We start from the raw sequence: 56,719 nt of genomic DNA, 5'->3' as shown, positions 1-56,719 counted from the left end.
CACGACGACGGCGATGATGCGGTCGTCCAGGTCGGTCATCGCCGCGTCGTCCTTGGGCTTCACGCCCCACAGCAGGTCGATCGGCTGGAGTTCGAGGTCGAACTGGGTGACCGTGCGGCTGCGGGGCCGCTGGTCGACGGGGTCCGTCCAGCGGACCATGGCGGCCACCTGTCCCTGGGGCGGCAGCAGTTTGGGCAGCCAGGCGTTGATCGCCGGCTCGGCCTGGGCGCGGGGGCCGTTGCCGCGGAAGAGCCCTGACCCGTGCTCAGGTCCGAGCCCTGAGGTCAGCTTCAGGCCCAGCCGGTGGGTCAGCGTGACACCGCTGCGCGGGGTCCGCACCACGGCGGGATCGGGCGAGAACCCCTCCTTGGCGTACGCGTCGAGCGTCGCGCCCGCCCGCTCCGGATTGCCCGCCAGCGTCTGGTGGGCGGCCTCCGCCACGGCCAGGTCGGCCAGCGCGTCGTGGATGCCGAGCAGCCGCTGCACCTCCTCGTTCATCGCCTTCGCCTGGGCCTCGCTCGCGTCCGGCAGGCCGCTCGCGCCGAAGGGGTACTCGGGGAAGGCAGGCGGACGGGTGGCGCGCTGGACCAGCGCGAGGCCGTCGATGACCGAGCGGGCCTCGATGAGCTCGAGCGGGGTGCCGGGTTCTGCGTCGGACAGCTTGCCGGAGCGCAGCGGGAACTCCCCGCGCAGCGCCTCCAGGAAGACGTCCAGCTCGGCGTCGGGGTGGCGGTCGTGCAGGGCGCGTTCGAAGCGCCGGCCGAGCAGCGCGCCCAGCGACTGGCCCTGCCGCAGTCCGTCGAGGAGGTCGAGCGCCACGCGCACGCGATCGGAGCTGAGGTTGACCGAGAAGCAGGTCGGGTTCTCGGGCGAGCCGTTGGCGATGTAGCCGGCGCGCAGCACGGCGGCGGTGGTGGCCTGGGCGGGCGACGGGGCATGGATGTATCCGCCGTTGGCGGCGTCGTGCATCAGCGGCGCCGATCCCGCCGGCTGGAACAGCGTGGCGAGGCCGCCGGTCAGCTGCACGGGGGTGAGCGCCTTGTCGCGCGGCCGGACGTCCTCCAGCCATCCGTACGCGCCCAGGTGCACGCCGCGCTGGGCGGGGGAGCCGCCGTCGGGGCCGTAGCGCAGCTCGAAGAGCCGCTCGTTGACGAGCCCGAGCCGCCAGGCGTCCAGCCGGTACGTGGCGCAGTCGAGATGCTCGGCCACGACCCGTTCGAGCCGCGCGGTGGGCACGTCCGCCAGCACGTCGAGCGCCGCCACCTGCTCGGCCAGCTCCCTGGTCGCCGGGTCCGCGGCGGCGAGCGCGCCGGGGAGGAAGTCGACGACCAGCGTGTCAGGATCGCCGGTGATGTCCTGGTCCGGCGCGTACAGCTGGCGGAAGCGGCTCTCGCTCCGCGGGGCCGACTTCTTGATGTGGATGAACGGCGGATCAGCGGCGTGGACGGTCTCGCCCTCGGCGGCGGCGAGCTTGCGCGCGGCGTCCTCCCAGCCGAGCAGGACGGCGTGCCGGAGCAGCAGGTAGAGCAGCGCGGCCGGGCGCCGGTCGTCGGCGAAGCCCTGCTCCAGACGGATGTCCTCCAGGTCGGTGCCCGCGAGGTCGGCCAGCCACCGCAGGTAGTTGCGGCCGTCCTCGAGGTAGCCGCGCACCGGCTGGGTCTCCGACGGCGGCCGGTCGTCGATGAGCGGGCCGAGCAGCGGATACTGCTCCTCGACGAACAGCCGCCTGATCAGGTCGGGGTCGGGCGCCGACGCGCCCGCATGGCCCAGCCTGCGCAGCAGGTCGCGGATCGGCTGCGGCATGTTCAGCTCGCTCAGCGCGGGGACGACCTGGGGGCCGTTGCCGCTGAAGTTCTCGCGGTTGTAGACGTCCTCGACGCTTTGGGCGTAGCGCTGGAAGTACTCGGCGGACGTCGGGTGCAGGGCCAGGATGTCCAGCAGCGTCTGGTGCGGGTCGGTGACGGGCCCGTGCGGGCCGGGGAACGCGCCGAGGTGCGGCACGTCCTGCGCGGCGGCCCGCCAGTCCTCGGCCGCGGCGGTCAGCAGGGCGTTGAGCCCGCGCCGGTGCGTCGCCGTCGCGGGCCAGGCCATCCGGGAGAACGCGGTCGTCGGCAGGATGCCGTACGGCTGCCGCCCGATCTTCACCGCGGGCAGCGGGCCGCGCCCGGAGACGTACCGGACGAAGAAGTCGCGCGTCTCGCTCACCACCTGCGGCGGGATGATGGGGTGCAGCATGGTCCGGAGGTACGAGCCCCAGGTCGCGGGCCACAGGGCGATGTTCGCGGCGCGGGCCTCCCGCTGGTCGGTGCCGTCGGCGTTGGCCGCGCCCGCGAGTGCGGCGGGGTCGATGCCTAGGAGCTCGGCCAGCCACTGGCCGTCGGTCTTGTCCGTCCAGCCGGCGGTCGCGATGACGGCGGCGCGCCGCACGGCGTCGGCCTCCTCCGCGACGTCCTGACCGGCGTTGGCCTGTTCGCTGTTGTTGGTGGGGGTGCCCTGGGGCAGCAGGGCGAAGCCGGTGGAGCCGCGCAGGTGGCGGGTGATCAGGTCGCCGAGGTCGGTGGCGGTCTGCTGAGGCGTGGTGCTCTCCCGTACGCCGAAGACGATCAGCCGGTCGAGCCCGCCGCGGAAGTCGTCACGCAGCGGGATCCTGATCCCCATGCCCACCGCGATCGCGGCGTCGAAGTCGGTCAGCCAGAGCAGGTCGGCGGGGACGTGAAGCTGGCCGGTCACCTCGTTGACCTTCGGTTTGTCGGCGGACGACGGGTCGGGGCTCACGGTCAGCGCGGCGGGGATCGGCCCGCCGAGCTCGGAGAAGACCGTCTCGCCGCCCGCCTGCCCGATGAAGGTGAACCGGTCGGGGAGCAGGCGCGCCTTCGCCGCCTGCGTCCACGATCGGGCGGCGACGTCCGCCGGGGGAGGGGCGGGCAGCACGAGGAAGGCGACCAGGACGGCGTCCCCCGGCGGGTCGTCGATGCCGATCGGGCGGCGGCGCCGGATCGTCTCGGCGCGCGTGGCGCCCACGGACGCCAGCAGGGCGGTCTCGGCGGCGAGGAGTTGCACCCGATCGCCGCGTGCCCGCCAGACCGCGCTCCAGTACGTGATCGTCGGCTGCCGGTCACCGGCCGCGACCGGCGCGGGGGTGACGACGACGAGCACGGTCGTGCCGGGCTGCACCCCGGCGGGCTGCTCGGCGGGATTGGCCGGCCCGCGTGACTGCACCAGCCAGCCGGCGCGGCCCGCCGGAATCCGCCCGGTCAGCTCGTGCCAGGCGGCGTTCTCGACCGCCGGATCGCCTCCGGCCCGCCACACGGCGATCCAGTAGGCGTCGACCGCGGCGACCTCCGCCGTCGAGGGACGCGGCTCGAACGCGTCGATCGACCACTCGTCGGGGAACACCCGGATGAGCAGCTCGGTCGCGGTGAAGCGCGTCTCGATCCTGACCGGCCCGAGAAGGAGCGGGAAGTCGTCACTGAGCGTCAGCGCCGCGCGCGGGTCGGACAGCGGGCCGGACAGCGGGCCGGACAGCGGGTCGGGCAGGGTCACGGCAGCATCTCCTGAGCGTGTACAGCCATCAGCACCGGCGCCTGGAACAGGATGTACGCGACATCCGCCGAGCTCAGCGCCCCGTGCCAGAGCGGCAGGGACAGATCCTCGACGTGCTGGAGGCGTTTCTCCTCATCCGCCACCGGGTCGTCGAACTCCTGCAGCACGACCGGCGCGGTGGCCTCGTCGAGCTGGATGAACCCGGTCCCGTTCGGGTCGAGGTCGGGCCACGCCAGGTCGTTCCACACCTCCACCCGCGACGGCTGCTCGGCGGGGGCGACGTCCACGCCGAACCGGGGCTCTCCAGGGCGTTCCTTGATGACGAAGAACCAGCCCGCGCTGCCCGGGGCCGGCTCGCCCTTCGCCGCCTTGGCCGTGAGGTCGAAGCCGAGCAGATAGATGTCGGGGTCGATCTTGGCCTCGTACAGCGGCAGCCGGATCTCGTCGAGCGACGGGTTCGCCGGGTCGACCGGCTCGACGGGCACCCGCTCCTTCGTCGGATCGGGCTGGGCGTCGCTGGGCTCCCATCGCGCCCGGTGGGCGTAGATCGCCGCGTTCGGGTACTTCTTCAGCAGCTCGCCGCGGATGACCAGCACCAGCTCCTCTTCCGCCCCGCCCTTGTCCCGGTGGTCGTGGTCGCCGAGCTTCGACCGCCTGGTCCAGGTCGCGATCGGCGGGATGTCGTACAGCCGTTCGCGGCGCTGCTCGGGCGTCTCGCCCTGGAGCGGCCGCACCGCGCGGACGTCCCAGAACTGCCGGAACGGGGTGCCGCGCTGGTCGGTGGGGTATTCGCGCCACAGCAGCTCGCGGGCCATCTCGTGGTTGAGCCCGACCATGTACGACTCGATGAACTCCTGGTTCGTTTCCAGCAGGCTGATCGAGTTCGGCGGCACCTTGTGCAGGTTCGGCACGAACAGGTCCACCGACTGATCGACCAGCGCCTGGTACATGGGCAGGTCGAAGACGGGATAGGCCATCGCCTCCAGGAACCGTTCGGCGAACGGCGCGAGCCGCTCCGGCAGCCGCACCGAGCTGAGCAGCCGCTGGGGCACGGTCTCGTCGGCGCGCAGGCCGGTCAGCATGGCGTCCGTGGCGTCGGGGACGTCGAGCTTGGCGCGTTCGCCGGCCTTGCCGCCCAGGGCGGCCTCGTCCCACGCCTCGTACAGCTCTCTGAGCGCCTTCTTGAAGTCCACCGCCTCGGCGCTGTCCGGGCCGCCCGGGGAGGGGACGAACGAGTCGCCGGGCATCGTCAGGACGAAGTTGCTGCTCGTGGGGAGCCGGTCCACGGGGTGGGTAGATTCCGCCACGGCGGGGCCGGGCGGATGGAGGTGCAGGTCGAGCTGGGCCGGGGTGACGACGGCGGCGGGCCGCGTCTTGGGCGGGGCCGCGGTGACGCCGCCGGTGTCCTCGTCCATCCTCGGCACGAGCGCCTCCGGCGGCAGCTCCGCGCTGAACGGCAGCGCGCGCATCAGTCGCGAGCCAGGCCGGGTGATGCGGCGCATCGGTGCCGACACCGGCGCGGACGTGACCCGGCTCTCCGCCACCCGGAACCCGACGGCGAGGCCCTCCACTATCGAGGTCGCGGCGGCGAGGCCGGAGGCCGCCGCGGGCGTGACCACCCGGGAATGGGCCGGGGCGGTGAGGATGAGCGACCTGCCGGACGGCGCCGCCTGCGCGCGCAGAGCAGTGGGCGGCGGCACCAGATGCTTGCCGTGCAGCGTCTCGCCCACCTCCCTGGCGACCTGCGCGGCCCGGATCCTGGCGTTGGCCGCCAGGACCTCCCCGACCTGCGCCCACGCCGCCGCCATGAACTCCTCCTGACGTTTCCGGACGACCTGCGCGCCCAGGTTCGCCGCCACCCGGAACCGGGGGTCGAGGTTGAGCCGGTGCACCCAGTTGCGATCGTCCGCGATCGGGGTGCCGTCACGCTCGGTGAGCAGCCGGGAAGCCGGCGCGTGCCAGCGGCCGTACAAAGGTGGCGTGATGACGGGGTCGGGTCCGGTGGCTTCGGCGGCCAGAGCGTTGTGTGCCGAGACCGGGTCCTGCACCAGGTAGTCGTCGGCGAGGTTGATCAGTTTGGCCAGCGCCTGCTGGAAGGGGTGCGGATAGGTGAAGCCGAGCTCTCGCAGGTCGTCCCACTTGTCGTAGAGGTCCTCCGGCCGCTCGGGCACCCGCAGGGCGCCGCCCAGCTTCAGCACCCCGCCCAGCTCCGCCGGCACGGTGATGCCCGGCAGCCCGGCCCCGGGCGGCCGGTGCACGTCGAGGTCGCGGCGGCCGACGCTCTCGTCCAGCGGCTCCTTCGGCACGAGCAGCCGTACGAGGTACTCGAAGTCGCCGGCGCTGCCGGTGGAGAAGAACCACCGGTGGTAGTACGGCAGGTCGCCCGCCGCCTCCTGCCCCGGGTACGCCTGGCCCCACGCCGGGTGCAGAGCGCCGGGCGCACGCGCCGGATCCAGCCCGAGGCCGGCGAGCCGTCCCGTCTCGAACGCCGGCACCAGGAACGCGTGGTAGGCGGTGTTCGGTTCGAGGCGTCGCGGGCAGATCAGCCGGGAGCAGGCCCGGTCGGCGTTGACGCCGAGGACCCGCCGCAGTGCGGGCAGGACCCTGGCCATGTCGTCGGAGGCCACCGGCGTGTCGAGCGAGCCGTCCACGTGGACGTGCGCCCACGCCCCCAGCTGCGCGGGCGGCGGCAGCGCGGCCGGTTCGGTGACCGTGATGAACGGCAGTGGCCGGCCCGTCGCGGTGCCGTCCTTGAACTCGGCGCCGTCCACCGCCGCCGAGTCCTCCCCACCGGCGAGCACGATCAGCGCCAGCCAGGGCCGCAGCCGCTTGGTGGCGGCGTCGGGCGCGGCCGGGCTGTAGCGCCAGGGGAAGTCCTCGTCGTAGAACTCGATGTGCGCGAGGTAGTTGGGCTCGACGTTGGTGATCCACGACCGCGGCTCGGTACGGGAGACCGCCCGCGGATCCACGCCGACGACGTCCCCGGGACCGTAGATCTGCACGGTCCGCGACACGTCGCGGCTGATCGGGGCCGCCGAGCCGATCGCCTCGCCGCTCACCCGCAGCGTGACCGGGATGGTGGCGCGTGACGTGTCGACCGGGTCGGTGGTGATCCTGGTGGCGATGCCGGACCTGAGCCAGGGCAGAAAGGTGTAGGCGTTGTCGGTCATGGGGCGCCTTCGAGGTCGAAGATCTCCGCGCTCGCGGTCAGCTCCTGCGTACCGGGCTGCGCGGCGGCGATCCCGGACCGGACGACTCCGCCGGCCACCAGCACGAGCGTGCCGGACAGCGGTGCCGCCGCGAACGCCCACCGGCCCGTCGCCAGCCCGCCCGCCGGCGACCAGCTGCGGGTGGCGGCGTCGTAGACGGCGGCGCTGGCGAAGCCGACGTCGTTCTGGGCGTTGTCGCCGCCGCCGACCACCAGCACCTTGCCCGAGCCGAGCGGGACCGCGCGGTGCAGCGCGCGCCCGCCCGGCAGGTCCTGCACGGGGGTCCATGTCCCGGTGTCCTGGACGTACAGCTCGGCGCCCGCCCGGCTGAACGGGTCGAACGTGCCGTCGCCCGGCCCGCCCGGCGCGCGCCCGCCGGTGACCAGCGCGCTCGCGCCGCCGGACAGCGCCGTGGCCTGGTGCCAGGCGCGGGGCGCGAGCAGCGCGCCGGTCGGCGTCCAGGTCTCGTCGGCCGGGTTGTAGAGCTCGCAGTAGGACAGGGCGGCGTCCTCGTCGCGGGCGATCGGCACGGTGCCCCCGGCGATCAGGACCCGGCCGTTCGCGAGGACCACCGCCGGGTGCCCGCTGCGGGCGTCGGTCATGTCGGTGGTCTCGGTCCAGGTTCCCTCGTCCGGGTCGTACAGCTCGGCCGTGCGCAGCGCCCTCACCGACTGCCCAGAACGGAGCGTCGTGCCGCCGGCGACCAGGACCTTGCCGTCGACCAGGACGGCGCTGTGGCCCCATCGGGCGCCCTTCATCGCTCCGGTGCTGGTCCACTCCCCGGACTCCGGGTCGTAGATCTCCGCTGCGGCCAGGCCGGGCGCGGGGAACTGCGCCGACCCGCTGATGCCTCCGGCGACCAGCACCTTGCCGTCGGGCAGCTGGGTCGTGGTGTGCAGCCGCCGGGGTGTGCGCAGGGATCCGGTGGCCGACCAGGTGCCGTCCTCGGGGTCGTAGAGCGCGGCCTGCCCGAGGGCGGCGGACGCGCCGTCCGCGCCGCCCGCAACGAGGACCTTGCCGGTGCCGAGCACGATCGCGCCGTCGTGCTGGCCGTACCATGCGGCGGCGGCCGGCAGCGCGCCGGTGTCGCGCCATTTCCCGGTGGCCGCCAAGATTGTGCTGGTCATGGCTGGCAGACCCTTCGTCGTCGGTGCGTTCATGGGGTGAAGATCTCGGCCGTGGGCGTCAGGACGTCCTGGCCTTCCGGTGCCGCCGCGCCCGCCCGTACGCGGCCGCCCGCGGCGAGGACGCGCCCGTCGGTGAGGAGCAGCGCGGCGAAGTCCCAGCGGCCTGCGGCCAGGGCGCCGGTGCCCGTCCAGGTGTCGGTGGCGGGGTCGTAGGTGGCGGCGTTGCGGAAACCGGCGGCGAAGCGCGGGCCGCTCGTGCCGCCGAGGACCAGCACCTTGCCGGTCGGCAGCAGGACCGCGCGGTGGCGGCTGCGCCCGCCCGGCATGGGCGCGACCGGTGTCCACCTGTCGGTGGCGGGGTTGTAGAGCTCCGCGCTGTCCAGGCTGCCCGCCCTGTACGTGGTCCCGTGCCGTCCTGCGAGGCTGTCGCCGCCGGTGACGAGGACCGTGCCGTTCGGCAGCAGGGTCGCCTGGTGGCCGGCGCGCGGGGTGGCGAGGCTGCCGGCCGGTGTCCAGGTGCCGGTGGCCGGGGCGTAGATCTCGCAGTAGGCGAGCGCGGCGCGGCCGGAGCCGGTGAGCAGCGCGCCGCCGATGACGAGGATCCGGCCGTCGCGCAGCCGGACGGCCTGATGCCCGGTACGGGCGTCGGTCATCGGCGCGGTGTCCTGCCAGGTGCCCGTGGCGGGGTCGAACAGGTGGGCGGAGTCCAGGACGGCAGGTTCGCCGTCACGGCGTCCCGTGCCTCCGGTGACCAGGACCTTCTGTGCGGCCAGCAGGGTGGCGGTGTGCCCGTGGCGGGCGATCGGCGTGAACGTCCCCGCCGGGACGGTCGTCCAGCGTTCGGCGATCGGGTCGTACACCTCGGCGGCGGCCAGGGCGGAGCCGTCCTCTGCCGTTCCGCCGAAGGCCAGCACTCGCCCGTCGGAGAGCCGGGTCAGGGAGTGCAGGTGGCGGGCGGTCGTGAGTAGGCCGGTCGGCGTCCACGTACCGGCGACGGGATCGAAGACCGTACTGGTGGTGAGCGGTGTTCCTGTCGCGTCCGCGCCGCCCGCGAGCAGCACGCGGCCGCCGGACAGCAGGACCTCGGTGTCCGTGGCGGCGGCGGCCGGCAGCGCCGCGCCGTCGCTCCAGCCGCCGGGGACGGGCGCGGTGCCCGCGGCCTCCGACGAAGGGATCACGTGCAGGGCGCCGGCCAGGCTCGGTTCGGCCTCCACCCACGCGGCGAGTGCCTCGGCCGCCGTGGTCCGGCTGCGGAAGCTCGACGCGCCGGCGGCGATCGGCGGGAACGCCTGCTGGTTGTTGCGTTTGTGGGCGACGACGTAGCGCTGCCCGGTCACCTGGAGGGTGTCCTCCGTGGCGAAAGGCTGGCGGAGTGCCGCCTCGTGCCGGGACAGCGGGGAGCGGCTGGTGCTGGCGCCGTCGAGCAGCGGCCGGAACACCGCGGGGCTGACGCTGTAGAGCCGCTTCGTGCGGGTTGGCGCGGTGTCCGGCAGCGGCGCCGTACGCGCGGCCCGCAGCTCGGTCGCGCCGCGAGCCTTGCTGTCGATCACCATGAGCTCGTAGCGGGCGCTGCGGCGCACCGCGCGCGCCGAGGCGAGCGTCCCTTGCAGGGCGGTGAGTTCGAGGCCGGCGTCCTGGTCCTCGTACGGGGCCATGGTCAGCTTGGCGGCGTCGTCCACGTCCTGGAACTGCGCCATGGCGAACTTGTCGTCCTGGACCGACACCTGCACCAGGCCGCTGTCGGGCGCCGGCGCGATGCCGAACCGCTTGCCGTCGCGCGGCCGCTGCGCGCCGACCCGGTCGATGCGCACGTTGAGCGGGATCAGCCGCTGGTGGACGAAGAGCGTGCCGAGCGGGTGCAGCACGAGCTGATCGGTCTCCGGCAGCGTGCGCAGGTTGACCAGCGCCTGGGTGGCGCCGTTCGGCAGCCTGGTCGCCCAGCCCTCCACCTTGCCGATCTCGTCGCAGAGCAGCGGCAGGACGTCGATCGGCGGCAGCGTCGGATTGTCGCTCTCGCCCCAGGTCAGCTCGAAGTCCGCGGAGATCTCGAAGAACAGCAGCGAGATCGACCCGCGCCCGCGCGCCCGCCACGGGGCCGGGCCCTCCAGCTGGAACCTGAGGTGGATGCTGAACAAGCCGACGCCGAAGGCCTTGAGCGACACGTGCGCCGCGATGTCGATGACGAACGCGAAGGGCGAGAACCGGAACAGCGCGTCGAAGCTGAGGTGGCCCTGCAGGCCGAAGTCCTCGAAGCCCAGCACCAGCTCGGCGCTCGCACCGAACTGCACGGTGTTGCTGGTGACGGCGAAGTAGCCGGACACGCGGATGCGGGCGAACGGCTGGTTGATGATGTCGACCGAGATGCGCGGCGGCACCGGGAACGGCAGCGGCGGCGGTTTGAACGAGGGATGGAAGCCGCCCACCGACAGCACGAGGTCGCCCTCGCCCCAGCCGACGAGCAGGCCCATGCCGCCCTCGATCGTCATGAACAGGATGCGCGACTCGAACAGCTGGGCGTAGAACCACAGCCGCTGCTTGTCGAACTCCAGCGCGCCGATGAAGGCGACCTGCAGCACCAGCAGCGGCAGCTCCTTGGCGGGCAGGACGCAGCGCAGGACGCCGATGATCGCGATGTTGCCCGGGATCTCGACGATGACGCCGACCGAGACACTGATCAGGGTCGGGGTGCCCCAGCCGAGCTTCACCATGGGGCCGACCAGGAAGGTGTCCTGCTCGGGCGGGAAGAAGGCCCGCAGGTCGCTGAGGATGCGCGGCGCGTTGGCGACCACGTCCTTGGGGAACATGACCGACTCGACGCCGCCGGTGCGCACCCCTTCGGCCAGCGCCCCGAGGTTCATGCCGCGGTTGAGTCCGAGCAGGCCGCCGACGGCGAGCAGGGTGAACCCGTACCCCAGTTGCAGGCCGATCCCGCCGAACTCGGCCGTCAGGATGATCAGCAGTGAGAAGCCCTGCGTGCCGTCCGGCATGCGGGTGGAGATCAGCCCGATCGCCTTCACGTCGATGAACCCGGCCAGCCGGAAGGCCAGGGCGCCCGCGTACTCGCCGCGGTCGGGGTCGAAGAAGAGGAACCCGCCGCCGCTGACGATGCCGAGGTCCATGGACAGCCCGACACCCGTCGGCGGTTTCGGGCGGGGCCGCACGTCGACCGGCCCGAGGCTGCCCTTGCCGTCAGGCGTCAAGGCGAACGGGATCTCGATGCCCAGCCCCTGGACGGCGCCCGTGATCGGCCCGAGAGCGGCCTTCAGATCCGTGGTGAGGCCGAGGGTGAACGCGCCGTCCTCGATGCCCACCCGCAGCGTGAGCGCCGACAGGTCGACGGGGCCGAGGGCGGCGTGGGAGGCGAGCCGCACCTCCAGGCCGCCGCTGCCGTCGAAGCGCAGGCCGTCGGCCAGGCCGAAGCGGGCGCCCAGCTCGAAGCCGCTCTCGATCCGTACGTCACTGAGCAGCTTCGCGATGAACCCGTCACCGCCGCCCAGGGTGATGAGGACCTTGCCGCGTTGCAGCAGCGCCCCCAGCTGCACCTCCAGCCGCCCGTCCGGCTCGGCGCGCAGCCGCAGCGTCACGTCCACCTGCTCCACCGAGATGCGGCTGCCGCCGGGTAGCGACAGCAGGACCACCGGGTCGGCGGGGTCGCGGCGGTAGCTGTGGGTCACCTCGGCCGTTCCCGCGACGGTGGTGCCGGGCGGCGGCTCGACCTTGGCTCCGCCGGGCTGGAACACCAGTGCCGTGTCCACCGGGATGTCGGCGTCCAGGCGCAGCGTGAAGGTCCATGCCTCGCCCCTGCGCTCGACCGATCCCGTGCTCAGCCCTTGCGGCAGCTCCAGCGCGATGCCCGGCGGGTCGAGGTCGGCGCGCGGGACGAACGAGGCGAAGATCAGGTCCAGAGTGGGCGGGGTGGCGCTCTGGTCGAAGAGCGACGGCAGTCCCGCGTACGCGGCGATCCGGTCGAGCACGGCGAGGAGCTTGGTGCCGTCGAAGCCCGGCGCGTTCCAGTCGTACAGGGCGGCCAGTTGGGCGTTCGGGTCGCGCAGCCAGCCGCCGATGCGGTCGAAGTGGAAGTCGTTCTCGGTGTGGAACGGCTTCTGCGGGTCGAACAGGCCGACGTTGCGGTCCGTACGCACCAGGACGCCCAGGAACTCCAGCAGCTCGTTGACGCCCTGCTGCCGGCCCAGGTAGTCGGCGAGCAGCAGGTTGAACACCCGCTGCGGGAACGTCGCCAGGATCGGCTCCGCGCCGGGCAGGTTCAGGCCCGCCAGCGCGGTCTTCAGGCCGTCGAAGCCGGAGATGACCGCGCTGACCTGGCCGCCGGCGCGCGCGATCCGGCGCAGGACCTCGTCCCACTGCTCGGCCTCTGCCGCTTCCTCGATCTCGCGCAGCAACTCGAGGAGGAAGCCGACGGATCCGGTGGTGGCGTTGAGCGCCGGCGCGATGGTGGTGGCCTGCGCGTCCGTCAGCGGCAGCCCGACGCCGGCGAAGAACTCGCGCGCCCCGGCCGGGGAGAGGCCGGTCAGCGGGGACAGCAGCGTGGACAGCTGGCCGAGCAGCCCGTCGAGGCTGCCCCGCTCACCGGTCACGACCGCGCTCGCGGGCGGGCGAGCGCGGCGGGGACGTCCTGCATCGTCTCGACCGGCAGCAGCGCGTCGATGAGTTTCTGCCCGTAGCGTTCGAGGTCGCGGCGGAGCGCGGGCCCGGCGTGCTGGAGCAGCAGGGAGAGCATGGTGCCGGCCAGCCGGGCGCGGCTCACGCCGTTGATCACCGTCGGGATCGGGTGCCCGGGAGTGCGGACGCCGCGCACGCAGTGATGGTAGAAGGCCGCCCCCTGCAGGGCCTGCCAGGCGGCGGCGATGTGGCGTTCCGACCTGAGCAACTCCCGCACCTCCCTCCGGTGCTGTCCGATCTTGCCCAGCAGCAGCCGCCCGAGCAGGCTGGTACGCAGCTGGTCACGCAGCTCCGCCACCCCGCGCCGCCGGGCCAGCTCGGCCGCGGACGGAGGCCGGCCCACGACGAGGTGCACCGCGGCGCCGGCACTGGGAGCGGCGCCCGACCAGCCGTCCTCGACGGCGGGGATCTCCACCTGGAGCCGCTCCAGGACCTTGCCGATGGGCGTTGCGACGCCGAGATTGCCGACGTTCGCGAACTCGGGCGCGGACCGGTCGAGCTTGAAGAACTTGTCGATCGGGCTCGCTCGGATGATGATCGCTATGACGCGGTTCTCGTGATTGATCACCACGCTGCCCGAGTCGCCGCCTTCGAAGGTCAGCTCCTCACCGTTGCGGTAGCTGTCCTCCAGCGACTGCCCGGGGATCGGGCTGGGCCTCGGCAGGATCATGAACTGATTGACGTTGGTCATGGACCCGGCCTTATGGTCACTGGGATCGGACATCCCCACCCGCATGATGATGCGGTCGGGATCGGAGACGTCGGGCTCGGTGAGCGTGTTGCTCAGCATGGTGCCGTACTTCAGCCGCCCGTTGACGGCGTTGTAGACCCGCACATACTGCTCGTGGCTCGGCAACGTTCCCAGGACCGGGCCCTTGCCGATGCCGAGACCGTCGGTGACCGCCCCCTTGATCGGGATCGTGGTCACCGTGCCACCGAGGTCGACCTGCCAGACGTTGCGGAACATGACACCGGGGTCGAGCCGGGCCATCGCGCAGTCGGTCTCGCTGGCGTGGCCGTTCACCACCGTTCCCAGCACCCGGACCTTGGCCGGGATCCAGTTGAAGCCGCCCGTCCACTGCCCTTCGCGGTAGCCGCCCACCCACTCGCCGCCCTCGATGGGCTGGGCCTTCTGGTTCGGGTCGTAGACGGGACGGCCGATCCGTACGCCGCCCGAGCAGCAGGAGCTGTAGTCGGGGGAGTGGACGGCCATGTCGCCGATGACCTTGAACCCGGGGAACAGGACGTGGGAACAGCTCAGCAGAACGGGATGGCCGCTGCTGTCGCGGGCGAAACAGCCCAGCGAACCGGGCCCTTTGCCGTGATTGGTCTCGATGCTCGCGCCGGCCGAGACGAACGGCGGAGCGGCCGCCGCCATCGGGAGTGGCGCCCCGAGATTCTCCACCGTGCTCATGGCGACTCCTCCCGGCCCGCTCCCACGGGTTCGGCCGATCCGACCGGTGTCACACCGAGGCGGTCCAGCACCGGTGCGATGGGGCAGGCGACGCCGTCGCCGCCCGCGGTGGCTCCCCAGAGCAGCCCGACGAGGCGGCGCCGCTCGTCCAGCAGCGCCGCGCCCGAGTCGCCCGACGTCGAGAAGGCCCGCCCTGGATCGCGCGGCCCGACCAGCAGCTGCCCCGGCGCGCGGAACTCGCGGCCGTCGATGAACGGCCGGTCGAAGTAGGCGACGTCGAGGAGGACGCCGTCGGTGCGGCCGGTGCCCGGCCCGTGCTTGCACACCAGCGCCTTCGGCTCGGGGCGGGCGACCTCCACCGGCCACGGACCGGCGAGCGCGAGCCGCAGCCAGCCGGGCAGGTGCCGCACGTCGTCGAGCCTGACGAGCGCGGCGTCGACGAAGTACTCCTCGCCGTCATGCTTGACGGTGCCGAGGTGGCCGAGCCCGGCCTGCCCCAGCCGGACGGGCTCGTCGCCGTCGGACGGCAGCGCCCAGACGACGTCCCCGGCCTGAGCACCGGATCCGTGGAGCACGTGGTGGCCGGTCAGCAGGTGCGGGGCGCCTCCTGCGTCGCGTACGAGGACGGAGGCGACGCCCGGCACACCGCGGGCGTTGACGATCCGCACCGCCGGCGGCCCCATGAGACCTGGCAGGCTCAGCGTCCCGTCGGGCGAGGTCGCCCGTCGCACCAGGTCCAGGATGTACTCGCCGTGGGCGGCGAGGTCGGCGCGCAGCCCCTCGCTGCCCTCCCTCATCAGCACGTCGCGCATCGCGGTCAGCGTGTCCACCGGGCTCACCCCGTCGATCTCCGCCGGGAGCGGCCGGTCCGGCCGCTCGGCGCCGCGCAGGACGGCGTTGACGTACGCCGGCCCTTTGCGGCGGTGCCAGGTGACCATGACGCGCCGGTTGTGATGCACCAGCTCACGGACCTCGGTCACGTGCCGGCGGATCACCTTGCCCAGCCGTTCGCCCAGCTCGCTGCGTTCCAGGGAGGTCCATGCGGCGTGGACCGCCGACCAGTCCAGCGGGCGCCCGCCGCGCCTGATGGCCATTCCGGGGACGGCGACCGCGTTGCCGGCCGTGGTCACGCCGGGGGGAGCCAGCTCGACGTTCAGGTGCTGGAACGCGGCCCCGACGAAGATGCCTTGGGAGCGTCCGGTGAGGATCTCGACGGGGGCGCTCAGCCCCGTGACGAGAATGGTCTGTTTGAGGCCCTGGGCGAGGATGCCCACCACCTTGCGGTCGTCGTCGACGATGGGGGTGCCGGAGTCTCCGGGCTCCGAGAAGTGCTTGCCTCTGACGATCAGCGTCGGCACGGCGGCGGTGCCGCCGACCGTAACGGTCAGACCGGACTGGTCGAAGTGCGCCTTGATCTTCTGCGGGGTGCTCGTCGGGTCCGCGGTGAGATACCGCTCCATGTCCAGCCGGTACTCGGTGACCGGCTCCTGGCCGGGAGGAGGCACGACCTCGACCTCGAACACCCACGCCTGTCCCTCGCCGCCGGCCTCTTTGATCGGCACCCGTTTCAGCGCGACGATCTTGCCGCGGGAGAACTGGGTCTTCGCGCCGTACTTCTGCACCGGGATGTGGCGTTCGACGGGCAGCGACAGCGCGCCGTCGGGCGACGGTTCGGACGCCGAGAGCGTCCATTCCGCGATGAGGTCACGAACCCCCGCGATCATGCCGATCTTCGGCAGCTCGTTGGACGCGTCCGTCTTGGCGGCGAGCTCGACGAGCGCGGCGTCCACCGCGAAATCGACCTGGCCGATCCTGACCTTGGCCTGGATGGACTTGTCCATCAGCTGATCAAGGGTCTCCCGTACCACGGTGCCGATCGGATTGTTGCACTCGATCTCGCAGCACTTGCTCAGCTCCGGTGAGTACACCACCTTGGTGTCCTCGGCCGCGTCCGCGGACGGCGCCAGGCCGAGGACGTGCGCGCACGTCAGCATGTAGCGGCCCGGCACGCCCGGCTTCCTGACGATCAGTCCGGCTGTGCCCTGGTCGAAATGGCCGAGCTTGCCGCGTGTCACTCCCTTTCCCGCATGCACGCTGGGCGTGCTGGAGTGCGGGACGGCGCGCGGTTCGAGAAGCTCGTGGAGGGAAAGTCGCCCTTCACCACCGACGGGATCGTCACTCATCTCGTCTGCCCGCGAGAACGGGCTGAAGTGGTGCCCTTCATGGGAGATGCCACGCGCATCACCTCATTCGGTCGGGATGGCTGCGCATCTCGGCTCGCAGGTTACGAGTTCATTGGACCCGCGAAATGAGGCGGCGGCAAGTATTTCGAAGAAATGAGTTGACCCACTTAAAAGTCGGCAGATATGTAAGAAAAGATCTTCGTCTAAAATGCTCGGGCATTCAAGGTGACATTTCGGGATTTGTCCGGTTGTGGTATTTGTGCCGCGTACGGGAATGGCGCCGCCCAGCGGCGATCCACCTGGATCAGGTCTTCACGTCAACGAGCCCCCGTGCTGCAGGCCGGAGCCCCCGTGATCGCCGTCGACGACGCAGAAGTCGTTGCCCTCCGGATCCCGCATCCAGGCATGGGACTCGAACCGCTCCTTGACGGTCGCGCCCAGGCCGGCCAGGCGGTCGATCTCCGCCAGCCAGTCCGCGGACACGATGTCGAAATGCACGGGCGTCTTCGACCGCGGCTCGAGCTGGACCTTCTGAAAGCAGATCTCGAGGTGGGGTCCGTCGAGGATGACGCTCGGATCGGTCTCCGGCGTGTAGCCGAGCGAGGCGAGGCGGTCGATCTCCGCCTCGTCGTAGGGCCGGATGTCGAACTCGTCCAGCGCGGCTGCCCAGAACCGGGCCAGCGCGGACGGAGTCTCGCAATCGACGACGACCTGCTGAAGACGTGCCATACCGGGCTCCTATCGTGTGGGCGGTCTCTGAACCGTCAAGGGATCAGTCTTGCTCAGCCCGCGCCGAGTGCAGGGCTGGATCGTGGTGGTTCGTCGGTCTTCCGGCCTGACGACGGCCAGAGCCGGGCGCACCTGCGTCCTTTCTCCAGGGCCCGAGGTGCGTGAGTGGTGTGGGGCTTGCGACAGTATGGCGGGATGGACTCTGAGAAACTTCGCGAATCGATCGGCAAGGCCTGGACGACGGACGTGCTGCCCAGTCTCTCCGGGCTGGTCGAGATCCCCGCCGTGTCACCCGCCTACGACGCCGCCTGGCAGGAGAACGGGCAGCTGCGTGCCGCCGTCGAGCACGTACGGGATTGGGTGGCGGCGCGGGGCCTGCCCGGCGCGCGCTGCGAGGTCGTGCAGCTGGACGGACGCGCCCCGCTGCTGCTCGTGGACGTGCCCGCGACGCCGGGCGCGACGGCGGCCGGGACCGTGCTGCTGTACGGGCACCTCGACAAGCAGCCGCCGCTCGGTGACTGGTCGGAGGGCTTGGGTCCGTGGCAGGCGGTGATCCGCGACGACCGGCTCTACGGCCGGGGTGCCGCCGACGACGGCTACTCGGGCTATGCGGCCACGACCGCGCTGGAGGCCGTGCACGAGGCGGGCGGCGAGCACGCCAGGGCCGTCATGGTGCTGGAGACGGGGGAGGAGTCCGGCAGCCCGGACCTGCCCGCTTACCTGGAGCATCTGGCCGACCGGCTCGGCGAGGTGTCGCTGGTGGTCTGCCTGGACGGCGGCGGCGGTGACTATGAGCGGTTGTGGCTGACGTCCAGCCTGCGCGGCGCGGTGCAGGCGACCGTGACGGTGCGCGTCCTGGAGGCGAGCGTGCACTCCGGGCTCGGGAGCGGCATCGTGCCGAGCTCGTTCCGCGTCATGCGCCTGCTGCTCGACCGGCTGGAGGACCCGGAGACCGGCGAGGTCAAGGTGCCCGAGATGGTGGTGCCCATCCCGGAGGAGCGGCGCGCGGAGGCGGCGGAGCTCGTCGCCCGGCATCCGGACGTCGCCGTGCCCCGGCTTCCGGTGCTGCCTGGCATGCGTCGCGTCTCCGACGACGAGGTCGAGCTCGTCCTGAACAACACCTGGCGGCCGACGCTGTCCATCACCGGCGCCGCCGGCCTGCCCGACCCGGCGGTGGCGGGCGCCGTGCTGCGCGACCGGACGTCCCTGCGGCTGAGCTTCCGCCTGCCGCCTTCGGCCGACGCCGAGGCGGCGCGGGCCGCGCTGGAGCGGATCCTCACGACCGACGTGCCGTACGGGGCGCAGGTCGAGGTCGGCGAGTACATGGTGATGAACGGCTGGCACGCCCCTGAGACGACCCCCTGGCTGGCGTCGGCGTTGCGGCAGGTCGGCGATGGCGTGTTCGGCAAGCCGTGCCAGAACCTGGGCATCGGCGGCGGGATCCCGTTCATGGAGATGCTCGGCCGGCGGTACCCGCGGGCGCAGTTCGTCGTCACGGGGGCACTGGGTGCGGACTCGAACGCGCACGTACCGGACGAATGGCTGAACATCCCGTTCGCCGTCCAGGTGACGGAAGCCGTCGCCCACCTTCTCGACGCCCACGCCCGCGCCGCCGACCCGGCCTGAACCCCTGTGACGAAGACCCCGGCCACCCGGGGCCTGGCGTGATCCGCGTCGATGTTCAGTACACGGTTGGCGGCGGCCATCCTGGTGACCGCGTCAGCCCCCCGGCGCCGACGCCGCTCGCACCGCACGCGAGAGGATCGTCAGTTCTGGGTGAAGGCGAGTGGTACGCCGCAGGCGTCCTCGGCGGTGACGTAGAAGCCGTCGGGGGTGGTGCGGGTGTCGATCATGTTGTGCTCGATGAGGTCGCGTGCGGCGGTCAGGTCGCGTACGGCGACGGTGTGGGCGGCCAGCAGGGGCAGGGCAGGCGCCGTGTGGCCAGGGAGGACGTCGCCGAGCGCGGACTGCGCAATGATCTCCACTCGGCCGTGTCGCAGCATGAGCACGTGTTTGGGGCCGTCGATCCACACGTCGGCGTCCAGGAGGCGGGCGTAGCGCTCCTCGTGCTCGTCGATTTCGTCGTCGGGCACGACCACCAGCACGCCGTGCAGGCCGACGGCGCCGTTGGGGTGGTCGAGGTAGCGGGGCTGATGGACGTACTGCGGGGTGTGGTGCTGGGTGGCCTGGAGCGCTCCTTCAGGGGTGTGTCCCGCGTCGATGCGGACGCTGTCGGCGCGTACCGTGCGGGCGCCCTCGGGGGTGGCGACCTCGCGTTCCAGCGCGCGGATGCCGGTGGAGGCCAGGCGGGCGGCGTGCAGCCGGTCGGCGGTGGTCTGGATGTCGCGTGAGCCGAGCGTCATCAGCAGGCCGCGGTAGGTCCGGCGCAACTGGTGAACGCCCCAGGGGTCAGGGGCGGCGGGGTCGACGATGCCGAGCAGTTCGATGAACGACTGCCCGAAGTAGGCGCACCGGTTGGCGGTGCAGGTGGGCACGAGCGGGCCGCCGGGTCGTTCGGCCAGGTGGTGAGGTGAGACGGGGCTGAGCGTGAAGCCGAGAGCCTCGAAGCGGGCGGCGGCCGCGGCGAGGTCGGTGGTGATGAGCACCGTGTGGTCGATGGAGTCGATGTCGGCGGTCATGTGGATCGTCCTCAAGAGTTCGGTGGGTCAGGCGGCCGCTGCGACGGCGGCGGCGATGAACAGCACTTGCAGGGCCGTACGGGTGGGCAGGGGCGTCACCGGCTTGCCTGCCAGGGTGAGACCGCGGCGGGCGGCCGAGACGTTGGCAGGGAACATGGCGAGCATGAGCAGGGCCAGCCCGATCGCGGCGTAGGGCGCGAGCGGCGGGTACAGCAGCCCGGCGGCGCCGGCCAGCTCCAGCACGCCGGTGAGCGTGACCATGAGCTCCTTGTGCGGGATCGCCGGCGGGATCATGGCGACGAAGTCGCGCCGCCATGAGGGCAGGAAGTGCGGCACGCCGGTGAAGACGAACATCAGGGCGAGCGCGCCGCGCAGGGCCGGCTGCCAGGCGTCCAGGATGTCGACACCGGCCAGGCCGATGAGACGCAGAACGACGAAGCCCCCGGTGAGGGCGATGAACGGAACCATCCCGTCCTCCAATCTTGTCGTTGGCAAGATTGGAGGAGGATGCGCATCTTGTCAATGTCAAGATAAGGTGAGGTCGCCGCACCGGACCCGGAGGTGAGAGAGATCCATCAGTACCACCACGGCAACCTGAAACGCGTCATCATCGACGCCGCGCTGCAGGCCATCGGCGAGTCGGGCCCGGCGGGCTGGAGCCTGCGTGAGCTGGCCCGCCGCGCGGGCGTCTCCCACGCCGCGCCCGCCCACCACTTCGGCGACAAGCAAGGCCTGCTGACCGCCGTGGCCGTCGAGGGTTTCGCGCTGTTCGGCGACGCGCTCGAGCGCGCGGCCGATGACGTGTGGGAGGTCGGCGTCGCCTACGTCCGCTTCGCCATCGACCATCGGCCCTACTTCGAGGTGATGTTCCGGCCCGAGCTCTACCGCGCCGACGATCCGGCCGTCCAGGCCGCGCACGAACGCGCCGCGAACGTGCTCATCACCAGCGCCCGCGCCCTGTCGCCTGGTCCCGAGCACGACCGGATGACCACGATCGCCGCCTGGTCGCTGGCGCACGGCTTCACCAGCCTGTGGCTCAGCGGCGCGCTGCCCGAGAGCGCTTACGAAGACCCGGAGGCGCTGGCCCGCTCGATGATCCGCCTCGTCCTCGGCGCCCTGCGATGAGCGATCGGGCGCTCGGCCGGCGTGAGCACGGCGTGAGCACGGCGTGAGCACGGCGGTCGGCCAAGAGCGGGAGCCGGGTGCGGGAGTCAGGTGCGGGCAGCATTCCCCGGTGGAGGGCGGGCAGGAGTCCGGCTCGTGACAGGGAGGTCGTGCCCGCTCCTGAGGGGGCGACGACGATCGGCGAACCGCGCGTCCGTCAGGCCGGGTGGTCGAGGGCGTGGAGGGACTCGACCCGTACTTCAGCCGCTACCTGCCGCAGGTCGTCGTCACCTGCTGCGTGCCGGTGGCACTGGTCGGCTGGCTGTTCATGGTCAACCCGCCGGCCGCGGCGATCCTGGCCGTGGCCGTGGCCAGGGTCCTGGTCATCAGATACCTCCGAGGAAACTCCCGCCTTCAGGCGGGAGGAATCGGACCCCTGCGGAGCAGGACAGGGGCAGCCGGTTAGCCGTCAGGCGAACCGGCGTCAAAACGCCGTGCGGCACCGCAGGGTTCGGTAGTGTGTTCGGCGGTGGCGATGACCAAGCCACCGGACGAACGATCGGAAACATCCTCGCCGCCGGGCCGGCGGAGTGGTGAAACGCCTGTGGAGCTGGTGTAAGACCTCAACGAGAGGTCCTTTCTCGGGCGGGCGACCGGCGGTGAAGCAGGAAGCCTCACGGGCGACCGTGGGAATCCCCCTCGTTCACGAGGTGGAGGAGGTCAATCCCCGGTTCTGGGACGCGACCCTGCTGCGGAGGGGACGCGGCCGGTGGGCCGCGTTCGCCGCGCTCGCCTCCGACTACCTGGAGGCGACGCAGGGCATGGCGACGCTGCGCGCGTTCGGTGCCGACGGCACGCTGGGCGCGCGGCTGGCCGGGCGAGCTCACGGCCTCTACCTGACGACGATGCGCCAGCTCAGGATCTCGCTGGTGGAGACCGGGATCAGCACGTTCTTCGTCCAGGCGGGCGCCGCCGCGGCCATCCTCGCGGCCGCGACCGTGGGCAGCGCGTGGGAAGTGTTCGTGGTCCTGGTGATCGCCGTGGAGTGCTTCCGCCCGGTGAAGGGCCTCTCCGACGCCTGGCACGCCGGATATCTCGGAATCACGGCCGTCGACGGCATCGAGGCCCTGCTGGCGGCGTCCCCGGCCGTCGAGGACCGGGGCACGCGACGCGACTTCCCCGACGCGCCCGCCGTCACGTTCGAGCATGTCACCTTCACCTACCCGGGCGCCCCGCGGCCCGCCGTCCGCGACGTCTCCTTCACCGTCGAGCCGGGCCGCACCGTCGCCCTGACCGGCCCGTCCGGCGCGGGCAAGAGCACGCTCGCCGCCCTCCTGCACCGCCACCACGACCCCGACCAGGGGAGGATCACCATCGGCGGGATCGACGTGCGCGACCTCACGCTCGACGCGCTGCGCGGCGATGTCGCCGTGGTGGCGCAGGACACCTACCTCTTCCACGGCACGGTGGCCGAGAACCTGCGCCTGGCCCGGCCGGACGCCACCGACGAGGACCTGATGGCCGCCGCCCGGCTGGCCGCCGCCCACGACTTCATCGCCGAGCTGCCCGGCGGGTACGACACGCCCCTGGGAGAGCGCGGGGCGACGCTGTCGGGCGGGCAGCGCCAGCGGCTGGCCATCGCGCGGGCACTGCTGGCTGACGCCCCCGTCCTGGTGCTCAACGAGGCCACCTCGCACGTGGACGCGCGCACCGAGCAGGCCCTGTCCGAGGTGCGGCGCGGACGTACCTGCCTGATGATCGCCCACCGGCCCGACACCATCCGCCAGGCCGACCACGTGGTGACCCTGGAGAACGGCACCCCTCTGGAGACCGTGGCATGAACCCGTCCATCCGCTGGGTCGCGGGCGCCGTCGGCGCGCACCGCCGCGCCTTCATCTCCACCCTCGTCTCCAACCTGCTCGGGCAACTCGCCGCGCTCGGCGCGACCGTGACCGGCGCCTGGCTCGTCGGCCGCGCCATCAGCGGGCAGAGCGCCCCGCTCGACCTGGCCGGCGCCGTGCTCGGCGGGCTGGTCGCCGTCGCCACCCTGGCCGCCTGGTGGGAGACCTACGTCGCGCACGACCTGGCCTACCTGGTGCTGGCCAGGCTCAGAGGCCAGGTGTACGACGCGATCGCCAGGATCGCCCCGGCCCGCCTGCTCGGCCGCCGCAGCGGCGACCTGTCGGCGGTCGCGCTGTCGGACATCGAGACCCTGGAGTGGCTGTTCGCCCACACGCTGGCGCAGCTCATCACGGCCGGCACTGTGCTCGTCGCGGGCAGCGTGGCCGCGGCGACGATCGATCCGCTGCTGCTGACGGTGTCGCTGCCGCTGGCCGCATTCGTGGTGGCCGTGCCGCTGTGGTTCCGTAACACTTCGCGCAGGCAGGGCGACGAACTGAGGGCCGCCACCGCTGAGCTGACCTCCGACGTCATCGACACCGTCCAGGGCATGCCCGAGCTCACCGCCTTCAGGGCGCTCGAACGCCGCAGAGACCTGCTGGCGCGCAGGACCCGCCGGCTGGCCCGCGCCCAGGCGGCCGACGCGGCGCGCGGCGGGCTGGAGGCCGCCCTCACCGACCTGCTCCTCGCCGTCGCGGCGGCCGGGACGCTGCTCCTGGTCGCGACAGTGATCCCGAACCCGGCCGCCGCGCCGGTGGCCATGGTGCTGGCCGCCGGCGCGCTCGGCCCCGCGGCGCAGGTGGCGCTGCTGCTCAAGGAGTACGGCGCGTTGCGCGCGGTGGCCGGCCGCGTGCACACCCTGGTCACCGCGCCCGCCAACGTGCCGCCGCCGCGCGAGCCCCTCCAGGTGGCAGAACGGCCGGACGTGGTCTTCGAGGACGTGCGCTTCCGGTACACACCCGATGGGCCCGACGTGCTGCGCGGCGTGTCCTTCCGCATCCCGTACGGCCAGACGGTCGCCCTGGTCGGGGCGTCGGGGGCGGGCAAGTCCACCTGCGTGTCGCTCCTGCTGCGCTACTGGGACCCGGACGGCGGGCGCATCCTGGTCGGCGGCGTGCCGCTGCCGCGGATCGCCGATCTGCACCGGCACGTCACGGTCGTGCCGCAGGACGTGCGCCTGTTCGCCGGCACGATCGAGGAGAACGTGCGGCTCGGTGCCCCCGGCGCCGACGCGGCGGCCGCCCTGCGCACCGCCCAGCTCACCCTCGATCCGGAGCTGCCGGTCGGCGAGCGGGGCGCCACCCTGTCCGGCGGCCAGCGCGCCAGGGTGGCCGTCGCCCGGGCGCTCGCCACGAGCGCGCCGGTGCTCGTCCTGGACGAGGCGGTGGCCAACCTCGACCCCGACAACGAGGCCCGCCTCACCGAGGCGCTCCGGCAAGCCGCCGCGGGACATGCCACGCTCGTCATCGCCCACCGCCTGTCCACCATCCGCCAGGCCGACCACATCGTGCTGCTGGAAGAGGGACGCGTCGCCGCCGAAGGCTCCTACGACGAGCTCGGCGAGCGGCTGTCCCACCTGTTCGCCCACCGCCCGTGAGGCAGCCGGTGATCACGCCGGCCGACGGCATGGTTCACGCACGGGCCGATCACACCGCTGACCGACACCGCCTTGCTCGACGGCGGGTTCCGCCAGGCCGGTGAGCATGCCGCGGAAGCCGCTGGGTCGCCCAGGTCCGCACCGCCGGATGCGTCAGGTGGGGGGCGAGCAGGAAGCGCCCCGCCATCAGCAGGGCCACCAGCAGGGCCACCAGCAGGGCCACCAGGACCATGAACGCCCACGGAACCCGGCCGAGCCCCCTCGCGCCCGGGACTCCGGCGGCCGGCCACCGTCCGGGAGCGGCCGGTCCGCCGTACTCGGCCGCGCCATCACCCTCCCGCCCGCACTCAGGTACGCGGCAGCAGACCAGCGCGGCTGTCTCACCGCTTACGCCCGATAGTGGCGGAAGCCCGGCGTGGTGATACGGTCTGCCGGAAATGATTCTCATTTTCGGGAGTGTCCTTGAGATCGTTGCGCGAGTCAGGTTCCTCGGACTCCGGCGTGGCATCGTCGCCGGCGGTCCCGGGAGCTGAAGATCCACCCACCGGTAGAGCGGGGCCGGCCATGCCGCTGATCGTCGTTCCGCTGGCCGGTGTCCTCGCGGTGTCGATGCTGCTGGCGATAGGTCTCGGCGCCGCGGCCGTGCCGCCGGGGGAGACGCTGCGCTACCTGTGGGCGGCGGTGACCGGCGGCTCGATCACGGCCGAGGAGGTCACCGCGTACCAGATCATCTGGCAGGTACGGACCCCGCGCGTGCTGCTGGCGGTGCTGGTGGGCGCCGGACTCAGCGTGGTCGGCGTGGCCATCCAGGCGATGGTGCGCAACGCACTGGCCGACCCGTTCGTGCTCGGCGTGTCGTCCGGGGCGTCGGCCGGAGCGGTTCTGGTCAGCGCCAGCGGCGCGCTCACCGCCCTGGGGATCTACGCGGTGTCGGCCGGCGCGTTCCTCGGCGCGCTGCTCGTCTCCGCCCTGGTCTACCTGGCCTCGCGCGGCACCGGTGGGCTGTCGCCGTTGCGGCTGGTGCTCACCGGGGTGGCGATGGCGTTCGGCTTCCAGGCCGTGATGAGCCTGATCGTGTACTTCGTCCCGGATGGCGAGTCGACCAGCACGGTGCTGTTCTGGTCGATGGGCGGCTTCGGCGCGGCGACCTGGGGAGCGCTCCCGGTCGTGGCGGTCGTCACCGTGGTCACGGTCGTGGTGCTGCGCCGCTCCGGGCGGAGCCTGGACGTGCTCGCCCTGGGCGACGAGACCTCCGTGAGCCTGGGCGTGGACACCGTCAGGCTCCGCAAGGGCCTGTTCGTGCTGACCTCGCTGGCCACGGGCGCGATGGTCGCGGTCAGCGGCGCGATCGGCTTCGTCGGGCTGGTCATGCCGCACCTGGTGCGGCTGTGGGTCGGCGCGGCACACGTACGCGTGCTCACCATCGCGCCGCTGGTCGGGGCGATCTTCATGGTCTGGGCCGACCTGGTGGCCAGGACCCTGGTGGCGCCACGCGAGCTGCCATTGGGCGTGATCACCGCGCTGGTCGGCGTGCCGGTCTTCGTCGTCCTGCTGCGCCGCCGAGGCTACCTGTTCGGAGGCCGCTGATGACCCGCCTGCTGCTGGACGATCTCTCGGTGTCCATCGACGGCGTCCCCATCGTCAAGGAGCTGGCGCTCGCCGTCGGCGACGGGGAGGTGGTGGGGCTGGTCGGGCCCAACGGCTCGGGCAAGACGACGGCGCTGCGCTGCGTGTACCGCGCGCTGCGGCCCAGCGGCGGCGCGGTCCTGATCGACGGCAGGGACCTGTCGCAGCTGCCGCTGCGCGACAGCGCCCGGGTCATCGCCGCCCTCACCCAGGAGGGGCGGGCGGACCTGGACTTCACGGTCGAGGAGGTCGTCGCCCTCGGCCGTGCCCCTCACCTGCGCGGCAACCAGGCGCTCAGCGCCCGCGAACGTGAGCTGTGCCGCCAGGCGATGGCGCGGATGGAGGTGCTGCACCTGGCCGGCCGTGGCGTGCTGTCGTTGTCCGGCGGGGAACGCCAGCGCGTCCTGGTCGCCCGGGCGCTCGTCCAGGAACCCCGGCTGATCGTGCTCGACGAGCCGACCAACCATCTCGACCTGCACCACCAGATCCGGCTGCTGTCGATGCTCAGGGGCGCCGCGCTGAGCGTGCTGGTCACCCTGCACGACCTCAACCTGGCCGCCTCCGCCTGCGACCGGCTCGCCGTGCTCTCCCACGGCGTCCTCGTCGCGTGCGGCCCGCCCGCCGAGGTGCTCACCGAGGAGCTCCTGCGCGAGGCGTTCGGCGTCGAGGCGAGCGTCGTCCCCCATCCGCTCACCGGGGTCCCCCAGGTGCTCTACGACCTGGGCACGGCCACGACCATGAAAGGAAACCCGAAGTGAACAGACGCACCCCCGCCGTGCTCCTGACCGCCGTGCTCCTGGCCGGCGCGCTCCTGCTCGCCGGATGCGGCGCGCAGGTGGAGGGCGGCGCGACCGCCGCGCGCACGGTGACGGTCAAGAGGTGCGGCGAGGACGTCCAGTACACCACGCCCCGCCGGGCCGTCGTCTACGAGGGCGGCAGCGCCGACAAGCTGTTCGCGCTCGGCCTGACCCAGCACGTGCACGGCTACGTGATGCCACCCGCCAACCCGCCGGTCACCGAGTCGCCCTGGGCGGCCGAGTACGCCAAGGTGAAGTTCCTCAGCGACGACCTGCTCAACCGGGAGCTCGTCGTGGACGCCAAAGCCGACTTCGTGGTCGCCGGCTGGCGCTCCGGCTTCAGCGACCAGCGCGGCATCACCCCCGCGATCCTCGACGGGCTGAACATCCAGAGCTTCATGCACACCGAGTCGTGCTTTAACTATCCCGGCCACCCCGAGCGGGTGGCGCCGTTCGAGGCCCTCTACACCGACCTCGAACGCCTCGGCAAGATCTTCGGCGTCGAGGCCAGGGCCCAGGAACTGATCGCCGGCTACCGCAAGCGCGTCGAAGCGGTCCAAGCGCAGGCGCCCAAGGGTGACCCGACCCCTGTCTTCCTGTACGACTCGGGCACGGACAAGCCGTTCACCGCGGGCAGCCAGGTGCCGCCCACCGACATCATCCGCTTCGCCGGCGGCCGCAACATCTTCGGCGACCTGGACGCGCGGTGGGGCGAGGTCACCTGGGAGGCCGTGGTCGAGGCCAAGCCGGAAGTCATCGTCATCCTGGACTACGGGGACAAGCCCGCCACGGAGAAGATCAAGTTCTTGAAGGAGTTCCCCACCACCAGCAAGCTGCCCGCCGTGGTCAACGATCGCTTCTACGTCCTGGACTACAACGAGGGCATCAGCGGGCCGCGCAACATCGACGGCCTGGAAGGGTTCGCGAAATACCTGAGCGAGCTCCAGACGTGACCGGATGAGTACCGGAGCATGTTGTAGATCACGAGTCTCGTTCGTCCCCCGTCCCCTCGGAGGCATCCACTTGTGAGCGCACCGATGACCACCGGCTCGGAGACGTCGCCGTCCGCGGCACGGTCCATCCTGCGCGAGAGGCGGTTTCTTCGGCTGTGGTGCGGCACCACCGCCTCGGGGCTGGCGACCTGGGCGCTGCCGTTCGTGCTGGGGCTCGCCGTGCTGGAGCGCGAGCTCACCGCCGCCGGTCTCGGGATCGTGCTGGCCACCCGGACCGTCGGCTTCCTCGCCGCGGCGCCGATCAGCGGGGTCCTGGCCGATCGGTACTCGCGCCGCGCCGTCGTGTGGTGGGCCGGACTGGCCGCCGCGCTCGCCACTCCGTTCATCGCGCTCGGGCTCGGATGGTCGATCCCGCTCATGGCCGTGGCGGCGGCGGTCGTCGGCGCGGGCCAGGGGGCGTGTCGGCCCGCGTTCCAGGCGCTCACGGCCGAGGTCGTGGACGCCGGCCGCCGGCGGCAGGCCAACGCCGCCATGACCCTGGCCGTGCGCGTCACCACCCTCGTCGCGCCGGCGGGCACGGCGTTGCTGGCCGCCGTCCTGAACACCTGGTGGCTGCTGATCGGCACCGGGCTGCTGTGGCTGGCCGCCGCCGTGCTGCCGCCCAGGGGCCTGCCCGCCCCGGCCCGCGAGGCGGACGGCGTGCGGTTCTTCGCGGAGTTCGGCGAAGGCGTGCGCGAGGCGCGCCGGCACCCGTGGTTCCTCGCCGGGCTTGGCGCGCTGGCCGCCGTCATCTTCACCGGTTACTCGGCCACCGGCGTGGCGCTCCCGCTGGTCAGCCGCGACCGCTACGGCACGGAGGCGGTCCTGGCGGCGGCGCTCACCGCCTACACCCTCGGCGCCCTCGCCGGCGCGCTGCTCGTGGCCCGCTGGACTCCGCGTGCCCAGGGCCGGGCCGCGCTCGCCGGCCTGGCCCTGTACGGCTTCGCGCCGCTCAGCCTGCTGCTCCCGGTGCACCCGGCGGTGGTATTCGCCGCGTACGCGCTGGCCGGGCTGGGCATCGAGGTGTTCAACGTGCCCTGGTTCACCGCCACGCAGCGCGAGGTCGAGCCGCGCCTGCTGGCCCGGGTCTCCTCACTCGACTTCCTCGTCTCCTACGGTCTGGCCCCCGTCGGTCTCGCCTTCCTCGCCCCGGCCATCGACGCCTTCGGCTGGCAGCCGGTCCTGGCCGGATGCGCGCTGGTGTGCTTCCTCGCCCCGGCCGCCGCGGCCCTGGTCCCCAGCAGCCGCGGCTTCTCCCGACCGAAGAGGTGCTGAAGATGCCTTTCGGTATCCGGCGCCGGGGCGGCCTTCCCGCCTGCGGCGCGTCCAGGAGGCGACCTACCCCATCGGCGCCGCTTTCGCGGCGACCGTCCGCGCGAGTCGCTCCAGCCGTAGTCCGGCGACTCCGCGATAGGCCCGGCTCAGCAGGGCCGCGAGAGGACCCGTGTGCGTGAAGTCGTGCCGGACGATCGTCTGCGCGCCGTGCCGGCGCAGGAGCCAGTTGCCCTCCTCGGAGAACCCGGGGACCTGCCATGCGGTGACGATCAGGTCCGGCCGGATGTCCTTGTAGACGAAATGACCCGGCAGCCCAGGCCGGACGGTGATCCGGTACTCATGGCCGACGGCGGCCTCCGGCGGCCCGTCGATGCTGTGGAACGCGGGATTCCATCCGGGCAGTGCGAGCGGGTCCAGCAGGAGGCCGCGCACCCGCTCAGGCGAGGCGTCGACGGTCAGGACGGCCTCTTCTACGGTGTTCATGGGGTCGCCTTCCGGTTCGTGGTGGCGCGGCGCGCCACGGCCTGTCCGGCGGGGAACGCGTCGGCGAAGGTGCGGAGCAACGCGAGGGTCTCCTGGACGGGCGCGCCTTCGATGAGTTCGTCGATCGTCTGGTACAGCCGCTGTTCGACGCCTGCGATCTCGGCGGCGAGGCGTTCCCCCTCCTCGGTGAGGACGAGGGTGACCTGCCGCCGATCGGCCGGGTCGGTCTCGCGGCCGATGAGCCCCGCGAGGACGAGCCGGTCCACCAGGCGGCTGGGGCTGCCGCCGGTCTCGCAGACGAGCAGTTGTCCCAAGCCGAGCAGCGTCAGCGGCTGGTGATCGGCCAGCACGCGGATGACCTCGGCCTGGGAGGGGGTCACGCCGAGCGGCCGCAGGTCGGTCGCGAGGAGGCGGTTGCCTTCACGCTGGATCGCCAGGATGAGGTAGCGCAGTTCTTCAGCCGGCCGCATGTGCCACGGCCCCGGTCGCGAGCGCGGCGGCCAGGCGGTCGGCCGCCGCCGGGTCATGAGCCGCCAGGACGGCCAGGTCCGGCATCTTCTGGCGCAAGGCGTTGACCTTGGCCACGGCGTCGCGCATCTGCTTCTTGTCTCCCACGCCCGGCAGTTCGCCGGCGAACAGCAGGTCGGCGTCGTAGGTGAGGTCGCCGACCATCAGCAGCGGCGCATGGCCGGGCCGCCGGACCAGCATCGACAGCGATCCGGGGGTGTGGCCGGCGGTGGGCAGGAGCACCAGGCTTCCGTCGCCGAACAGATCGTGGCCGTCGGTGAAGGGCGCCAGCGTCGGATCGGCCAGCGGCTCGGGGACGACCCGCTTCCAGTTCAGCCCGGGAAGCTCGATGTGCGAGCGCATCAAACCGCGCATCTCCGGGAGGGGCGCGCTCAGCGAGTTCCATTCGTCACGGCTGACCACGATGTCGGCGTGCCCGAGCAGCGGAAGCCCGCCGATGTGGTCCTGGTGGAGGTGGGAGATCACCGCCGTGTTCACGTCCTGGACGCGGTAGCCCAGCTCGGACAGGCCCGCGGCGAGCGTCTCGGCCGGGCCGATCTCGAACTTCGCCAGGCGTGAGTAGACCAGCCCGTTGAGCCCTCCGGGGAAGTAGGCCGGGTCGGTGACCGACGCGCGGTCCTGCCCGGTGTCGAAGAGGACCACACCATCGCGGTGTTCGATCACGTACACGTTGATCGGCCGTGCGGCGGTCCACCGCGTGGAGGTGAAGAGCCACACGTAGGTGTTCTTCCATGTCGGCCCCACGTGCTCGGGACGGATGGCCACCGAGCCGGTGCTGATCACCGAGATGGTCTTGATCGGGTCCGTTGAGAAGGTCATCACGCGCTCCCTGCCAGATTGAATGTCGTGTCATTAGATTACACGACATTCAATCGCCAGGACCGCCAGGTCCGGTGAGCGCAGGCCCGGCCCAGGGGCTGCTCGGTTCGCTGATCGCCCCAGAGACCTGATGTGACGCCGACCGCATCCAGGACCAGATCGGCCGGTTCCACGAGGCCGTGCGGGAGGTGGAACCGGCGCTGCCCAGGTCCGCCCTGGACGAGGGCGAGATCCTGGTGCTGCACAATTACCGCTGCCGGCACGGCCGCGACGGGCACCGCGGCTACTTGATCGCGCTGAACCCCTTGAAGGCGAGATATCTCACCGGAACGCACGACGACCTCGCCGCCCGGGTCGGGTTGTCCGCCGGCTTCGTCCGCGCGTGGCACGCAGGCGAGGGCTGGACCCTGCGCCCGCGCGCCGGAGCATGACGCCGTGCGTTCCGGGCCGGTGCGCGGATCACGGCTCAGAACGCGTCGGGGTAGAGCCGCTCCGCGATCTGCCGCACGATCGAGACGTTGCCCAGCGTTCCGGGGAACACGTCGGCGCTGGAGACCGCGATCAGCCGGTCATCGAGCACCGCCGGCATGTCCGGGAAGGTTGTGGTGAGGTACTTGCGGGTCGCGGCCTCGTGCTTGTCGTCGTACACCGAGAACACCAGCGCGTCGGGCCGCTCGGCCGCGAGGGACTCGGGCGTGATCGTCGCGGCGAAGAACTTCGCGAACGCCGGCTGCTCGGGAGTGTAGACGTTGTCCGCCCCCGCCAGGCGAAGGATGTCGTACTCGACGCCGGCGCCGATGGCCTGCAGGGTAGTGCCGTCGACGTACACCTGCGCGACGCGCAGCCTTTTCACGCCGGCGAGCGCCTTGGCGACCTTGTCGAGCTCGGCCCGGCTCTTCGCGATGAGGCCGGCGGCGGCGTCGTCCACGCCGAAGATCTTCCCGATGTTCTCCAGATCGGTGAACAGATCCGTGACCTCGCCGGTCATGCGCCGGTCCTTGCACCCGCCGTTGGCGACGTAGACGGAGACTCCGGCCTGCTCGAGCTGCTCGATGCTGGCGAAGCCCTGCTCGGCGGTGAACTCGTAGGTGGTGGGCGAGTAGACGAAGTCCGGCTTGACGGCCAGCAGGTCCTCACGGCTGGGCGGGGTGACCCCGCCGATCACCGGAATGTTCGCGGCAAGCGGCGCCACGTCCTCCGGCAGTGCCTGCGCCTTGGCCTGCGCCTGCCCGGCGATGCGGCCGGCCAGGCCCAGACGCAGCAGCAGCTCTGTCTGCGCCGGGTGCATGCCGACGGCCGCCTTCGGAGCGTCGCTGACGACGGCCTTGCGGCCGCAGTTCTCCAGCGTCACCGCGGCGGCCGCGCCGGCTCCCGGGGAAGCCGGGGCCACGGAGGTGCCGCAGCCGGTGAGAAGCAACGCCACGGCTGCGCTCGCGATGACGGCGGAACGTGCGGGAGGGCGAGAGGGGCGCGTCATGTGGGTGTGCTGCTTTCTGTTCGGGTGGAGGCCACGTCGATGGGGTCGCCGCTCGCATCGAGGCGGCGGAAGGCGAAGACAGGTTCATCGGGGTCGCCGAGGACGCGGACGTCCACGCCGAAGGTGGTGCGGATCAGCTCAGGGCTGAACACCTGCGCCGGCGGCCCGGCGGCGACGATGCGACCAGCGGCGAGCACGACGACACGGTCGCAGTACTGGGTCGCGAGGTTCAGGTCATGGAGAGCGGCGATCACGGTGCGTCCCAGACTGCGCACCGTGATCATCAACTCGTGCTGGTGGCTGATGTCGAGATGGTTGCTCGGTTCGTCCAGCACCAGCACTGGGCTCTCCTGCGCGAGAGCGCGGGCGAGCATGACACGCTGCCGCTGACCTCCGGAGAGGGTGGCGACCATGCGGTCGCCGAGGTCGGTGATCTCGGCGCGGCGCATCGCCTCGTCCACGATGCGCATATCGCCGGGGGTGTCCCGGCCGAAGGAGGCGTGGTGCGGGGCGCGGCCGAGCAGCACCGTCTCCTGGACGCTGAGGTCGAAGTCGGTCGCCGGGTCCTGGAGCATGACCGCCACCGCTCGCGCCGACTGCCTGCCGCTCAGGCGCTGCACGTCCTGCCCGTCGAGACGCACCGTGCCCTGCCGAGGCTTCAGCGCACGGTAGAGCGTACGCAGCAGCGAGGACTTCCCGCTGCCGTTCGGCCCTACCAGGCCCACCACCGTGCCCGATTCAACGCTCAGCGACGCCCGCCGCACCACGTCCCGGCCACCGAGGGCGACGGTGACGTCGTCGAACTCCACCCTCATCGGCCGAACCCCGCACGCTCGGCCCCGTTCCGCCGCATCAGCCACAGGAAGAACGGAGCACCGACGAATGCGGTGAGGATGCCCAACGGGATCTCCGTCGGCGCCGCGACCGTACGCGCCAGCAGGTCTGCGATCATCAGGAACACAGCCCCGCCCAGCACCGTCACCGGCAGCATCCGCCGATGGTCCGCACCCACCGCGATCCGCGCGATGTGCGGGATGACCAGCCCGACGAACCCGATCCCGCCGGCGACCGAGACCACGGTGCCGGTCAGCAGCGACGCCACCACCAGCAGCAGCCCGCGCAACCGGGAGGCGTTCACCCCCAGCGAGAGCGCCGACTCGTCCCCGGTCAACAGCGCGTTCAGCGACCGCGCCAGCAGCGCCGCGATCACCCCGGCCACCGCGAGCGCGACGGCCGGGCCGACCAGGCTCGGCATCGACGCCGCCGACACGCTCCCCAGCAGGAAGAACAGCACGCTGACGACGTTCTGCGCGTCCGTGGAGATCGTCAGATAGCTCGTCACCGCGCTCAGCAGGGTTCCCAACGCGACACCGGCCAGAATCATCCGCATCGGCGACAACGCTCCATCCTTCCGCGCCAACGCCCCGACGCCGGCACAGGCCGCCAAGGCGCCCGCGAACGCGGCCACGTTCAACGACAACCCGCCCAAGGCGGCCGAGCCGAACACGATCACGAGCACCGCCCCGACGCTCGCCCCTGAGGACACGCCCAAAATGTAGGGTTCGGCGAGCGGATTGCGGACTGTGACCTGCATCAATGCGCCCGCCAGCGCCAACCCGGCACCGGCCAGCGCCGCCAGCAGCGTTCGCGGCAGCCGGAACTGCCACACCGCCTGATCCTGCAACGGCGTCAACGTCCCGTCCGACATCCACGACATCCCCGGAACCAGATGCCCGATCACGATCTGAGCCGCCTCCGCCAGGCTCACCGGCACCGATCCCACCGCACCGGACAGCACGATCAGAACCCATACCGTGACCGCAAGCGCCACGCAGAGCAGCCCTGTGCGTCGTGCCAGGCGACGCCGTGCGCGACCAGGCCGCTTTGTCTGATCGTCAGAGGGGGAGGAGCGCTGAGAGGGACCTAAGTACACGACGCGGCATGCTATCGAGAATGACTATCATTATCAATTTCGCCGACGCCCTCCGGGATCAGGAGAGTCGGGGTCTCAGCTTGGCGATCGAGGCGAGAGCGCGAGGTCCACAGGGTTGCCGTCTCGTGCCACGCCTCACCCGGGTGATCCCGTGATGCACCACAATCCCCGCTCGGTCGGGCCGGTGGGCGTGGCATGCAGGCCGTGCCCGGCGAGTTCGGCCTTGAGCCGGTCCGGGCCGAGGAGCCACCAGGCGTACTCGACCTCCACCTCCTCGGCCGGTTCCCCGTCCTGGAAGGCGCGGTAAGTCATGTGCCAGGTGATCTGGTCGGGCCCGGAGGGTTCTGCGCGGCCCCAGCCCTCGTACCGTCGCCGCCCGATGCGCAGCTCGGAGAACCGGGTCTGCGGCACGGCGACGGGTTCGGCCGGAGGCTGGAGGTTGAGCACGGCCCGGCCGCCGGGCAGCAGGCGTTCGGCCAGCAGCCGCCAGATCGTACGGCGGCCGCCGGGGTCGAAGTGGCCGATGACGTTCATGGCGACCAGCGTGCCCAGGCGGGGCGGGAGCGTGGCCTGGAGCAGGCCGCCCGGCAGCACGGTCACGCGGTCGCGCAGGCCGGGGTCGTCGTTGACCCTGGCGAGCAGGACCGCGCGCAGCCCTGGCGACGGCTCCACGGCATGGATCTCCGCCGCCGGCAGTGTCCGCGCGATCACGCGGGTGCCGTGGCCGCCTCCGGCGCCCACGTCCACGACGGGCCCGGGGGCTCCGCGCAGCGCCTCGGCCAGCGTGGGGGCCAGCACCGTCCAGGGCGCGGCGAGCATGACGTCCACGAACTCCGCGGAACGCTCGTACTCGTCGCTCACATGAGGCTTCACGTGCTCTCCTCCAGGTTCAGTACGGGGGCGAAGGGGTCGTCGTAACGGGCCCACGCCGCGGCGCCCGGCAGCAGGTCCCCGTGATCGGTGAGGCAGGAGTCGAGCAGGCCGCAGATGCGGTCGCGGTCGACGTCAGGGCCGGTGAAGACCAGGTGCTGGACGCGGTCGCCGATGATCGGGTTCCAGTCCAGGGCGGCGGCGGCCCGGCGGGCCGGGGAGACCAGCTCCCAGGCGGCCTCGGGCAGTGCCGCCAGCCATGGGCCGGCGTCCCGCACGGAGACCACTCCCGCCACGGCGTCCCACGCCAGCATGCGTTCGTGCCGGTTGGCCAGCCAGAACCGGCCGCGAGAGCGGACCGTGGTGGTGACGAGCTCGTCCATGACGTCGAACAGGCGGCCGGGGTGGAGCGGGCGCAGCCGGTGCCAGACGACCGTGGTGACCTCGCCGGCCCGCCCGTCCGCGGGGAACTGGGCGGTGGCCGGATCGACGCGTTCGGCGAGTTCGCGGACGTCCAGTGTGGGGCCCGTGGGGTCGGGGACGGTGACGATCGGCGTGTGCGGGGCCAGGTGGCCGAGCACGGCGGCCGACAGCTCGGCGTCCTCGGCGTCGCCACCGTGCAGCGACAGGCTGGTGGCGTACTCGATCTGGCGGGCCAGCACCTCGGCCAGGTGCCGCTGATCGCCGGCCGTCGCGGTCCGGCAGGTGTCGGCCAGGCGGTCGCCCCGGCAGATGTCCACGGGCAGGTGCCCGGCGTCCAGCGCCGTGTGCACGCAGGACAGGCGGAGATGGCCGGCACGGGCCACGGCTTCGGCCGCCGGGCGCGGCTCGACCGAGTCCCCGAGGTCGATGATCAGCAGCGGCGCGCCGGGGGAGTCGCGGGCCACCCGCTCGGCCTGGCCCGCGGTGATGCCGTGACCGATGGTGATGGCTCCTGGGTGGCGGCGCAGCAGGCGATCGACCGCCTCGGTCCGGGCGCAGCCGTACAGGCCCCCGACGAGGGCGACGGGAATGGGCACAGTGCCTCCAACAAGTTCAGGTGCCGGTGCGCGAGGCGTAGGGGGGGAGGACCACCTCGCGCGCGTTCTTGACGGCCTTGGCGATCAGTGGCTGCTGCTGGGCGGTGACGCCGGTGGCTCGGCCGGGCGCAGCCGCTCGATCGTGGCGGTACGCGCCGTGGCGTGCATGCCCGCGACGAGGATCATGAGGGCCGGCATGAAGCCTCCAGGTGCAATAATGAAAATCGTTGTCGTTATCATGGCATGAGTTCGCCCATGGGAAGGAACCGTTTTGGCTAGAAATGAGGTGCGGCCGGTGATCAAACTCCGATCCACGGCCGGCACCGGCTACACGTACGTGACGAGGAAGAGCCGCAGGAACACCCCCGACAGGCTCACCTTGCGCAAGTACGACCCGACCATCCGTCGGCACGTCCTCTTCCGGGAGGAACGATGAAGAAGGGCATCCACCCGGAGTACCGGCCGGTCGTCTTCCGCGACCCCGGCGCGGACTTCGCGTTCCTCACCCGCTCCACGATCAGCAGCGACAAGACGATCGAGTGGACCGACGGCAACACGTACCCGGTGGTGGACGTCGACGTGTCGTCGGCGAGTCACCCGTTCTACACCGGCCGCAGCCGCGTCCTCGACACCGCCGGGCGCGTCGAGCGGTTCAACCAGCGCTACGGGAAGGCATGATGTCCGCGCACTGCCAGCTCACCGGCGTCAAGCCGGTGTTCGGCAACAACGTCTCCCACTCCCACCGCCGCACCCGGCGCCGCTGGAACCCCAACATCCAGCAGCGCCGCTACTGGCTGCCCAGCGAGGACCGCTACGTCCGGCTCACCGTCAGCGCCCGCGCGATCAAGACCATCGACAAGATCGGTGTCGAGGCGGCCGTCGCGCGGATCCGCGCCAGGGGAGAGAAGGTCTGATGGCGAAGAAGAGCAAGATCGCCGCCAATGAGCGGCGCAAGGCCGTCGTCCTGCGTTACGCCGAACGGCGCGCGCGGCTGAAGGAGGTCATCCGCACCGGCACGCCGCAGGAGCGGGCGGACGCCGTACGCGAGCTGTCCCGGCAGCCACGCGACGCCAGCGCCACCCGCGTGCGCAACCGCGACTCCGTCGACGGCCGCCCTCGCGGGCACCTGACCAAGTTCGGGCTCTCCCGGGTGCGGTTCCGCGAGATGGCCCACCGCGGCGAGCTGCCCGGCATCACGAAGGCGAGCTGGTGACCATGGCCGTCCCCAAGCGCAAGACCTCGCGCAGCAACACCCGGCACCGCCGCAGCCAGTGGAAGGCCACTGCGCCCGACCTCGTCCCGATCACCGTGAACGGGCGGGAGCTCCTCGTGCCCCGGCGCCTCGTCCGCGCCTACCAGCGGGGCCTGATCACCGTCCAGTGAGATGACCCGGCCACCGGGCCGTCCGCCGTGCGTCAGTAAGCCGGGCGCGGTGGCACGGCAGGATGCCCGGTGGCCGTCACCGAGCCTGATGTCCGAAACCGCCGTGGGGTCGCTGTCCATGAACGAACCGCGTGTCGAGCCGGACCGCCCGATGGCGGACGAACGGCTGATCTCGGTGCTCCTCGATCGGGCCTGTAGCGAGGGGCTGCCGCCGGCCGGTGAGGGAGGCCTGCTGCGCAGCGGCTGACCACACGAGTGCCGGAGCCGGCCCTGGAAGGCGACCCGAACGGGATCACCTGGAGCTGCTGGTACGTAGCGTAAGGCGTGATGCTAGCTGTGGTGCGTCACCGCCAGGGTGCGCAGGACGCAGAACTCGTTGCCCTCGGGGTCGGCCATGACCACCCAGCTCCGGTCCGGGCCTTGGCCCACGTCCGTCCTGACGGCGCCGAGGCCGAGCAGCCTGGTCACCTCGTCGTCGGTGCTGCCGTCGATCGGGCTGACGTCGAGGTGGAGCCGGTTCTTCACGGTCTTGCCCGCCGGCACCCGGATGAACTGCAGGGTGGGTGGCATCTGGCGGGCCCGGACCTCCTCGACGGCCGGCACCCAGGACCCGATCTCGACCTTGCCCTCGCTCCGGTCGATCACTTCGAAGCCCAGGACCTCGCACCAGAAGGCCGCCAGCCTCTCCGGGTCCTGGCAGTCGATGGTCAGCTCGGTGAGCCTGCTTGTCACGTCTCTCCGATGGTCGAAGGCTTACCGAACCATGCGGAGAGTGCCGCACGCAGCGAGAGCGTGGCGCTGCCGGCGCTCTCGCCGAGGCCCGCGGCCCAGGCGACGTGACCGTCCGGGCGGATCAGCAGGGTGTCGGCCGGTGGGTCGTCGGTCTTGGCGGTGTGGACGTCGAGGAGATGCCGCCAGTCGCGGGCGGTCCGGAGGAGCTCTGGGCGGTCGGCCAGGTCGAGCAGGACGGGCCGGGCGGGGTGCATGAGTTCGGCGACGCTGGTGATGCCCTGGCCGCTGTGCAGGGTGAGGTCGGGGGCGAAGGCGCCAGCCAGCGGATGATGCCCGGTGCCGGGCATCGGGTAGCGGATGTCGGTGCCGGCGACGAGGGCCCCGATGCGGCGCAGCGGCTGCTCGTCGGCGAGCAGTTCGGTGAAGACCTCGCGCAGCGCTTCGGCGGCCGCGTCGTGCCCGCGCCGCAGGGCCACCTGCGCTCGGGTGTGCAGCAGGGTGCGGGCGCCGGCCAGGTGGCGTTCGGCGTGGTAGGTGTCCAGCAAGCCGGCCGGGGCGTTGCCGTGGAGGTCGGCGGCCAGCTTCCAGGCCAGGTTGACCGCGTCCAGCATGCCGGCGTTGAGCGCCACTCCGGTGGCCGGGAACAGGTGCGCCGCGTCACCGGCCAGCAGGATCCGCCCCTCGCGGTAACGTTCGGCCTGGTACGCCTTGAAGGTGAAGCGCGACAGCCGGGTCGATCCGGCCAGGGGCAGGTGGGCGCCGAGCACGCGGTGGATGCTGTCCTGCAGTTCGGTGAGCGTCATCGGGACGTCGTCGTCGTATTCGGTGGTCTCGTCCTCGATGGTGTAGAGGGAGACGGACTGGGTGCCGGGCGCGGAACCGACGCCGAGCAGGCCCTGGCCGGTGCGGGTGAATCCGGCGCGGATGGTGCCGAAGCCGGGGACGTCGAGATCGCCGTTGCCGAGCACGGTGACCGTGCCGGGCAGGGTGACCTGGGCCAGCCGGTTGACCTCCGGATAGGTGGTGCCGGGGAACGGGATGCCGGCCCAGTCGCGGATGCGGCTGCGCGCGCCGTCACATCCCACGAGGTACCGCGTGCGCGTCCGGTACGGGCCGTCCGGGCCGAGCACGTCCACGACGACCGCGTCGCCGTCCTGGCGCACCCCGATCACCTCGTGGCCGCGCCGGAGGTCGACGCCGAGTTCGCCGGCACGGTCGCCGAGCAGCCGCTCCAGCAGCTGCTGCGGCAGCGGCAGGGCGTGCATCGGGGGATCCGGCAGGTGGGTGAAGTCCAGGTGCACCCCGCCGAACGGGAACCGGGGAGCCGGCGCGGGGCCGGTGCAGGCCGCTTCGAGACGTTCCAGCAAGCCTCGGTGACGCAGGAGTTCCAGGATCTGGCCGCCCAGGCCGCCGGCCTTGGGGGTGTCGCGGGGGCGCGGCTGCCGTTCCAGCACCAGGGGCCGCACTCCGGCCAGGTGCAGTTCGGCGGCCAGCATGAGTCCGGTCGGGCCGGCCCCCACGATGATCACGTCGGCGTTCCCCGCCGGCCGCTCTTCTCGCAGGTCTTCCGCGGGCCGGGTGGGCCCGAGGTGGTTCGTCATCGATCACCTTTCGATCGTGTCGTTCGTCGCGCCGGTGACGTGCGCGAACCGGGACAGAGCCGCCGGCCGGGAGCCGGGCGACCGAGATGCTCTCAGGCGTGGTGCTCCTCGGTCCTGGCCTGGTCCATCTGGTGGACCACGCCAGGACCGGCTGCCGGCGATCCGCCGCGGAGGCGGGTGGAGCGGGACGCCAGGTGCCGGGGTGGCGTGTCCAGGTCCGCCGGTGGCCTCGCGTCGTGGGCCGTGGCCACGACGCGATCCCCTCTGCTCAGCAGGTGTCGAGCGGCTTGCGTCAGTCGATGGCCTGGTAGAGGGTGGTCCAGAAGTCGCTCATCAGATGGGCCGGGCTGGGCACCGTGTAGCCGAGCTGGCAGAGCAGGATGCCGGTCAGGTCGTTGGCGGGGTCGGCGTAGGCGGAGGTGCCGCTGCCGCCGTCCCAGCCGAACTGGCCGACCGGCGCGTAGTCGCCGCGGTAGGTGCGCACCGCCATGCCCATGCCCCAGCCGCCCTGCTGGCCCTGGCCGAAGGAGATGTGCACGTTGTCGCGGGCCAGGGCGGTGCGGGCGGCGTTCTGCTCGGGGGTGAGCCGGTTGGTGGTCATCAGCTCGACGGCGGGCCGCGACAGGATGCGCCGGCCCTCGTGGACGCCGCCGTTGAGCAGCATGCGGAAGTAGGCGTGGTAGTCGTCGGCGGTGGAGACCAGGCCGCCTCCGCCGCCCTGGAAGGCCGGGGGGCTGCTCCAGCGGCCGTGCTCGGGCTCGTCCCAGGCGAGGAACTCGCCCGTGGCGGGGTCGGGTGCGTACAGGGTGGGCAGCCGGTCCAGCCGGCCGGCGGGCACGTGGAAGGCGGTGTCGCGCATGCCGAGCGGCTCGAAGACGCGCTCGTGCAGGAAGTCGCCGAACGTCTGGCCGCTCACACGGGAGACGAGCACGCCGACCAGGTCGCTGCTGATCTGGTACTGCCACTGCGCGCCGGGCTGGTGCATGAGCGGCAGCTCCCCGAGGCGGCGCATCCACTCGTCCTGCTCGGGGACCTCGACCGGCAGGTTCGGCGTCAGGCCCCGCTCGAAGATCGCGTTCAGGATGGGGGTGCCCAGCGCCGTCATGTCCATGCCGAGGCCGAAGGTGGAGGTGAGCACGTCCCGTACGGTGATCGGGCGCCGCGCCGGCACGGTGTCGTCCAGGTCGGCGCCGATGCTCCTCAGCACCTTGCGGTCCGCCAGCTCGGGCAGCCACGGTTCGACCACGTCGTCCAGTCGCAGCCGGCACTCGTCCAGCAGCACCATCGCCGCCGCGATCGTGACCGGCTTGGAGGTGGAGGCCATCCGGAAGATCGTGTCACGCCGCATCGGCGCGCCACCGTCGTGCTGCATGGTGCCCAGCGCCTCGACGTGGGTCCGGCCGCCGCGGCCGACCAGAGCCACCAGGCCGGGAATCCGCCCGGACTCGACGTGCCGCGCCAGCACGTCCCTCAGCCTGAGCAGCCCCTGCTCGGAGAAGCCGTTCGCCATAAGTGTCGTCTCCTTGTCGTCATGGTTGGTCCGCCGGTGCGGTTGCGATCCGGCGTTCGTACGTTCGCCTCGCGAAGGGACCTGACGTCGGGCCGTCGTTGACCCGTAGCACCAGGTCAGCGAGCAGCCCCAGGTGAGGGCCACTCCGCGGCGAAGCCGGGAACGCAGTCCTTGAGCCGCACGAGGTGCGGCCGGGCCGCCGTCGTGCGGCCGAGCCCGTCCCGCGAGGGCGTGGCCAGGAAGAACTGGTCGGCGCCTTCGCGCCCCAGGTGCTGGTGCTCGGCGACGAAGCCGCGCATCTCCCGCTCGTAGGCGGCGAACGCATGCGTGTGACCGCCGCCCGCGGCCAGCTCGCCGGCCAGGATGTAGGCGCCGATCAACGCCTGGGAGGCGCCGCGACCCGAGGCGGCGGCGCACAGTAGGCGGCGTCCCCGAGCAGCACCACCCGGCCCGAGAACCAGCGGTCCATCTCCACCGGGGCGTTCGCCTCGAAGAAGAGGCCGTCCGCCGCCCACATCTCTCCGCGGAGCGCGCTCCACCACGGTCGGGGTGAACCCGTGGTGGCGCAGCCAGTACGCCAGGGCGGGCCCGGCGATGCCGGCACCGCAAACAAGGGCGTCCATCCATGTGCTCCTCGACCAAGGCGAATCGTACGAATCGAGGATCAAGTACGGTGAACACCCGAAACAACGGCGAAACCCGCAAGATCACCTTCAGTGTGAGTGAACGGAGCAGGTCAGGCGTGGAACTGCGTGACATCGAGATCTTCCTGACCCTGGCGGAGGAGCTGCACTTCGGCCGCACCGCCACCCGGCTCTGCCTGTCGCCCGCTCGCGTCACCCAGGCGATCCAGAAGCAGGAACGGCAGGTCGGGGCTTCGCTGTTCGAGCGCAACAACCGCACGGTCCGGCTGACCCAGGTCGGGCGGCAGCTCCGGGACGACCTCCGGCCGCTCTACGCCGGGCTGAAGGACAGCATGGAACGCGCCCAGCTCGCCGGCCAGGGCATCACCGGCACGCTGCGCGTCGGCATGCTGCCGCTCAACGCCTACGACCTGCGCCCCTACTGGGACGTCTTCCGCCTGCGCCACCCGCAGTGGAAGCTGCGCATCCACAGCGCGCAGCTGGGCCACGCCTTTCCCGCGCTGCGCCGCGGAGACATCGACGTCCTGGTGAGCTGGCTGCCCGTCGACGAACCCGACCTCACCGTGGGGCCGGTCGTGTTCGCCGAGCAGCGCGTGCTGGCCGTCGCCAAGGACCACCAGCTCGCCCCGCGCCCGTCGGTCTCGCTGGAGATGATCTCCGACTTCCAGCATCCGCACGCCGACACCGGGCCCGGCTACTGGTACGACGCCTACGCCCCGCGCCTCACTCGGCGCGGACGTCAGATCGAGCGCGGCCCCGTGGTGGGGGACGCCGAAGAGGCCATGACCCTCGCCAGCATGGACGGGCTCGTCGTGCTCTTCCCCGCCCACGTCGCCCGCTACTGGACCCGGCCGGACATCGCCTACCTGCCGGTCATCGACATGGAGCCGCTGCCGTACGCGCTGGTGTGGCGGAGTGAGGCGGAGAACGAGCCCATCCGGGCCCTGGCCGATATCATCCGCGACCTGGGTCCGCTCCCGTCGGCCGCTGCCCCTTGAGGCGGTGTCTGAGCAGCTCGGCGGCCAGGAGCCGGTGGTCGTCCGGCTACCCGTCCGCCGTCGTGGACGCCAGTGGCCGCGCCTCGCCGGGATGCGCATGCCGCGACCGGAAACCGGCGTACCCGTCTGATCTCACCGACGTCGAACGGCAGGTGCTGGAGCCCGGGGCATTGACGCTGTCCAGGGAAGTAAAATGGACTGAGAGGTACACTTTCGGAGGTCCAGTGCTCACCAAGAAGGGTGCCGCGACCCGCCGGCGGATCATTGAAGCGGCGGGGGCCGAGATCCGCGAGCGTGGGGTGGCCTCGACGACTCTCGACGACATCTGCCGGCGCAGTCGCACTGGCAAGAGCCAACTGTTCCACTACTTCCCCGACGGCAAAGAGCAGCTCATGCTGGCGGTGGCCCAATGGGAGGCCGACCAGGTGCTCGAGGACCAACAGCCCTATCTCGGGCAGCTGACCTCGTGGCCGTCGTGGCATCAGTGGCGTGACGCGGTGGTCGAGCGGTATCGGCGGCAGGGGGTGCACTGCCCGCTGGGGGTGCTGATCACCGAGATCGGCAGGTACAGCCCAGCCGCGCAGGCCGTTACCCGGCAACTGATGGAACAGTGGCGGCGCCAGATCCAGGTGGGCATCGAGCGGATGCGAGAGAGCGGCCAGATCAGCCGGGACGTCGATCCCGTACGTACCTCCGCCGCCCTGATCGCCGCGATCCAGGGCGGCGTGACGCTCTTGATGTCGACGGGCTCCGCGGAGTACCTGGAGTATGTGCTGGACCTGTGCCTCGACCACCTGCGTACGGGCGCACCCGCGCGCACCTGAGCCTCGGTGGGCGAGGGGAGACCTGCCTCGCGGATCAGATCTGCTTCTCCGGCACCCAGTTCCGGACAACGGGTTGGTAGCCGACCGGCTTGTCACCGACTTTGACACCGACGTTGATCAACCACGACTGGTACTCCGGCGTGAACATCTTGTACAGGTCGCCCGGCGGCACGGCACTGGCCGCGTCGAGCTCGGCGCGCAATTCCGCCGGCAGCTCGAAGTCGAGGGCCGCCAGTGAGGAACCGAGCTGCTCGGCGCTGCTGGCCCCCACGATGGCCGAGGCTATCCCTGGCTGGGTCACGACCCAGTTGAGCGCCACCTGGGCCATCGTCACGCCCAGTTCGCCGGCCACGGTCTCCAGCGTCTTCAGCAATTCCCACTGCTGGTCGTTCCACTCCAGCCCGCCGCCGGCGCCGCTGAGGCGTCCTTCGCCGGTCAAGCCCTTGTCCGAGTTGCGGTACTTGCCGGTGAGGAAACCGCCGCCCAGCGGACTCCACGCTGTGATCCCGAGTCCCAGGGCCTGCCCGGCGGGAACGTGTTCGGTCTCGATGGTCCGTGCGGCGAGTGAGTAGGGCAACTGCAGGTTGACCATCGGCGTGAGCGAGTGTGCTTCGGCCAGCGTCTGCGCTCGGGCGGCGTACCAGGCCGGCACGTCGGACAGGCCGGCGTAGCGGATCTTGCCCGCCTTGGTGAGGTCGTCGAAGGTGCGTAGTACCTCCTCGACGGGGGTGATGCGGTCCCACGTGTGCAGCAGGTACAGGTCGAGGTAGTCGGTCCGCAGGCGGCGCAGCGACGCCTCGATCGCCCGGATCATGTGCTTGCGGCCGTTCCCGCCCGCGTTCGGGTCACCAGGGTCGATGCTGTTGGTGAACTTGGAGGTGAGCACCACCCGCTCGCGGACCCCGGCGTCGGCGATGAGCTTGCCGAGGATCGTCTCGCTCGCGCCCGCCGTGTAGAAGTCCGCGGTGTCGATGAAGTTTCCGCCCGCTTCCAGGTAGCGGCGCAAGATGGGCCGGACCTCGTCCTCGGTCTTGCCGTAGGGGGCGTGGAAACCGTCCTTGCCGAAATTCATCGTGCCCAGCGACAGGCGGCTGACTCGCAGCCCGGAACGGCCCAGCAGATAGTACTGGTCGAATGACATAACTGCATTTCTCCTGAAAGAGGTAATGAAGAGGCTTTCACCTTGCGGAAAGCTTGCGGACGTAGTCGGGATGGCTGTGGTCGCGCCAGGCGATGATCTGGCCGCTGGAGAACTCGTGGAGGGCAAGGCTCATGATCGGGGCAGCGGTCCGCCGGGCCGCGCGCGCCCGTGAACCTGCTCGGCGATCAGGACCTGGTGGATGATCGCGACCTTCACCTGCTCGAAGTCCTCGAGTCGGTGTTGCGGGCCGCCGGGAAGCGGCGAGCCAGGTCGTCGTCGGTCACGAATTCAGGATGGAGCGCGAAAAATGTACCCGCAAGTCCAGAATCTCGACCCTGTGGCCGAGGAAGGCTGTAAGAACACCCAAGCGCGTCCTCGGCGGCGGAGCCGAAGCCCGCGGCAACGCCGCCGTCCTGGTGGGGTCGTTTCACCGTCACCTGCGCCGGGCAGCAGGCGGCCCGGCACGGACGCTGCTGGCGTCCACCAGACCCTCACCGACCCGGCCCACGCCCAAGTTCTCCGAAGGAGAAGGCGAACCCGCCCGCGATCAGACGGCTAACCCTTCGAGCCGGTGAACGCGATGCCCGCGATCAAGTGCCGTTGCATGACCACGAAGAGGACGATCACCGGCAGGGAGGCCACGACGGCGCCGGCGAACAGGATCGGGAAGTTGGTCTGGAACTGGCCGCGCAGCGAGGCGAGCCCCGCCGAGAGCGTCATCATCTCCGGGTCGGTGTTGACCACCAGCGGCCACAGCAGGCTGCTCCACGACCACATGACGGTCAGCAGTCCCAGGGCGAGCAGGCCCGGCCTGACCAGCGGCAGCATGATGTGCCAGTACACCTGCACCGGGTTGGCCCCGTCCAGGCGGGCGGCCTCGTCGAGCTCCCTGGGCAGAGTGAGGAAGAACTGTCTCAGCAGGAACGTCCCGAAGGCGCCGAAGACGCCCGGCGCGATCAGCGCCTGCAGGGTGTTGAGCCAGCCGAGCCCCTGCATGATCTCGTAACGCGGAATGATGAACAACTCGCCGGGAACCATGAGGACGGCCAGGAAGAGCAGGAAGATGGCGCCGCGGCCGGGGAAGCGCAGCCGGGCGAAGGCGAAGGCGGCCAGCGAGCACAGCAGCAGCTGCCCGGCGGTGACGGCCGCGGTGACCACGACGGTGTTGAGGAACTGCCGGGCCAGCGGCACGGTACGGAAGACGTCGGCGAAGTTCGACCACTGCCAGGAGGGCGTGAACCGTGGAGGCACGCGCAGTGAGTCGGGCAGGGTCTGCAGCGAGACCACGAGCTGCAGGGCGAAAGGCGCCAGCATCACCAGCGCGCCCGCGGCCAGCAGCACGTGGGCCGGCCAGGTCCTCGGCCTATTCATAGTGCACCCACTTCTTCTGCAGCCGGAACTGGATCGCGGTCAGCACGAGGATCAGCCCGAGCAGCACCACGGCGATGGCCGCGGCGAGCCCCCGCTGGTTCTGCACGAACCCTTTCTCGAAGAAGAGGTAGACGATCGTGCGGCTGCCGCTCAGCGCCGGGCTCTTGAGGTCGATCATGAGGAAGACCAGGTCGAAGACCTGCAAGGCGTTGATCATGGTGATCACGATGACGAAGAACGTGGTGGGGGTGAGCAGCGGGAGGGTGATGCGGAAGAACTGCCGCACCCGTCCCGCCCCGTCGATCGAGGCGGCCTCGTAGTACGGCCGCGGGATGCCCTGCAGCCCGGCCAGGAACAGCACGGCGTTGTAGCCGATCGTGCTCCAGACCCCGACGATCGCGATCGCGTAGAGGGCGAAGTCGGGATCGCCCACCCAGTACGGCCCGTCGACGCCGATCGCGCCCAGCAGGTGATTGATCGCGCCGAAGTCGCCGTTGAACAGGTAGCGCCAGGTCAGGCCGACCGCGGCAGGCATGGTGACGACGGGCAGGAAGTACAGGGTCCGGTAGACGCTCAGGCCACGCAGTCCCGGCACGTTGAGCAGGGCCGCGACGACGATGGACAGCGGTACGCCGGCCAGCACGAGCACGGCGTAGAGAAGGGTGTTGCGAAGCGCGCCGAGCATCTCCTCGTCGCCGAGCAGGGTGGCGAAGTTGGCCGTCCCCACCCAGGTCTGCCCGCCGAACACCCCTGACTCGGTGAAGCTGAGGTACACGGTCTGGGCGATGGGCCACAGGTAGAAGACGGCCAGGCCCAGCGCCATGGGGGCGATGAGGAGGTATCCCCACGCCCACTCGCGCCTGGAGTGCATCCGTCTACTCCTTGGCCAGGATCTCGTTCATCTGCGCCGCGATCTCCCTGGCCACGTCGGCGACCGGCCGCTTGCCGGACCAGGCGTCGGCGAGCTTCTTGTTCTGCACGTCCTGCCACTGCGCGGTGTTCAGCGTCGCCGGGTACGGCACGCCGTGCGGCATCGAGGCCTCATAGGTCTCCTTGAGGTGGAAGGAGGGGAAGGCCGTGAACCAGCCGTCCTGGGTGCCGGGACGGACCGACAGGGCGCCGCCGCCGCTGTCACTGATGATCTTCTGCGCTTGCTCGGAGGAGACGAACGCGGCGAAGGCCGCAGACTCCTCGGGGTGCTCGCTCTTGGCCGAGACGGCGTTGGCCAGGCCGAGCAGGATGACGGCCTCCCGCGCGGGCCCCTTGGGCAGGGGAGCCACGTCGATCCGCTCGCGGATCTCGGGATTGGCCCAGTAGGTGGAGGCGAACCAGACGCCGCCGTAGTACATGCCGTACTTGCCCGACTGGAAGAGCTGGATGGGGTCGGTGTCGGTGTACACCTCCGCGACGGGCGCGACCTTGTCCTTGATGAGGCCGGTCCAGAACTCGAGGCCCTGGATGGAGGCGGGGTCGTCGAAGCCGCTCTTCTTGCCGTCGGGCGAGAGCACGTGCCCGCCGGCCTGGATCATGGTGTTGTAGAAGCCGCCCTGGTCCCACATCGGGGCGAGGATGCCGAACTGCTGCTTGGCCGGGTCGGTCAGCTTCTTGGCGGCGGACGTGACGTCGTCCCAGGTCCAGTCGGCGGTGGGGTACTCCAGGCCGGCCGCGTCGAAGATCTTCTTGTCGTACCAGAGCGCGGGGATGCTCACGTTGTGCGGCAGGCCGTAGAGCTTGCCCTCGTAGCGGTAGCCCTCCACGACCGCCTCGGGCAGGCCCGCCGCCCCGGACTCCGCGATCGGGGCGATGACGCCGCCCTTGGCGTACATGCGGACGTTGAGGCTGTTCATCCAGAAGACGTCGGGGGCCGCGCCGCCGGACGCGGCCGTCTGGAGCTTGGTCCAGTACTGCTCCCAGGGGGTGATCTCCAGCTTGACGGTGACGTTCGGGTGGGCCTGCTGGAAGGCGGCGATGATCTTCTCCGAGCCGGCCTGGTCGTTCTTGTCCCAGATGGCGTAGCTGATCGTGACCTTGCCGTTGGCGTCGGGTTCGGCGGAAGAGCCGCAGCCCGCGGTGAGGACGGCCAGGCTGACCAGCCCGGCCAGGGGGAGACGAAGACGCACGGGTTTCTCCAGGTTGGGGGGTGAGTTAGAACCGCAGGTTCGCGGTCCAGGCGGCGAGCTCGCCGTCGATCTCCGCCCGGGTCCGGGGATGGCCGGGGGCGTCGGGGCGTCGCTGCCAGGGGTGCGGGCCGGCGGCCGGGCGATATTCCACGCCCAGCGCGTCGAGCCGCTTCTCGTGCACGGCGAGCCGGACGAGGAAGTCCTCGAGGTCGCGCTCGCTGCTCCACACCGCCTCGGCGAAGGCGGCCAGGCGGGGGAAGGCCATGTAGTCGAGCAGCCGGGGCGAGTCGATGTGCTCGGTCCACAGCGCCGCCTGGGCGCCGAGGATCCGGTCCCGTTCCGCCTCGGTGAGGGCGGCGGGAACGGGGTCGAAGGCGTACACCGCCTCCAGGCAGGTCACGCTGCCGATGGGCACCGGCTCCTGCTCGCCCTCGGCCTGGCGGAAGTCCAGGTAGGTCTCGGCGAAGGGCGAGACGACCACGTCATGGCCGGCCCGGGCGGCCATGGTCGTGCACCTGTCGCCGCGCCAGGAGGCCACGGTGACGCCCGGCGGCAGGCCGCCTTCCAGGAGCTCGTCCCAGCCGAGCGGTCTGCGCCCCCGGGCGAGCAGGAAGTCGGTGAAGTGCCGCATGAACCAGGTCTGCAGTTCCGCGGCGTCGCGCAGGCCGAGCTCGCGAATGCGCTCCTTGGCGGCGAGGCTGTCGTTCCACTGGGTCTTGGGGACCTCGTCGCCGCCGACGCAGACGTATGGGCCGGGGAAGAGCTCCAGGACCTCCTCCAGTACGTCGAGGAAGAAGGCGATGGTGGCATCGGCGACGTTGAGCACGTTCTCGCTGACGCCCCATTCCGTGGCCACCTCCGGCGGGGTGGCGAGGTTGCCGAGCTGCGGGTAGGAGGCGATGGCGGCCTGCGTGTGGCCGGGCAGGTCGATCTCCGGGACGACGGTGATGAACCGGTCGGCGGCGTAGGCGACGATCTCCCTGATGTCGTCCTGGCTGTAGAAGCCGCCGTGCGGCCGGCCGTCGAAGCGGCGGTGCCGCCGGGCGCCCAGCGGCGACTCGCGCCGCCAGGCGCCGGTCTCGGTCAGCTTCGGGTACTTCCTGATCTGCAACCGCCAGCCCTGGTCGTCGGTCAGGTGCAGGTGCAGGACGTTGAGCTTGTGCATGGCCAGCAGGTCGATGTACCGCAGCAGGTCGTTCTTGGGCAGGAAGTGGCGGGCCACGTCGATGAGGCAGCCACGCCAGCCGTACCGGGGGGCGTCGGCGATCGAGACGGCGGGGACGCTCCACGTCCTGCCGGCGATGCGGCCCCTGCGGAACGCGGCCGGGTGGAGGAGCTGGCGCAGCGTCTGCGCTCCGTAGAAGGCGCCGGCCGGGCTCGCCGCCTCGATCAGCACCGACTTCTGCGTGACCGTGAGCCGGTACTCCTCCGGCCCGAGCCCGCCGGCCAGACGGAACTCGACGCCGCCGGGCCCCTCGGGCAGGGGCAGGCCGGTGGCCGGCAGGAGGCTCGCGCGCAGCCACGCCGCCGCCCTGGCCAGCACCGGGTCGGCGGCCAGCGCGGTGGCGACGGTGAAGGTGAAGCACCCCTCGCCGGGGGACAGGCGGGCGGGCGCCGGGATCGTCGTCACAGGGCCTGCACCGTCCGGGACGTGCGGGCGCGCTCGGCGGCCCAGACGACCAGGTGCCCGGCCAGGGCCTCGGCCGGAGCTGCGCCGAGCGGCGCCTGGTCGCCCGCCTCCACGGCGTCGATGAACGCCTTGATCAGCCCGGCGTCGCCGCCGCCGTGGCCGTCGGCCAGCGAGGCGCCCGCGCGCGTCGCGGTGTCGATCCTCTCCTCCGTGCCGGTCGTGAAGTCGACGATCCTGATGCTCCGGCCGTCGCCCTCGGCGAAGCCGTGGGTGCCGAAGACTCTCGTCTTGCGGTGTTCGAGCGGGGTGAAGGCGGTCATCGTGAAGGACGCCGTCGTGCCTCCGGCGAACTCCAGCATCACCACCTGCTGGTCCACCACGTCGTTGTCGCAGGTGTAGACGCAGCGGCCGTACGGGCCCTCCTCCAGCGCCCGCATGACACCGGCCGTCGTGGCGTCGGAGGTGACGGGGCCGAGCGGCCAGAACTCCCGCTCCGGATCGCCCAGGCACCCCAGATACAGGCGCTTGGCGGAATAGGGGCAGGCGGGTTCGACCGCGCAGCTCACGCAGCGGCTGCCCGCCCCCGGCGGCCGGCTCTCCGGCCGGAAGTGCGTCAGCGACCCGAAGGAGGCCACACCGATCGGCTCGTCGCCGAGGAGGTGCAGCAGCCAGTCGAGGTCGTGGCAGGACTTGGTCAGCAACATCGGCCCGGACTGGGCGGTGTTGCGCCAGTTGCCCCGGACGAAGGAGTGGGCCATGTGCCACCAGCCCACCGGTTCCAGGTGCTGGACGCTGGAGATCGCGCCCAGCCGGCCACCGTCCACCAGCTGCTTGAACGCCCGGGTGTAGGCGGTGTAGCGCATGACATGGGCGAGCGCGAAGACGACCCCGGCCCGCTCGACGGCCTCGACGATCCTGCGTGCCTCGGGTTCCGTCGGCGCCATGGGTTTCTCCAGCAGGACGGCGTAGCCCAGCCCGGCGAAGGCCACCGCCGGCCCGGCGTGCAGCCTGTCCTGGGTGGCGATCACCACCGCGTCGGCCAGCCTCGGCACGGCGGCCAGCTCCTCCCAGCCGGTGAAGCGGGCCTGTTCCGGCAGGCCGTGCTCGCGGGCCAGCGCGTCCCGCCGGGCGGGGTCGGGATCCGCCACGGCGACGATCCGCGATCGGCCATCGGCGGCTGCCGCCCTGGCGTAGATCTGGCCCCGGGCTCCCGCCCCGATGACGGCCAACTTCACGGTCATGTGCCGACCCCCGATTTATTGCGGAGTTCATAGATATTCACGATCGAGGTCTTGCCGTCAAGCCCCTCCGCATCAGATGATCCAGGTGGCACACGCCCGGCGGAGGGCGTGCCAGAGCTGATTAATCCGGAGACCGCAATTAACGGGAGGTAGAACCTGTGCAGGTCGGTGGTGGTGACCTTCAGCGGCTGCGCCAGCTGAACTCGCTCAGCAGCATTCGGGTCCTGCGTGCGGCGCCGGGGCCGCTGACCCTCACCGAGCTGGCCACGCTGACGGGGCTGTCACGCAACTCCGTCATCGAGGTTGTCGGCGATCTGCACGAACTCGGCTGGATCACCGACGTCGAGCCCGCTCCGGGGAGTCTGGGCCGGCCCGCCAAGCGATACCGCTTCCGGACCGACGCCGGCCATGTGCTCGGCGTCGACGTCGGCGTGCACAAGGTCCTCGCCGTGATCACTGATCTGGCCGGCCGTACCGTCTCCAGCGGCCGGGTCGCGGTGGACGCGCGCACCACGCGCGACGAGCGGCTGGAGGCCGTGTGGCGGGCCGTCGAGGCCGCACTCGTCGCCTCCGGACTGAGCGCCCGCGACCTGTGGGGCGTCACCGTCGGCAGCATCGGCGTCGTCAACAGGGAAGGTGTGGTCACCCGGGTCGAGTCCCTGCCCGACTGGGCGGGGGTCGATCTCATCGGCCATCTCGGGCAGCGGCTGTCCTGCCCGATCACCGTCGAGAACGACAGCAAGCTCGCCGCCCTCGCCGAACAACGGCTCGGTATCGCGTCGGGCGTCCGCGACCTCGTCTACCTGCACGCGGGCCGCCGGCCAGGCGCCGCCCTCATCCTCAGCGGACGCCTGCACCACGGCTTCAGCGGAGCCAGCGGCGAGGTCGGGCTCATGGAGATGACCGGCTGGCGCACCATGGCCGCCCACCTCGAGCGATCGCCCGCGGCACGGGGCGCCACGCCCGAGGACGCCGCCGGTCTGGTCTTCACCGCCGCCCGGGCCGGCGATCCCGAGGCCCTTGAGGCCGTGAACGCCTACGCGCACCAGCTCGCGCTCGGCACCGCGGCCATGGTTTTGACCCTCGACCCCGAACTGGTCGTGCTGGGGGGCGGATTCTCCCGCTCGGCCGACGTCCTGCTGCCCGCCCTGCGCCGGGCGCTCGAACCCCACTGCCTGCGCGTGCCCGAGATCCGGCCCTCGACACTCGGCGAGGAATGCGTCGCGCTCGGCGCGGCCTGCCTGGCGCTGGAGCACGTGGACGACCATTTCTTCTCCTCCGACGGCTCGATCTCCCGCCCCGCGGCGCCCCAGCGGCTCGCCTGACACCCCGTTCCCGCGGAGAACGCACACCCCCCTCCAGGAGGACACGCCCATGCGTAGATCCATCCCGCCTCTCGCCGCCGCCCTGGCCTTGACCGGGCTGCTCACCACGGCACCGGCGGCGGCCGGCGCCGCGGCCACGCCCGTGATGTACCGGCTGGAATGTGACGGGCTGCTCGCCGGCAGCACCTGCACGGCGGTCGCCACCGCCCGGCCGCGCCCGCACCACGTGCAGGAATTCACCCTCACCGTCACCAGGGGCGACCAGGTATGGGCGCGGGAGACCCTCTACAGCCGGACCGGGACCGTACGCAGCCGGCCGTTCGTGCTGCCCGCGCGCAGGCAGAGCGTGAAGCTCGACGTCTCCGTCACCACCCTGCCCGAGCAGCAGGTCGGCACCCCCGTACGGCTGATGTCCTGGAACCTGTTCGTCGGAGGCACGATCAACGGCCAGGAGAAGACGGGCGAGAATCTCCGGCAGATGATCGACTACATCAACGAGGTCGACCCCGATGTCCTGTTCGTGATCGAGGGGTACGGATCGGGGCAGAAGATCCTCGACGGGCTGAACGCCGGGCGGCCGGCGGATGAGCGGTTCACCGGCGTGCGGCTCACCACGCCGGAGGACTACAGCGCCAACGGCGACAACCTGTGGCTGTACACCAAGCTCAAGGTGGAGAAGGTCTACCCGCGCTACGCGGACGCCGACATCACCTCGTTCAACCTCGGCGGCGCCCGGCTCGGCCTGCCCGACGGCAGGCACGTCCACGCCTTCAGCATGTGGACCTGGCACGAGATCTCCGCCAACTGGGACGTCCACGAGGCGGCCGTGCAGAACCTCTACGGCCGGCCACGGACGAAGACCGACGCGCAACTCCTCGACGACGACCGCTTCCGCCGCGTCGCCATGGGCAGGGCCATCCTGGACAAGGCGCTGCCGTCCTTCATCGGTGACGACGACGCCCCCGTGCTCATGGGCGGCGACCTCAACGCCTGGCCGTACCTGGACTGGACCGAGCAGTTCGCCGGCGCGCGCGGGCACGCGGGCCTGGTGCTGCCCTGGCCGTTGACCAAGATGTTCGCCGACTCCGGCTTCGTCGACACCTTCCGCCACGCCAACCCCGACGCCGGGCGCCACCCCGGCCGCACCTGGAGCCCGCAGAGCGGCTATCGCTCCGCGCCCGCCCGCATCGACTACATCTTCACCCGCGGCAAGGACGTCCGCGTCCTCGGCTCCCGCATCGACGACCGCCGCCTGCCCCGCCATCAGGGCAGCGCCCTCGACCAGACCTACCCGTTCTACTCCGACCACAGCGCCGTGGTCACCGACGTGGTGATCCGCGGCAGGGGAACGGGCCCCGACCGGCCCGCCGTGGCCGACGAGCCCGAGGACGCCCCCGGCGGCTGGCCCTCTCCTCCGGAGGGCACCCCGGTGCCTCCGGCCGAGCTCAGCGCGACGGCCACCGTCACCAAACCCGGCACCGGCGACCCGGCCAGGGCGATCGACGGCGACCCCTTCACCGACTACCGCTCCGGCGTCGCGCCGCAGCCGCACACCATCACGGTGGACCTCGGACGGGTGCGGAACCTGTCCGCGGTCAGGTTCCAGCCCACGCTGGCGTACGACATGAGCGGCACCATCGAGCGGGGCGCCGTGCAGGTGAGCGAGGACGGCACGACGTTCAGGGACGTCGAGCGGGTCGAGTGGCCGCGCATGTCGGCTCCCCACGACGTCGACCTGAAGGGGGTCTCGGCCAGATACCTGCGGTTGCGCGTGGACTACGGCATGGGCGGGGCCTCCACGCTCGCCGAGATCATCCCGTACGAGATCTCCTGACGGCGGAACGCTCCCGCCCCCTGTCACGAGAGCACCAGGCTCCACCGCACCAGGGCCGGCGCACGTGCGGTGGCGACCTACGAACGCCTGGAGATCGTCTGCCGCACGCCACACCGGCAGCGACCCGGCCCGGCGTCCGCCGGGCCGGCGGTCCAGCTGTTCCGCGCCACGCTGCATGTGGACGTAGTGGGGTTGTCGGTCGTTGATGGTGTTGATCAGTGACCGAGGGGTGGGTTGGGCATGTCCGGTTTCGTGTGCGACGCCATCGTGAGCATGAACGCCCGTGGCGCAACCGGGAGCTCTTGCTCTGGCGATCAGTCGGCGTGCCTGTTCCATAAGCTTTTGATCTTGCGGTTGATGATCAGCAGACGAAGAGACCCCGTCAGCGGTGCGCTGGCGGGGTCTTGGTTGTGCAGCTCGGCGTTGAGGATCAGTCACACGAGTCTGTTGCCTTTGGAGGCTCAGGCTGCGGCGGCGCCTGCACTGCCTGGATGGCCTCCTCCACCGAGGCTGCGACTTGGAAGGCGGTGCGCAGGCCGGTGATCGTCAGGAGGCGTTCCAGCAGGGGCGGGAGGTTGGACAGGACCAGGTTGCTCTGCTGTTCGCGGCTTTGGCGGAGCAGGAGCACGAGCACGCCGACGCCCATGGAGTCGCAGAACGTCACGCTGCTCAGGTCCAGGACCAGGCCGGCGGACTGGGCCACCTGCCAGGCGTCTTTCACCTGGCGGTGCAGCAGGCTGGAGGTCTGGTAGTCGAGTTCGCCGGCCGCGCGGGCGACGATGAAGTCTTCGTGCAGGCCGATGGTGACGGTGAAGCGCTCGGTGGAGTCGTCCGGCTCGTCCATGAAGACCATCATCCTTGGTGTCCGGTGCAGGTGGCGGGGTGATTCCCGATCCGTGCCCTGGCCTGGATCGGCTGGTGGTATGGATGGTGGGCGGCCGAGCTGCTGGAGGGGGAGCCAGGCCGTGAAGGGGGTGTGGGCGTCCAGGCGCGCGAGTCACACGATGTTCTCGGACGCCCATGCCCGTTCTCGCTGGTTAGTCGGCCTGCCGGTGCAGGTCGTGGTCGGTGAACAGGGCGATCAGCCGGCGGACGGGCAGGCCGGCCTCGGTCCGGTAGCGGAAGGGCTGGTCCAGGTCGAGGGTGTAGCGGTTGCGGCGGCCGATGCGTTCCCGGGTCAGGTAGCCGGCCTGGTGCAGGTCGGTGACGATGCTGTGCACCGCGCGTTCGGTGATGCCGATCCGGGCGGCGATGCCGCGCGTCCGCGTCTCGGGGTTGCGGGCGATCTCGATCAGCACGCGGGCGTGATGGGTGAGAAACGTCCAGGCCGCGCGACGGTCGTCGGATGAGGTCACGGCTCCCTGCCTTCTGGGTCCAGCTGGCCTGTTTGTCGGAAGGGACGGCAGGACTCTTTCCTGAAGATTCTATGCTGAATCGCAGTTCCCGTATCGAGCTTCATGTATGCCTGGTCGAGGCGAACATGGCCGAGTGATCCCCGGGTGAAGGCTGCGGGTTGGTGACGGTAGGAGATCAATCGGATCGTCCGGGTTGATCATCGGGGAGCTCTGCCGTCACGGTGACCGTGTTCCGAGTGACGTGAGTCACATGGCAACGGCCCTCCCGGTATCGATTGGCGGCGAGCTCGGGAGGGCCGTGCGAGCGTGCCCGGAGGCACCTTGATCACGGTAGAGGTCGACGCGGCTGAGGTCGAGCGGCGATTACGAGCAGGACAGATCACGTGCCCGTCGTGCGGGGGCGTGCTGGCCAGGTGGGGGTTCGGGCGTCGGCGCCGGTTGCGGGGCATGGGCGAGACGCTGATCGAGGTCCGGCCGCGGCGGTCGCGATGCGGCTCGTGCGCGCGCACGCATGTGTTGCTGCCGGTCACGGGGTTGCTGCGGCGGGCCGACGGGGTCGAGGTGGTCGGGGCCGCGCTGGAGGCGAAGGCCCGGGGCGCGGGGCATCGGCGGATCGCGTCCGGCCTGGGCCGTCCGCCCTCGACGGTCCGGGGCTGACTGCGACGGTTCGCCGCCTCAGCCGGGCGGGTGCGGGCCGTCTTCACCACGGTGTTGGTGCGGGTGGCGGGCAGCACGCAGCTGGTCCTTCCCGCGGCGGCAGAGACGGAGTTCGCCGACGCGGTGGCCGCCGTCGTCGCCTTGTCCATGGCGGTGGGGCGGCGCTTCGCTGAGAGCTCCTTCGTCGACACGTTGTCCCCGTGGCTGGTGGCCTGCGCGGTGACCGGCGGCCGGCTGCTGGCGCCGCCCGGACAAGGCGAGTTGATCAACACGAGTGCGCTCTTGGGAGCGGTGATGTGAGCGCGGCACCATGCCCGGTGATCTTTGTCGTCGATCACGAGGGAGTGGTGCGAGGGTGTCGAAGGCCGATGAGGAGGCGCGTCGGCGAGCCGAGCGCGCCCAGAAGGTGG

The 56,719-nt window shown here is 71.5% G+C and carries 51 protein-coding genes and 1 pseudogene (1 of these 52 cut by a window edge); 22 read left to right on the top strand and 30 right to left on the bottom strand.

The genetic code is table 11. From position 1 onward, the window contains the following. From AB0K28_RS43690 to AB0K28_RS43660, 7 genes are all read right to left on the bottom strand, one after another. Positions 1 to 3,543: the 5' portion of a hypothetical protein gene (locus tag AB0K28_RS43690; RefSeq protein WP_364382311.1), read on the bottom strand. 1,728 nt of this gene lie to the left of the window's left edge; only the first 3,543 of its 5,271 coding nucleotides appear in the window; the start codon lies at positions 3,541 to 3,543; the stop codon falls past the left edge of the window. Further along, on the bottom strand, positions 3,540 to 6,713 hold the full coding sequence (locus AB0K28_RS43685; protein ID WP_364382308.1) for a hypothetical protein: 3,174 nt from the start codon (positions 6,711 to 6,713) through the stop codon (positions 3,540 to 3,542). The genes AB0K28_RS43690 and AB0K28_RS43685 overlap by 4 nt, the downstream gene beginning before the upstream one ends. Then, on the bottom strand, positions 6,710 to 7,879 hold the full coding sequence (locus AB0K28_RS43680) for a kelch repeat-containing protein (RefSeq protein ID WP_364382305.1): 1,170 nt from the start codon (positions 7,877 to 7,879) through the stop codon (positions 6,710 to 6,712). The genes AB0K28_RS43685 and AB0K28_RS43680 overlap by 4 nt, the downstream gene beginning before the upstream one ends. 29 nt (positions 7,880 to 7,908) lie before the next feature. After that, on the bottom strand, positions 7,909 to 12,474 hold the full coding sequence (locus AB0K28_RS43675; protein ID WP_364382302.1) for a DUF6603 domain-containing protein: 4,566 nt from the start codon (positions 12,472 to 12,474) through the stop codon (positions 7,909 to 7,911). Then, a complete protein-coding gene (locus AB0K28_RS43670; RefSeq protein WP_364382299.1) occupies positions 12,471 to 13,973 on the bottom strand; it encodes a hypothetical protein in 1,503 nt (500 codons plus the stop codon). Before AB0K28_RS43670 ends, AB0K28_RS43675 begins: the two co-directional genes overlap by 4 nt. Continuing rightward, on the bottom strand, positions 13,970 to 16,048 hold the full coding sequence (locus AB0K28_RS43665) for a hypothetical protein (RefSeq protein ID WP_364382296.1): 2,079 nt from the start codon (positions 16,046 to 16,048) through the stop codon (positions 13,970 to 13,972). Before AB0K28_RS43665 ends, AB0K28_RS43670 begins: the two co-directional genes overlap by 4 nt. Before the next feature lie 420 nt (positions 16,049 to 16,468). Beyond that, positions 16,469 to 16,885 carry a VOC family protein gene (locus AB0K28_RS43660; protein ID WP_364382293.1) on the bottom strand — a complete coding sequence of 139 codons (417 nt, stop codon included), beginning with the start codon at positions 16,883 to 16,885 and terminating at the stop codon, positions 16,469 to 16,471. Between the two features lie 195 nt (positions 16,886 to 17,080). Here AB0K28_RS43660 and AB0K28_RS43655 point away from each other — a divergent pair, with 195 nt between their 5' ends. Next, complete coding sequence (locus AB0K28_RS43655) at positions 17,081 to 18,511, top strand: M20/M25/M40 family metallo-hydrolase (RefSeq protein ID WP_364382290.1); 1,431 nt, start codon at positions 17,081 to 17,083, stop codon at positions 18,509 to 18,511. A gap of 140 nt (positions 18,512 to 18,651) precedes the next feature. Here AB0K28_RS43655 and AB0K28_RS43650 read toward each other — a convergent pair whose 3' ends face one another. After that, complete coding sequence (locus AB0K28_RS43650; protein ID WP_364382287.1) at positions 18,652 to 19,524, bottom strand: VOC family protein; 873 nt, start codon at positions 19,522 to 19,524, stop codon at positions 18,652 to 18,654. Between the two features lie 27 nt (positions 19,525 to 19,551). Beyond that, positions 19,552 to 19,992 (bottom strand): DoxX family protein, encoded by a 441-nt coding sequence (locus tag AB0K28_RS43645; RefSeq protein ID WP_345408682.1) that lies wholly within the window; start codon positions 19,990 to 19,992, stop codon positions 19,552 to 19,554. Positions 19,993 to 20,085: 93 nt separating this feature from the next. On the opposite strand from AB0K28_RS43645, the gene AB0K28_RS43640 reads away from it, so the two are divergent. The 8 genes from AB0K28_RS43640 to AB0K28_RS43605 all read left to right on the top strand — a co-directional run bounded on the left by AB0K28_RS43640 (position 20,086) and on the right by AB0K28_RS43605 (position 28,814). Next, positions 20,086 to 20,649 carry a TetR/AcrR family transcriptional regulator gene (locus AB0K28_RS43640; RefSeq protein WP_364382284.1) on the top strand — a complete coding sequence of 188 codons (564 nt, stop codon included), beginning with the start codon at positions 20,086 to 20,088 and terminating at the stop codon, positions 20,647 to 20,649. A 217-nt stretch (positions 20,650 to 20,866) separates the two neighbouring features. Further along, positions 20,867 to 21,094, top strand: coding sequence for a hypothetical protein (locus AB0K28_RS43635; protein WP_364382281.1), 228 nt, complete (start codon positions 20,867 to 20,869; stop codon positions 21,092 to 21,094). Positions 21,095 to 21,314: 220 nt separating this feature from the next. Beyond that, complete coding sequence (locus AB0K28_RS43630; protein WP_364382278.1) at positions 21,315 to 22,469, top strand: ABC transporter ATP-binding protein; 1,155 nt, start codon at positions 21,315 to 21,317, stop codon at positions 22,467 to 22,469. Next, a complete protein-coding gene (locus AB0K28_RS43625; RefSeq protein ID WP_364382275.1) occupies positions 22,466 to 24,124 on the top strand; it encodes an ABC transporter ATP-binding protein in 1,659 nt (552 codons plus the stop codon). The genes AB0K28_RS43630 and AB0K28_RS43625 overlap by 4 nt, the downstream gene beginning before the upstream one ends. A 564-nt stretch (positions 24,125 to 24,688) precedes the next feature. Then, entirely contained in the window at positions 24,689 to 25,711 is a 1,023-nt protein-coding gene (locus AB0K28_RS43620; protein WP_345408670.1) for an iron ABC transporter permease, read from the top strand. Continuing rightward, a complete protein-coding gene (locus AB0K28_RS43615; RefSeq protein WP_364382272.1) occupies positions 25,711 to 26,508 on the top strand; it encodes an ABC transporter ATP-binding protein in 798 nt (265 codons plus the stop codon). Before AB0K28_RS43620 ends, AB0K28_RS43615 begins: the two co-directional genes overlap by 1 nt. Then, the gene (locus tag AB0K28_RS43610) at positions 26,505 to 27,500 is read left to right on the top strand and encodes an ABC transporter substrate-binding protein (RefSeq protein WP_364382269.1); all 996 of its coding nucleotides are present in this window, start codon (positions 26,505 to 26,507) and stop codon (positions 27,498 to 27,500) included. The genes AB0K28_RS43615 and AB0K28_RS43610 overlap by 4 nt, the downstream gene beginning before the upstream one ends. Positions 27,501 to 27,584: 84 nt before the next feature. Then, on the top strand, positions 27,585 to 28,814 hold the full coding sequence (locus tag AB0K28_RS43605) for an MFS transporter (RefSeq protein WP_364382436.1): 1,230 nt from the start codon (positions 27,585 to 27,587) through the stop codon (positions 28,812 to 28,814). A 63-nt stretch (positions 28,815 to 28,877) separates the two neighbouring features. On the opposite strand, the gene AB0K28_RS43600 is transcribed toward AB0K28_RS43605, so the two are convergent. Genes AB0K28_RS43600 through AB0K28_RS43590 form a run of 3 tightly spaced genes read right to left on the bottom strand, consistent with a single transcriptional unit; the run spans position 28,878 to position 30,644 of the window. Further along, positions 28,878 to 29,297, bottom strand: a complete 420-nt coding sequence (locus AB0K28_RS43600; RefSeq protein ID WP_345408668.1) for an SRPBCC family protein — start codon at positions 29,295 to 29,297, stop codon at positions 28,878 to 28,880. Next, positions 29,294 to 29,767, bottom strand: a complete 474-nt coding sequence (locus tag AB0K28_RS43595; RefSeq protein ID WP_345408666.1) for a MarR family winged helix-turn-helix transcriptional regulator — start codon at positions 29,765 to 29,767, stop codon at positions 29,294 to 29,296. Before AB0K28_RS43595 ends, AB0K28_RS43600 begins: the two co-directional genes overlap by 4 nt. Then, positions 29,754 to 30,644: an N-acyl homoserine lactonase family protein gene (locus tag AB0K28_RS43590; RefSeq protein WP_345408664.1), complete on the bottom strand. Its 891-nt coding sequence runs from the start codon at positions 30,642 to 30,644 to the stop codon at positions 29,754 to 29,756. The genes AB0K28_RS43595 and AB0K28_RS43590 overlap by 14 nt, the downstream gene beginning before the upstream one ends. Positions 30,645 to 30,823: 179 nt before the next feature. On the opposite strand from AB0K28_RS43590, the gene AB0K28_RS43585 reads away from it, so the two are divergent. Next, on the top strand, positions 30,824 to 31,075 hold the full coding sequence (locus AB0K28_RS43585) for a hypothetical protein (RefSeq protein WP_345408662.1): 252 nt from the start codon (positions 30,824 to 30,826) through the stop codon (positions 31,073 to 31,075). 35 nt (positions 31,076 to 31,110) lie between these two features. Here the strand turns inward: AB0K28_RS43585 and AB0K28_RS43580 are convergent, their stop codons facing one another. The 6 genes and pseudogenes from AB0K28_RS43580 to AB0K28_RS43555 form a co-directional block, all read right to left on the bottom strand. Next, entirely contained in the window at positions 31,111 to 32,067 is a 957-nt protein-coding gene (locus tag AB0K28_RS43580) for an ABC transporter substrate-binding protein (protein ID WP_364382264.1), read from the bottom strand. A gap of 50 nt (positions 32,068 to 32,117) precedes the next feature. Continuing rightward, on the bottom strand, positions 32,118 to 32,936 hold the full coding sequence (locus AB0K28_RS43575; RefSeq protein WP_345408656.1) for an ABC transporter ATP-binding protein: 819 nt from the start codon (positions 32,934 to 32,936) through the stop codon (positions 32,118 to 32,120). Next, positions 32,933 to 33,952, bottom strand: a complete 1,020-nt coding sequence (locus AB0K28_RS43570; protein ID WP_364382260.1) for an iron ABC transporter permease — start codon at positions 33,950 to 33,952, stop codon at positions 32,933 to 32,935. The genes AB0K28_RS43575 and AB0K28_RS43570 overlap by 4 nt, the downstream gene beginning before the upstream one ends. Before the next feature lie 237 nt (positions 33,953 to 34,189). Continuing rightward, positions 34,190 to 34,927, bottom strand: a complete 738-nt coding sequence (locus tag AB0K28_RS43565) for a class I SAM-dependent methyltransferase (protein ID WP_364382257.1) — start codon at positions 34,925 to 34,927, stop codon at positions 34,190 to 34,192. Beyond that, the gene (locus AB0K28_RS43560; RefSeq protein ID WP_364382254.1) at positions 34,924 to 35,943 is read right to left on the bottom strand and encodes a GTP-binding protein; all 1,020 of its coding nucleotides are present in this window, start codon (positions 35,941 to 35,943) and stop codon (positions 34,924 to 34,926) included. The genes AB0K28_RS43565 and AB0K28_RS43560 overlap by 4 nt, the downstream gene beginning before the upstream one ends. Positions 35,944 to 35,959: 16 nt before the next feature. After that, positions 35,960 to 36,064: pseudogene (locus AB0K28_RS43555) on the bottom strand (30S ribosomal protein S18); the annotation flags it as partial. Between the two features lie 150 nt (positions 36,065 to 36,214). Between AB0K28_RS43555 and rpmG the strand changes: the two are divergent. The 6 genes from rpmG to AB0K28_RS43525 all read left to right on the top strand — a co-directional run bounded on the left by rpmG (position 36,215) and on the right by AB0K28_RS43525 (position 37,573). Further along, positions 36,215 to 36,379, top strand: a complete 165-nt coding sequence (gene rpmG, locus AB0K28_RS43550) for a 50S ribosomal protein L33 (RefSeq protein ID WP_364382251.1) — start codon at positions 36,215 to 36,217, stop codon at positions 36,377 to 36,379. Then, positions 36,376 to 36,621, top strand: a complete 246-nt coding sequence (locus AB0K28_RS43545; protein ID WP_364382248.1) for a type B 50S ribosomal protein L31 — start codon at positions 36,376 to 36,378, stop codon at positions 36,619 to 36,621. The genes rpmG and AB0K28_RS43545 overlap by 4 nt, the downstream gene beginning before the upstream one ends. Next, positions 36,621 to 36,857, top strand: a complete 237-nt coding sequence (gene rpmB, locus AB0K28_RS43540; protein WP_364382433.1) for a 50S ribosomal protein L28 — start codon at positions 36,621 to 36,623, stop codon at positions 36,855 to 36,857. Before AB0K28_RS43545 ends, rpmB begins: the two co-directional genes overlap by 1 nt. Then, positions 36,857 to 37,156, top strand: coding sequence for a 30S ribosomal protein S14 (gene rpsN, locus AB0K28_RS43535; RefSeq protein ID WP_345408646.1), 300 nt, complete (start codon positions 36,857 to 36,859; stop codon positions 37,154 to 37,156). The genes rpmB and rpsN overlap by 1 nt, the downstream gene beginning before the upstream one ends. 2 nt (positions 37,157 to 37,158) lie before the next feature. Next, entirely contained in the window at positions 37,159 to 37,326 is a 168-nt protein-coding gene (rpmF, locus tag AB0K28_RS43530; protein ID WP_345408644.1) for a 50S ribosomal protein L32, read from the top strand. 118 nt (positions 37,327 to 37,444) lie between these two features. Continuing rightward, positions 37,445 to 37,573: a hypothetical protein gene (locus AB0K28_RS43525; RefSeq protein ID WP_364382245.1), complete on the top strand. Its 129-nt coding sequence runs from the start codon at positions 37,445 to 37,447 to the stop codon at positions 37,571 to 37,573. Positions 37,574 to 37,656: 83 nt separating this feature from the next. On the opposite strand, the gene AB0K28_RS43520 is transcribed toward AB0K28_RS43525, so the two are convergent. The 4 genes from AB0K28_RS43520 to AB0K28_RS43505 form a co-directional block, all read right to left on the bottom strand. Then, positions 37,657 to 38,058 (bottom strand): VOC family protein, encoded by a 402-nt coding sequence (locus AB0K28_RS43520; protein WP_364382242.1) that lies wholly within the window; start codon positions 38,056 to 38,058, stop codon positions 37,657 to 37,659. After that, positions 38,055 to 39,659 carry an FAD-dependent monooxygenase gene (locus AB0K28_RS43515; RefSeq protein ID WP_364382239.1) on the bottom strand — a complete coding sequence of 535 codons (1,605 nt, stop codon included), beginning with the start codon at positions 39,657 to 39,659 and terminating at the stop codon, positions 38,055 to 38,057. The genes AB0K28_RS43520 and AB0K28_RS43515 overlap by 4 nt, the downstream gene beginning before the upstream one ends. 292 nt (positions 39,660 to 39,951) lie before the next feature. Next, the gene (locus tag AB0K28_RS43510) at positions 39,952 to 41,169 is read right to left on the bottom strand and encodes a serine hydrolase domain-containing protein (protein ID WP_364382236.1); all 1,218 of its coding nucleotides are present in this window, start codon (positions 41,167 to 41,169) and stop codon (positions 39,952 to 39,954) included. A 116-nt stretch (positions 41,170 to 41,285) separates the two neighbouring features. Beyond that, a complete protein-coding gene (locus tag AB0K28_RS43505) occupies positions 41,286 to 41,792 on the bottom strand; it encodes a hypothetical protein (protein WP_364382233.1) in 507 nt (168 codons plus the stop codon). A gap of 119 nt (positions 41,793 to 41,911) precedes the next feature. On the opposite strand from AB0K28_RS43505, the gene AB0K28_RS43500 reads away from it, so the two are divergent. Both AB0K28_RS43500 and AB0K28_RS43495 read left to right on the top strand, forming a co-directional pair. Beyond that, positions 41,912 to 42,811: a LysR family transcriptional regulator gene (locus tag AB0K28_RS43500; protein WP_364382230.1), complete on the top strand. Its 900-nt coding sequence runs from the start codon at positions 41,912 to 41,914 to the stop codon at positions 42,809 to 42,811. A gap of 224 nt (positions 42,812 to 43,035) precedes the next feature. Further along, positions 43,036 to 43,635 (top strand): TetR/AcrR family transcriptional regulator, encoded by a 600-nt coding sequence (locus AB0K28_RS43495; RefSeq protein ID WP_364382227.1) that lies wholly within the window; start codon positions 43,036 to 43,038, stop codon positions 43,633 to 43,635. A 34-nt stretch (positions 43,636 to 43,669) separates the two neighbouring features. Here AB0K28_RS43495 and AB0K28_RS43490 read toward each other — a convergent pair whose 3' ends face one another. From AB0K28_RS43490 to AB0K28_RS43465, 6 genes are all read right to left on the bottom strand, one after another. Then, on the bottom strand, positions 43,670 to 44,776 hold the full coding sequence (locus AB0K28_RS43490) for an aldo/keto reductase (protein WP_364382224.1): 1,107 nt from the start codon (positions 44,774 to 44,776) through the stop codon (positions 43,670 to 43,672). 555 nt (positions 44,777 to 45,331) lie between these two features. Further along, on the bottom strand, positions 45,332 to 46,147 hold the full coding sequence (locus tag AB0K28_RS43485; RefSeq protein ID WP_364382221.1) for a carbohydrate ABC transporter permease: 816 nt from the start codon (positions 46,145 to 46,147) through the stop codon (positions 45,332 to 45,334). Beyond that, on the bottom strand, positions 46,140 to 47,018 hold the full coding sequence (locus AB0K28_RS43480) for a sugar ABC transporter permease (protein WP_364382218.1): 879 nt from the start codon (positions 47,016 to 47,018) through the stop codon (positions 46,140 to 46,142). Before AB0K28_RS43480 ends, AB0K28_RS43485 begins: the two co-directional genes overlap by 8 nt. A gap of 4 nt (positions 47,019 to 47,022) precedes the next feature. Next, positions 47,023 to 48,267, bottom strand: coding sequence for a sugar ABC transporter substrate-binding protein (locus AB0K28_RS43475; RefSeq protein ID WP_364382215.1), 1,245 nt, complete (start codon positions 48,265 to 48,267; stop codon positions 47,023 to 47,025). Positions 48,268 to 48,292: 25 nt separating this feature from the next. After that, positions 48,293 to 49,897, bottom strand: coding sequence for a beta-N-acetylhexosaminidase (locus tag AB0K28_RS43470; protein WP_364382212.1), 1,605 nt, complete (start codon positions 49,895 to 49,897; stop codon positions 48,293 to 48,295). Next, complete coding sequence (locus tag AB0K28_RS43465) at positions 49,894 to 51,138, bottom strand: Gfo/Idh/MocA family oxidoreductase (protein ID WP_364382209.1); 1,245 nt, start codon at positions 51,136 to 51,138, stop codon at positions 49,894 to 49,896. The genes AB0K28_RS43470 and AB0K28_RS43465 overlap by 4 nt, the downstream gene beginning before the upstream one ends. A gap of 158 nt (positions 51,139 to 51,296) precedes the next feature. On the opposite strand from AB0K28_RS43465, the gene AB0K28_RS43460 reads away from it, so the two are divergent. Further along, positions 51,297 to 52,463, top strand: a complete 1,167-nt coding sequence (locus AB0K28_RS43460) for an ROK family protein (RefSeq protein ID WP_345408631.1) — start codon at positions 51,297 to 51,299, stop codon at positions 52,461 to 52,463. 49 nt (positions 52,464 to 52,512) lie between these two features. Next, positions 52,513 to 54,297 carry an endonuclease/exonuclease/phosphatase family protein gene (locus tag AB0K28_RS43455; RefSeq protein ID WP_364382206.1) on the top strand — a complete coding sequence of 595 codons (1,785 nt, stop codon included), beginning with the start codon at positions 52,513 to 52,515 and terminating at the stop codon, positions 54,295 to 54,297. A 430-nt stretch (positions 54,298 to 54,727) separates the two neighbouring features. Here the strand turns inward: AB0K28_RS43455 and AB0K28_RS43450 are convergent, their stop codons facing one another. Then, a complete protein-coding gene (locus AB0K28_RS43450) occupies positions 54,728 to 55,141 on the bottom strand; it encodes an STAS domain-containing protein (RefSeq protein ID WP_364382203.1) in 414 nt (137 codons plus the stop codon). Between the two features lie 193 nt (positions 55,142 to 55,334). Then, a complete protein-coding gene (locus AB0K28_RS43445; protein ID WP_364382200.1) occupies positions 55,335 to 55,652 on the bottom strand; it encodes a helix-turn-helix domain-containing protein in 318 nt (105 codons plus the stop codon). Between the two features lie 321 nt (positions 55,653 to 55,973). Here AB0K28_RS43445 and AB0K28_RS43440 point away from each other — a divergent pair, with 321 nt between their 5' ends. Both AB0K28_RS43440 and AB0K28_RS43435 read left to right on the top strand, forming a co-directional pair. Beyond that, the gene (locus AB0K28_RS43440; RefSeq protein ID WP_364382197.1) at positions 55,974 to 56,309 is read left to right on the top strand and encodes a hypothetical protein; all 336 of its coding nucleotides are present in this window, start codon (positions 55,974 to 55,976) and stop codon (positions 56,307 to 56,309) included. Between the two features lie 30 nt (positions 56,310 to 56,339). Next, on the top strand, positions 56,340 to 56,609 hold the full coding sequence (locus AB0K28_RS43435; protein WP_364382194.1) for a hypothetical protein: 270 nt from the start codon (positions 56,340 to 56,342) through the stop codon (positions 56,607 to 56,609). Positions 56,610 to 56,719 lie beyond the last annotated feature (110 nt).

Source organism: Nonomuraea sp. NPDC049504 (assembly GCF_040676845.1).
GTDB classification, from domain to species: domain Bacteria; phylum Actinomycetota; class Actinomycetes; order Streptosporangiales; family Streptosporangiaceae; genus Nonomuraea; species Nonomuraea salmonea.
Note: the sequence above shows the minus strand (reverse complement) of the source record. Positions and strands in the feature narration are given on the sequence as shown.

Coding starts and splice junctions, on each gene's coding strand:
- AB0K28_RS43600 (WP_345408668.1), bottom strand. CDS start 29,297: ATGAACACCGTAGAAGAGGCCGTCCTGACCGTCGACGCCTCGCCTGAG.
- AB0K28_RS43655 (WP_364382290.1), top strand. CDS start 17,081: ATGGACTCTGAGAAACTTCGCGAATCGATCGGCAAGGCCTGGACGACG.
- AB0K28_RS43625 (WP_364382275.1), top strand. CDS start 22,466: ATGAACCCGTCCATCCGCTGGGTCGCGGGCGCCGTCGGCGCGCACCGC.
- AB0K28_RS43595 (WP_345408666.1), bottom strand. CDS start 29,767: ATGCGGCCGGCTGAAGAACTGCGCTACCTCATCCTGGCGATCCAGCGT.
- AB0K28_RS43510 (WP_364382236.1), bottom strand. CDS start 41,169: ATGGCGAACGGCTTCTCCGAGCAGGGGCTGCTCAGGCTGAGGGACGTG.
- AB0K28_RS43505 (WP_364382233.1), bottom strand. CDS start 41,792: ATGGACGCCCTTGTTTGCGGTGCCGGCATCGCCGGGCCCGCCCTGGCG.
- AB0K28_RS43545 (WP_364382248.1), top strand. CDS start 36,376: ATGAAGAAGGGCATCCACCCGGAGTACCGGCCGGTCGTCTTCCGCGAC.
- AB0K28_RS43615 (WP_364382272.1), top strand. CDS start 25,711: ATGACCCGCCTGCTGCTGGACGATCTCTCGGTGTCCATCGACGGCGTC.
- AB0K28_RS43525 (WP_364382245.1), top strand. CDS start 37,445: ATGAACGAACCGCGTGTCGAGCCGGACCGCCCGATGGCGGACGAACGG.
- rpmB (WP_364382433.1), top strand. CDS start 36,621: ATGTCCGCGCACTGCCAGCTCACCGGCGTCAAGCCGGTGTTCGGCAAC.
- AB0K28_RS43575 (WP_345408656.1), bottom strand. CDS start 32,936: ATGAGGGTGGAGTTCGACGACGTCACCGTCGCCCTCGGTGGCCGGGAC.
- AB0K28_RS43620 (WP_345408670.1), top strand. CDS start 24,689: ATGCCGCTGATCGTCGTTCCGCTGGCCGGTGTCCTCGCGGTGTCGATG.
- AB0K28_RS43605 (WP_364382436.1), top strand. CDS start 27,585: ATGACCACCGGCTCGGAGACGTCGCCGTCCGCGGCACGGTCCATCCTG.
- AB0K28_RS43480 (WP_364382218.1), bottom strand. CDS start 47,018: ATGCACTCCAGGCGCGAGTGGGCGTGGGGATACCTCCTCATCGCCCCC.
- AB0K28_RS43685 (WP_364382308.1), bottom strand. CDS start 6,713: ATGACCGACAACGCCTACACCTTTCTGCCCTGGCTCAGGTCCGGCATC.
- AB0K28_RS43465 (WP_364382209.1), bottom strand. CDS start 51,138: ATGACCGTGAAGTTGGCCGTCATCGGGGCGGGAGCCCGGGGCCAGATC.
- rpmF (WP_345408644.1), top strand. CDS start 37,159: ATGGCCGTCCCCAAGCGCAAGACCTCGCGCAGCAACACCCGGCACCGC.
- AB0K28_RS43670 (WP_364382299.1), bottom strand. CDS start 13,973: ATGAGCACGGTGGAGAATCTCGGGGCGCCACTCCCGATGGCGGCGGCC.
- AB0K28_RS43650 (WP_364382287.1), bottom strand. CDS start 19,524: ATGACCGCCGACATCGACTCCATCGACCACACGGTGCTCATCACCACC.
- AB0K28_RS43660 (WP_364382293.1), bottom strand. CDS start 16,885: ATGGCACGTCTTCAGCAGGTCGTCGTCGATTGCGAGACTCCGTCCGCG.
- AB0K28_RS43485 (WP_364382221.1), bottom strand. CDS start 46,147: ATGAATAGGCCGAGGACCTGGCCGGCCCACGTGCTGCTGGCCGCGGGC.
- AB0K28_RS43515 (WP_364382239.1), bottom strand. CDS start 39,659: ATGACGAACCACCTCGGGCCCACCCGGCCCGCGGAAGACCTGCGAGAA.
- AB0K28_RS43645 (WP_345408682.1), bottom strand. CDS start 19,992: ATGGTTCCGTTCATCGCCCTCACCGGGGGCTTCGTCGTTCTGCGTCTC.
- AB0K28_RS43450 (WP_364382203.1), bottom strand. CDS start 55,141: ATGGACGAGCCGGACGACTCCACCGAGCGCTTCACCGTCACCATCGGC.
- AB0K28_RS43590 (WP_345408664.1), bottom strand. CDS start 30,644: ATGACCTTCTCAACGGACCCGATCAAGACCATCTCGGTGATCAGCACC.
- rpsN (WP_345408646.1), top strand. CDS start 36,857: ATGGCGAAGAAGAGCAAGATCGCCGCCAATGAGCGGCGCAAGGCCGTC.
- AB0K28_RS43490 (WP_364382224.1), bottom strand. CDS start 44,776: ATGTCATTCGACCAGTACTATCTGCTGGGCCGTTCCGGGCTGCGAGTC.
- AB0K28_RS43680 (WP_364382305.1), bottom strand. CDS start 7,879: ATGACCAGCACAATCTTGGCGGCCACCGGGAAATGGCGCGACACCGGC.
- AB0K28_RS43455 (WP_364382206.1), top strand. CDS start 52,513: ATGCGTAGATCCATCCCGCCTCTCGCCGCCGCCCTGGCCTTGACCGGG.